This is a genomic window from Paenibacillus algorifonticola, assembly GCF_050481745.1.
GTDB lineage: Bacteria > Bacillota > Bacilli > Paenibacillales > Paenibacillaceae > Pristimantibacillus > Pristimantibacillus algorifonticola_A.
On sequence record NZ_JBCNGR010000037.1, the window covers coordinates 1 to 57,671 of the forward strand.

Here is a 57,671-nt window from a genome sequence, read left to right on the forward strand (position 1 = left end):
ATTTATAGTTATTAGGAGGTAATCAATCAAATATATCCTTCAGTCCTATCGCCAATTTCCCTGAAAATAGATATAGATGCTGATTACTCCTAATTTATTTCATAAATCGACAATTTCAATTCTTTTATCGTATACTATAAACCATTCCCTCAAAAATGTTTGTCGTTATTTGTCGCAAACTAAATTTTTATAGTCTATTAGTAATATCAAAGCATATTTCCTTTAAAATCCCTTATGCATGCCCTTCGCCTTTACCCAAACGCAAAAAACCTTCTACCACAATACTTCTCGGCAGAAGGTTTTTTCTACATTCATTATACATATTAAACAACTACTACAGCTTAAACCCAACCGTCACAATCTCACAAGGACCAACAGCCAAAGCTGCCCCCTGCTCCGCGCTCACTTCTATCGCTTCACCTACGCGCTCCAGCACATCGCTCTTATACAGCTGCTTGAACGCATCAGCGTTGCCGCCACCAAAGCCCGCATCCGACAAGTTAAGCTCTGCCGCCTGCTGCTTCATATTAAACCAACGCAGCACAGCATCGCCCGACTGCTGGCTTACTTTCAGCGAGGAGAATGCCACTCCTTCGCCTTCCCAAGCAAGCAATCCGCCAGCTGGTGCAAGCACGCCTTCATGAACCGCTGTCTGTCTCGCCGTCCAAGGTACTTGGAACTGGTACGCCTGCGCATAAGCACCTGATGAAGCACCATCGCCGTTATGCGGAATGATCGACAACTGGAAGCTTTGCTCGCCCAGGCACTGTGCTTCTGGTGTCGGGAATACGCCCCAGTCGCCCAGCTCGGATACCGAACGAAGCAGCGTAACGGCAATCGTATTGCGGCCATCGCGCAGCACTTCGTATTCGTTCAAGCCAAGGTTCGCTACAACAAGTCCGCCCTGCTCGCCGCTCACATCAACAAAAGCCTGCTGATGCTGCGTATTGCTCGGGTTTTCCCACTCTGCCGAAGGCTCATTATCACGCACAGCCACTTCAAAAATCGAATCCACATGATGAACCGCTGTCTCTACATCCGTCGGGAACAGCACGCGAACGCGATGATCCTTCGCCTGATTATTGAACGAAGCTTGTAAGTCTAGACTTCTGGAGCTGCTGGACAGCGCTATAACCGTCTTAATCGTCAAAGGCACCATGTCGGAAACACGCTGCGCTTTGCGCTCAGGATAATAAACAGCCTCCTGCTTCTCGATTTCAAACGTTTCATCCGCCGATGCCGGAACCGCCCATTCATGGACGATTTCAAATGCTGTGCGGTAAGCGTTTTGCTCCACCAGACGAATGGCTGCTTTCAGACCTTGCGTCGTAAGCGCCTGCTCGCCATCCGGCTGCTTGTACATATATTCATTGCCGATATCACCTGTGTTCTCATATACGCCAAGACCGCGATACACTTGACCACTCTGCTTGTCCGTCAAATCGAACGAACCATCTTCACCGATGGCGACATGCAGCCATTCATTTTCCAGCACGGCTGAATCCGCAAGCTGAGCCGCTGCAACCGCAGACGCTTCGCTCGCTGGCGCCGCATCTGCTCCAGCACCACTACGAACCCATGCATAAGAGGAGAGTCCAAGAGCTGGCACGTTCACCGCATCAAACGTCAGCTTAACTCGGCGGCACATATAAGGCTGGCGGAACTTGTCATCCGGCAAGTCGTAGCCAAATTGCAGCCCCAAATCCTGCACGGAGCAAGCAACTGCTGCGCCGTTATGATCTACAAGCACTCTGCCCGTAATATCGACGGCATTCATCCGGCGATTAACCTCTGGAAGCGGCAAGCCTTCACGGAAGTACAGACGCTCCACATCAAGCTCAATTTCAACAACACCACTGCGATCCCAGCCTGTCGTGTTATAAACAACGAACGGCAGCGCAGCTTCGCCATACGAAGCGAACACCGATGTATCCACCGCTTCAGCAATCGCCTGCGTGCTGTCCGCAACAATTGTTTCTGCAACATGGCGGCTCTTGTCAAAACGAGTGACCATCTCGCGGTGAACCTCATCCACGCTGCAGCCGCAAATGCTGTCATGCGGATGGTTTTGCATCAATGTCTTCCATGCATAGGTAAACAGATGATGCGGGTATTCCTGTCCAAGCTTGTGCGCAATGGTCGCAAGCGGCTCGGCTACCTTTTCAAGCATCGCTTGGCCGAGCTGATTCATTTGCTTCAAATAAACACGAGCTGAAGCCGTGTTCACAAGCGTAGACCAGCCATCCGTACGTTGGCTGCGCAGCTCGCCCTTCACGACCGAGAGCTCACGATCAAGTCCGCTGTTTACCGCTGCCAAATAATCCTCAAAGTTGGAGTGAATAAAATCCGTATCCGGGTACAGCTTTCTTGCGGTCGCCAGCGCCGCTGACAGATCCTGCTGAATCGGCTGATGATCACAGCCATTCATGAACAGCAGCTCGCCAGTAGCCGCATACTTCTCGGCTTCCTCCAGCTTTTTGTCCCAATAGATTTTCGCCTCTTGCTCGTCTACCGGAACCTCCATACCGTTGCAATACCAGTTGGCAAAAAGAATGCCCAGCACGCGCGAGCCGTCAGGACCTTCCCATTGCAGCTCGGAGAACGAGGATTCATAGCCCGTATCCGCTACCGTATTGTTAAAGCCAGTCGGCTTCACGCCTCTGCCAAATACCGCATTATCAATGCCTGCTTGACGCAAAATTTGCGGCGCCTGGCCGATGTTGCCGAAGGTATCCGGGAAATAGCCGACCTTCGCAATGATGCCGTAACGGCTCGCATCCTGATGGCCGAGCTGCAAATTGCGCAAATTCGCTTCGCTGCTCGTCAGGAAAGCATCCTGCAAAATGTACCAAGGGCCGATCGGAATACGTCCTTCTTTAATATATTTTTCAAGGCGCTCCCGATTTTCCGGGCGTACCTGCAAATAATCTTCGAGAATGATCGTCTGGCCGTCCAAATAAAAGCTTTTGAAATCGGGGTCCGTATCCAGCGTATGAAGCAGCGTATCCATCAGCTTAACGAGGAGTACATGATGCTTCTCATACGGCAAATACCATTCGCGATCCCAATGTGTGTGGGAAATAATGTGGGCCTTTCTTTTAGAAGCCATTACTGCGCACCTCTTCTTTCTTCATGTTGATCGGGCAGCGAAACCGCTACCTCTACTTGATGCGGGCGATAGACGGCGAGCAGCTTCCCGCTTGCATCCGTTGCGAACAGCACAGAGCGTTCTTTTTCCAGTGAAAAAGCGTACCGCCCCTTCGTCGCCGGGTCTTGCACTTCAATCCTCGCATCGAATCCGGATTCGGATACGAATACGAACAGCGCGCCGCTCTTAAATGTAAGCTTGCGCCCATAAACGCCAGGCAGCTGGCCGCCTTGCAGCCAATTCAGCTCCTGCTCGCAGCCTGCCGTTTCAAGCGCATAACGATACAGCTCCTTAATCGGCTCCGTACGCTCGTTCAGCTCCAGCGGCAGCGGACTCCATAACAGGCGTCCCTTGCCTACGGTCAGCTCAACGAGCTCGTCGCCATCATTCGCTGCTCGATGAACATCGGAAGCATCACCGGCAGCCGCTTCACCCGCAGCAGCGACGCTAATCGGAACCTCTTTCCATACCTCGGCTATCCGGCGATTGCCATATGAAACAGGGAAAGTGGCTTCGCCAATACGCAGCTGTTCCTCGCGCTGCACATTGCGCAGCTCCGCCCTGCCAAGCAGTCTAGAGCAGCGATCGCTCGCTTTCCAGTAAGCGTCCAAGCTTATTGGTCCCATCCATAATAACGTAACGCCAGCTCGCTCTACAAGTGCAATAAGGCGACCAAATGCGGCATCATCCAAGTTATGCGCACTCGGCACAATGAGCAGCTTCGGCGGATTCACCTCCAGCTCCTGCAGATGATATTCCGATGCGCCGCGGAATGGCGTATTCAGCTCATAAGCAAGGACCCGCGTCGCGCGCGTTGTCGCATCAAACGCCAGCTTGCGATTGGAGAAGTCGTTGGAATACGGGAACAATACCGCCGTATCCTCCAGCTGGCGATCCTCGAATAAATCTCGAATTTGCTCCATAAAGCTGCCAAAATCATACGATACATCGGCTTCCGGCTTTTCCGTTCCATCCGCCCTCAGCGCGCCGATATGCGATTCATTGGCATTGTCCATATAGAAGTTCGTATTCCAAATCCACTGGACGGCCCCAGCTCCGCCTGTCGCAAAAGCATACGCATATTTGCGCTCCAGCAGGCTGTGAAGCTCAGCTTCGGAACGCTTCGCTCTGCCATCTGGCGTCTCCACATACATAATCCCGGTTTCCTGCACCACATTCGGTTTGTTCGCTGTTTTGGCAAACAAGCTGTCCCACACGAGATTGTCGTTGAGCCACCAGGAGTGGACCGTCGTATAATCAGCGGCTTCCTCGTAGAAAAAGGGCGAAGGACGCTGTGCGCCAAGCGCCTCATCCTGGCCGACCGTTACCATATGGTTCGGACATTCGTCTTTAATCGCCTCATACAATTGCTTCGCCCAGCGGTTGTGCATGTCCATCGAGAACAGCACATAATCGAGCCAGCGCGTGCCATTTTTCCCTTGGTGCATATCCTGCACATCGAAGTTGATTTCTTCTGGCTCCGGCGGCACAGCGGCTTCATAGCTTGGAAGCTGCTCCGGTGACATATTCCACAGCTCTTGAAGCCGCTCAAGCGACCCGTGGCGCTCTTTCAGCCAAGCGGTATATGCCTTCTGTTCAAAAGGATCGCGCGCTGAACGAGGTCCATTCGAGAAAATCCGCGGCGGATCAAACATCGATGGCTCATTGATCAAATCCCAGTCCACATTCATCGTCTGCTTGTGGCGGGAAACGATAGCGCGCACGAATCGCTTCTGCGCCTCGACGCTGCGCGGATCGAGATAAGGGTTTCGCCCTTCCCACGTTTCCGGCGTAAAGGAGAAGAACGTAAAGGTTACCTGCAAGTCATGACGCTTCGCCGTCAGCAGAAAAGCATCAATCGAACGCAGCGCCTCCTCGGACGCATGACCGTCCACCTGCATCACGTTGCGGTATGCAGTCCAAATGCCTGTACGAATCCAGTTGATGCCCGCTTTGCGCATTTGCGCCATGTCACGGTCCCAGACCGAAGCATTCGGCAGAAACAGAAATTTCCGCGCCACATCCGACGTCATATACGTCATGCCAACAACAGGCAGCGGACGCCCTTCCTTCTGAAAATAATCCCGTCCGCTCGTCACCGGGCTACCCTCTGTGAGCAGCTCCTGATCAAAGCCCCAGAAGCCTTGGCGCAAAATACGCACCTCGCCCGATGTCGATTCTGCTCGGCACACGACCTTATAGTAGCCGCTTTGCAGCTCAAGCGGCACAGGCAGCCTTAATATCTGCTGCTGCTTGCCCGCCTTCTGCTGCAAGCGGTATGCCCATTTCTGCTGCGAGTTTTCATGCTCGACCGTTATAGCAAAATCCCACTCCGCGGCTGGGTACAAGTCAGCCTGTCCAATACTAGCCGTTCGCTGCCCTAGAGCAGCCTCATTTTCAGCTTGCTGGAGCTTTGTCTGTTCATATGCCGAAACCTCAGCACACTCAAGCTCGCGGCGAAGCTGCTGCACCTGCAGCGTCAGCATCGCCCGCTCGCCCGGCTCGAAGGAAGCATAGTTCGGCTTCAGCCACAGCTCCGTTACACCAGCGGCGCAAAAAGCGGCCCAGCGTCCAAGCTCGACTGCTCCGCCTTCCAGCCAGAACGCATTCGTTAGCGGCTGGTTAATGAACAGCCAGCGTGCGCCTGCGAAAGCTCCCTTCGTGTTCTCCCAAAGCACGACAGGCGCTGCTACCTCGCGCCCTGTGGCGGAAATGCCTTTCAGCAGCGGATAAATATGCGCGTCCATCGGCCCGGCAGAGCCCATTTGATGCGGCAAATCGCTGCTTTTCGTTACATGCGGCACCAAATTCCAGGTTGACGACACGGTAAACAGCGCTTCCTTGCCCGCCAGCAGCGGAATATCCTCCGCTGCTGCCAGCGTCGCTATCGGAGCCGCGGCGACTGGCAGCATTTCATGAATATGAAGCTCGCGGTGATAGGCTGTCTGCTCCGATTCCACCAGCCACTCGCCAGTCTCGCTGCGGCGAACGGGGCGCTTGAACGGCGCGCCGCCCAAACTGATCAAGCCGCCGCCACGCCGCAAATAGCCGATGATAGCGCTCCAAGCCTGCTTTGGGAAGTAAGGCGCATGCATATTAATGAAGCTTCCTTCTCTCGCAGTACCAAGAGCATCCGCAAGCTCGTCTGCCCGCACAACGCGGCCTGCTCCTGCGAGCAGGCCATCTAATTGGGCAGAAGGTTCCGAAGCGACCGGAAAGGACGGATCATAAAAGATAATGGCATGGTGCTTGCTCATAACAGTCCATCCTTCATCGCCCGATAAACGAGCTGCGAGAACAAGCTGTTCGACCAGGCAAACCATTTCCGCGTGAAGATGGCTGGATCATCCGAATGGAAGCCTTCATGCATAAAACCGGTATCGGCATCGGTCGCCTCCAGCATGGCGATCATGGCCAGCTTCTCCTCATTGTTATCCGCGGTAATGCCCTGCATCGAAAGCGCCATATGCCAAATATAGCCTGGCGGCGTATGCGGGCTTCCGATGCCTTTGGCGATTTTTCCTTCATAATAAAAAGGATTTTCTTTGCTAAGCGCGAATTTGCGCGTGTTTTGGTAAATCGGATCGTCAGCGGTCGTGTAGCCCAAATACGTAATCGAGAGCAAGCCCGGCGTTCCTGCGTCATCCATCAAGCAATAGTTGCCGAAGCCGTCCGTCTCATAAGCATAAATAGGGCCAAACTCCGGGTGACGATAAATGCCATACAGCTGAATCCCATGCTCGACGTCATCTTCAAGCTGCTTTAGCTCCTTCACAAAAGCCATATCGCGGAATACCCACTCGGCCATCTCTCTCATCTGCCGCAGCGTTACGACCGCGAACATATTCGCTGGAATATTGTAGTGGAAATCGCAAGCGTCGTCGCTTGGGCGGAAGCCCGACCAGATCATTCCGGTATAATTGACCGGCATGCCCATTCCGCTATTGCGCAGCGAATCGGTAGGAATGCCATTATCCCTTACAAAACGGTAAGGGGAAAGCTCGAAGTGGCGCTGCTCGGTTTTCCACAGCTCCACAATGCGGCGCATCGCTGCCTTAAAGCCGGAGTCAAAAATATCGGTCAGGTCCGTCTCTTTCCAATACGCATAAGCAAGACGCATCGAGAAGCAGATCGAATCCAGCTCGAACTTGCGCTCCCATACCCATGACGACATGTCCGTCTCATCCGTCGTGTTCCAGTGCCAATCATTGGCCGATTCATTAAAGGCATTCGCATAAGGATCAATCTGAATATTGGCCATATGGCGCTTGATCAAGCCACTAATAATACGCTGCAGTTCAACATCATTTTTTGCCAGCGGCACATAATGAATGACCTGCTCGACCGAGTCGCGCAGCCACATCGCGGGAATATCCCCTGTAATGATGAAGGTTGTGCCATCGTCCATTTTTTTCGTCGTCGTTTCCAGTGTGTTCGGGAAACAGTTTTTGAACAGCTGAAGCAGCTTCGGGCGATGCGCCAGCTTCTGCTCTGCTTCTACTAATACCTCCTGAACTGCTTGCGGCAGGGCAAGCTCTGGGAGCGGGATTTTTGGCAATCTGAATTGTTCCATAGTGGGTATAGCTCCTTTGACTATTATTTATTCTTTAACAGCGCCTACCGTTAAACCTTGAATGAAATAACGTTGGAAGAACGGATAGGCGAATACGATCGGCCCGGTTGCCAGTACAACCATCGCCATCCGCGACGTATCCTGCGGCATCGATTGCAGAACGCCTACGCTTAGCGAAGCGTTTTGTGAGTTTTTCATAATAAACTGCATGCTGTTTTCGATCCGCATCAGCATCGATTGCAGCGGCACCAAATTAGGCGAATCAATATACAAGAGCGCATTAAACCAGTCATTCCAGTAGCCGAGCGTACAGAACAGGCCAATAGTAGCAAGTCCTGGCAGCGACAAAGGCAGTACAAGTCGGAAGAAGATGCCGAACTCGCCGGCACCGTCGATTTTGCCTGATTCAATAATCGCATCCGGCACCATCGTCGAGAAAAACGTCCGCAGAATCATAATATAAAACGCATTAACCGCAAGCGGCAAAATGAGTGCCCACAACGAATCCTTCAGCCCCAGCAGCTGCGTCATGACGATATAAGTAGGTACAAGACCGCCATTGAACAGCATCGTGAAAAAGGCAAAAAAGGCGAAAAAGTTGCGATACTTAAAGTTGCGCCGCGATATCGCATAAGCGAACAAAGCGGAGCATACGACACCGATAATCGTGCCTACAATTGTAATCGTAATCGTCACGCCATAGGAGCGCAGCAATTGGTCGCCTGCCTTGAATAAATAGCGGTAAGCCTCCACACTCCACTTTTCCGGAATGATCTGATAGCCATTGCTTGCCAGCGTCGCCTCATCCGTGAAGGAAATAATCGTCACGAACAGGAAAGGAAATACGCACAACAAGGCAAAAATGCCGGCCACGGCATGAAAAATAAAATTCCATGCTGGCGAGAGCTTATGAAAATCACGGCTCTTAATCGTTCCAACAGACACAGCCGTTTCCCCCTTTTGTTTTGGACTTCTGTTCCTAGAAAAATCATTAAGCAAGCTTGCTGACATCCATCCTAAAACAAGGCGTTGTCTTTATTAAACTTGCGCACGATGCCATTGGATGTAATAACTAGAATGAAGCCGATAATCGACTGGTACAAGCCAGCAGCTGTCGTCATGCCAATCTCACCTGTGGACTTAAGCCCGCGGTATACGTAAGTGTCGATAACATTCGTCACGCTGTAGAGCGTACCCGAATCGCGCGGCACTTGAAAAAAGAGGCCAAAATCGGCATAGAAAATTTTCCCGATCGCCAGCAGCGTCAGAATTGTCATGAGCGGCATCAGCATTGGCAGCGTCACATTGCGAATTTGCTGCCATTTGTTGGCCCCGTCAATCATCGCCGCTTCATAAAGCGACTTATCGATCCCCATAATAGCGGCCAAATAGATGACGCTGTTATAGCCGACCGATTTCCATAGGAAGACGACGACAATCATAACCGGCCAATAGCCCGGGCTCGAATACCAGTTGACCGGGTCCATGCCCATCATCTCGGCGATTTGGTTGAACACGCCTCTGTCCAAGCTCAGAAAGCTATAGACGAAGTAGCCCACGATAACCCACGATAGAAAATAAGGCAAAAACATACCCGTTTGATAAAGCTTTGTGAGCCGCTTGTTCGTAATTTCGGCAAGCATAATCGCCATCGCTACCGCAATGACAAGGCCCAGCACAATAAACACGACATTATACAGCACCGTATTGCGGGTAATGATGTAGGCATCATTCGTACTGAACAAAAACTTGAAGTTTTGAAAGCCTACCCATTTGCTTTCAATAATGCTGGATAGAAAGCCATTGCGGCTGTAACGGTATTCCTTGAAGGCAATAATCATGCCCGCCATCGGCAGGTAGGAAAATAGAATAAACCAGGCTGTAGCTGGAAGCACCATTAGCAGCATGGCGGTATTTTTGTTCATATCCTTGAAAAAACGTCCTATAGCTCCCACTTTCTTCACCTCTTCGCAGTCGGATTAATGAGAGAAGGCATGAAGCGAATACGATCCATTCGCCCCACGCCTTCCGCTTTACTTGCCGTTCGCGGCTCTCCACTCATCAAGCTGGCGCTGCGCTTCCTCAATAATTTTATCCAGGCCTGCCGCTTTAAATTTCTCATTGGCACGCGGCAAATAAACTTCAGGGTCAACCGTACCGGTCATTAGAGCTGCCCAGTACTCTTCTTTAACGTTTTGTACGGAAGCAATTTCGGTTGTCACTTTCGAAGTATCAAAGTTGAAGCCAAGCAGCGGCGCTACTGTACCCGCATCATTAAATTTCTTGAACTCTTCCCATTTGTTCGTCGGATCTGTCGTATTCAAATACGTAATCATCAGATTGCCGAGCGAGAAGGTTGGCATATCATAATTTTTCGACTCGTCCAGGTTTTCCATGACGGTGTCGCTCACTTTTTTATAATGCACACCTTCAATACCGGAATCGATCATATTGCGCAGGACAGGGTCCGTATTGAGCAGGTTCAGAAACTCCATCGCTTTTTCTGGGTATGCGGAGTTAGCAGAAATCGCCTGCATCGAGCCCATAACCGACCAGTTATAAATGAGCGCATCGCTCGCTGGCGTCGATACAACCGGGTAGCCGTAGCTCGCCGACCACAGATTGTCCGCGAACGGCTGCGAAGTCGCACGGTCTGCAAACCATTTGCCCGTCGTTTGCGCATCCGTCATGGAATCCATCGTTGCGGCTTCCGTCGGAATGTAGCCTGCTTTATAATATTTGTGCATCGTGCCGAGAATTTGCTTCATCTCAGGCGTGTCGAGCACATTGACGATTTTGTAATCTGTCGTGTCCAGTGCAACTGCCATTGGCAGCTTCTCAATAATGTAGTCGTATTTCACATACGGCATTTGGTTCTTGTCCACCGCAAGCGCGTATACGTCCGGCTCATTTTCTTTAATCGTTTTCAGCAGCGGCTCCAGGCTCTCTAGCGTGTATACGCCGGACATGTCCAGCTTGTACTTGTCAAGCAGCTGTTTATTGAAGCGCCATACCTCTTGTGCTGGCAATTCTTTATTAGCTGGAATGCCGTAGTTGTGGCCATCGACCTTGGAGCCTTCTAGGAAAGCCGGGTCCAGTGCGCCAACGATGCCTTGGCCTTTCTCCTTCAGCAAATCATCGATTTGCAGGAAAGCGCCTTTTCTTGCATTTTGCACATAATCGAATGCCCATGATGCTGTGAACATAATGTCAACCGGGTCACCGGATGCGGTCATAACTTGCAGCTTCTGAGCATAATCGCCCCAGTCCACCATGTTCATTTTAATCGTAACGCCAATTTTCTCAGCCGTGTATTTGCTCACTTCGGCCATCACTTTATCTACATCTTTTTGCGGCGTACCAATCGTGTACCAGATCAGCTCAACCGGCTTCTCGGCTGTTCCCGTCTCACCGCTGCCTTCGTTTTTACTTCCGCAAGCGCCAAGCACGAGAGATGCAACCATTAGCAAGGCAAGCAGCGGCATAAATCTTTTTCTCTTGTTATTCATTTTGTTTCCTCCCCAATCTATGTTCTGTACTCTATGTTTAAAATTAACGGATGCGGCTATTTTCATATAGACCACAAACTAAAGGTATGATGTACAAATTAAAGAAAAAAACTACTCCATCCTGCGATTAGAGTAGTCCCTTGTATTCAGTCGGGGAGATTCCGACGTATTTCTTAAATTGTTTGTAGAAATAGCCTGTCTCCCAATAACCGACGGTTGCCGCAATTTCCTGTACCTTGAGCTGCGTCTCCTTCAGCAGCTGCTGCGCTTTGCTGATACGGTATTTATTAATATATTCGGTGAAGGTTTCATTCGTCTCCTTCTGGAACAGATGTCCGAGGTAAACGGGATGAATATTATATTGCTGGCTGAGCAGCTTAAGCGACAACGGCTGTGCATAATGCTCATGCACCTCGCTCAGCACCAATTGAATGACCGGGCTTTTCACATCTCTCAGCAGCGATTCCACGGTCAAGGCTGCTGCTTCCTTCACAACCGCCATCAGTCCGTCAATTGAAGCGAGCTGCATTATTTTGGCGAAGCCCGCCTCATAGAGCTCCGGCTGATCGGCTTGCTTGATTTCCTTGAGCTCCATCTTGAAGCGAATCATCAGCTCAATGGCCATACTTTGCATAAAAGCGGGCGTAATGCCATCCCTAGCGTGGCAGCGTTCGAACTCCGCCTCAATGGCTTCGTTCAGCTTCTCTACATCCCTTGCCTTAATTAGCTTCGCAAAGGATGGCCAATCGAGCGGTGCAGCGGCTTCATTCGCCGTCCCCGGCGGCCCTGCCTGCACAAGCAAATCGTAATCCAATATTTCAGGTTCATCATACAGCAGAAAATATTCCTGTGCTTTCTTCGCATTCGCATAGCTGCGCGGCGCCGCTTCCCCCATCGGCTCAGCGCTGCCGATGGAGAGGCGCATGGTGCTTTGCGCAAGCTTCGGCTGCATGCCGCGCAGCTTCTCTATCGCCTCGCGCTTGCCCGCCTCTGGCTCATCGAGCATAAATACGATGACCAGATCGCCATCGATATCGACAAACGGCAGCATCGATGGATCTTGCACAGCCAATCGCTCAGCCGCTTCATACGCTGGCGAGGCCGTCTCCTCCGTCCGCACTACAGCGGTTACCACGTAGGGCCGGTCGAGACTGAGTTGCAATAATTCCATTCGCTCCTGGAGCTCACTGGGCGCAATGCGTCCCGTCAACCAGCGATATAAAATATTATCGCGCAAAATACGAATATCGTATTCGCTGAACAGCCGATCCGCCTTGCTCGCATTCAGCTTGTCAATTGTGCCCGCGAGCGTTTCCTGCAGCTCGTCGAGATTAATCGGCTTGAGCAAATAGTTTTCGACGCCAAGCCTCAGTCCCTCTTTTATATAATTAAATTCGTTATAGCCGCTTAGGATAATCACTTTCAGGTCCGGGCGAAATTTGCGCGCTTCCCGAATAAGAGTGAGCCCATCCATCGTTGGCATCGAAATATCGGTCAATAATATATCTGCGGGCAAATCCATTAAAGCCGCCAGCGCCTCCTGGCCATTTTCCGCGCTGCCGACAATTTCCAGTCCAAAGGCCGACCAGTCAACAATGTCATATAACCCATCAATAATAAATGGCTCATCATCCACGATGAATACTCTATACATGCTCTGCCTCCTTGTCATAGGGAAATGACAGCGTGACCGTCGTTCCCTCTCCCTCTGTGCTGTCGATATCGAGCCCATATTCGCTTCCGTATAGCAATTGCAGCCGCTCATGCACGCTTCTCAGCCCGAAGGAGTCGCCTCCAGCTTCCTCTGGCAGTGCCAGCCTTTGCCGGATTTCTTCCAGCTGCTTGCCGCTGATGCCGCTGCCGTTATCGGCAATCGTCACCCAAATCCGCTCCTCCTTGCGCCGCACGTCCACTTGAACTTCATTGTCCATGCTGCGGGGCCGCAAGCCATGTACCACGTAATTTTCAATAAGCGGCTGGAGCGCCATCCGCATCACCTGTTTGTCGCCAAGCCCCTCCTCACAGCTGATGGTAAAGGAAAGCCTGTCCTTATAGCGAATGCGAAACAGCTCCAAATAAAGGCGCGCCGTTTCCAGCTCATCCTTTAACGTATTGCTCCCCTTGGGCTGCACAAAGCTTTTGAACAGCACCGACAGGCTGTAAATCATCTCACCGACATCCTTCGCCCCCTGCGAGACGGCCCTCATGCGAATAACCTCCAGCGTATTGTATAGAAAATGCGGATTGACCCGCGCCTGCAAAGCCGCAAGCTCCGTATGCTTTTGCTTGATTTCCGCCTTGTACACCGTGTCGATATGGCGGCTCAGCTCATCGAGCATATCATTAAAGCTGCGCGAAATTTGCCCCAGCTCGTCGCCTCGGTCATCCTGGATGCGCGCAGACAACTCGCCGCTCTCCACCTTGCGCATGAATCGAATAATTTTATTCGTCCGTTTGGCAAAATTGACGACGGCGAGCGTCGGCACCAGCAGCACGACAGCAATGCACAGCGCGCTGATCAGCATAATCATCTGCTTCAGCCCGTGGGCCGCTGCCGCGACCTCCGCCTTCGGCGCTACACCGACGACGATAAAGCCCGCCTGATTTTGCGTCAGCGTCGTCACATAAGACTCCTGCTCCAGCATCGCCGTTCCATAGAGCGTATCCAACTGATTCATATACGGATAAATTTGCCCATAATAGGTATCCGAGGAGTCGAACAGCACCTCTCCTGCCGGGTTTAGTACGACGATGTAGCCTTTAAGCTGGCCCTCATAATTTTTCAGCACCTGCCTGATATTATCCGATTTGAAGTAGACGAGCAATTGACCTAGCCCTTTAAGTGTCTGCTTGTCATTAATCGGGAGCCGAAAGGCGTACAGCTCAGGATCAAATTGCTCAATCGCGCGCCGCACCCAGATGTTCGGCACCGATACACGGGTGTCCTCCTGTGCCATCGCATCGGGAATAAAGGAACGCGAGGCGTTGGACGAAATCAGCTTCGTGACATGATTTTTCTTATACACATATAGAAACTGCCGATTCGAGCTGTACAGCAGCAAATTTTCGATATCCGGGTCATCTTCCAGCTTATTGTCAAAATAGTCCAGCCCTTTCGGCAAACTTGCACTCGTCTCATCGGTATTTTGATCGAGCCGGAATTTCATATAGTCATCGAACGGGTTTTGCAAGAAATAAGATAAATTCAGCGATAGCGGCTCATTGCGATATACATCCACCATCATCGACTGGACGGAATCATATTTGCGGGTCATATAGCTGTTAACGCTATCCATCGCTTTTTTCTGATTTTCCAGCTCATTGCGGACGATTGATTGCGACATAAAATCATACATAAAATAAGCAAAGGTGACGATTGTGCCCGTCGTAATCAATACAAACAGCAAAATCATTTTCATAAACAGATTATTTCGGACGTATTGATCGTACAGCCGTTGCAGCTTCAATAGCAGGCTCCCTCCTTGCGCAGCACCAGAGGAGCCTGCACATGCATTATAAGTTATTACTATACTCTGAGTTGCAAGAAATCGACAAGTATCCGGGGTAAAACGGAATAGATGCTTTCGTACAAGCGTAAACGGCTGTCGCCGTCCTATGGCGGCAAAGCTAACGTTTCGCGTAGAAATATAGAGAAAGGATGGAATCATCATATATTTTCCTATATTTCAAGCGTAAACGGCTGTCGCCGCCCTATGGCGGCAAAGCTAACGTTTCGCGTAGTAATATAAGCCCGTTCCATTATAAGGGCGAAACTTATCATTTCTTATATTTTAAAAAAAGCAGCAGATGCCAGCGATATTCGCTCCCATGCTGCTGCTTTTTCAACTTGTACTCTATGGTATAGTATGCAATGTCTGGTGCGCTACGTATCCCAGGAAATCAGGGCAACATCATGAATCGCCCCACTTTTGCGCTGCACAGCGAACGTTTCCATTTGATAGGTGATATCCATTTCCTGCAAAATATCACAAATCACCTGTGCGCGGCTGCGTTCCAGCTGCTTTCCGCCATACATAACCCGCAGCGGATGGGCAAAGGGCAGCCCGATCGACTGCACGAGATAAACGCGCCTTCTCGCAGTAAGATTCATCTGGGCAAGGCTCTCCTTCATATCGCGAATCCGGTAAAAGGCATTGGCGCTGAACAGCACATCACAAGCCAGCCCCGAAGCCTCTTCCCACTTCGCTCGTATCGCCTCCGGCACGGCTTGGACCAAACCAGACTGCTCCCAGCTGCTTGCCAGTATTTCATACATCGCCGCCGAAGGCTCCACAACAGTAAGCTTGCCCACATATGGAGCAAGCAGCTGCGTAAATCCGCCCGTTCCCGGGCCTACTTCGATAAGTTCATCCTCGCTCTGCAAGCTTGCTATAACGGTGCCCATCAGGTCTGCCGTATAAGGCGCAAGCGGATTGCGTTCATCATAAACAGGCGCATGCTGCTGCCAGTAGCTTTCCTCCTCGGCATCGCTGCTGACACGGGAATCGCTTTGGGCTGCCTGCTCCCATGCCAGCGTCCAGTAATCAGCTGGCGTCAAGCCAGCTTCGCTGTACCATTCCTTCATACCACACACGCTCCTTTCCTATTGCAGAGTCTATATAAGTTGAACGATTGATTAGCATGAGGACTATGATCGTCATTGCGAGAAAGCTTGATAAGCATTCACCAGCTGCTGCGTATAAGGATGCTGTGGGCGCTCCATTATACACTCGCTCTCGTCAAGCTCAACGATACGTCCCGCTTGCATAACCGCAATTCGATCGCACATATGACGCACCAGCTCCAAATCATGCGAAATAAACAAATAAGTCAGCCCATATTCCTTGTGGATGCGCTGGAGCAACTGGGTAACCTGCGCCTGTACCGAAACGTCAAGCATCGACGTCGGCTCGTCCAGTACAAGAAACTTCGGCTCCAGCATCAAGGCCCTGGCAATGACGATTCGCTGAATTTGCCCGCCGCTTACCTGATGGGGAAACCGCGTCAGCACCTCTGCCCGCAGCCCTACAACCTCGATTAGCTCAAATGCCTTCTCCCTGGCTGCTGCCTTATTCATGAGTCTATGCAGCAGTACCGGCTCTAGCAGGCTTTCCAGCAGCGTCCGCCTGGGATTAAGCGCGGAGTGCGGATGCTGAAACATGATTTGCAGCTCCCGGCGCAGCGGCCTCATCTGCTTCATCGAATACCCGCTTATATCGGTTCCTCTATATAAAATACGGCCGCCATCAGCCGAAATCAGCTTCAGCAGCAGCCGTGCAAGCGTTGATTTTCCGCTGCCGCTCTCCCCAACCAGCCCCAGTGACTCTCCTTCAGCAATATGAAAGGTTGTTGGTTCCACCGCCTGATGGCCTTTGCCTGTTAGCCAGCTGCTGCGGTATCGTTTGTGCAGCTCAATAATTTCAAGCATAAAGGAAGCACCTCACTTTGTGTGGGACGGTTGTATGCGGTGCGGTTTTATACGGTGCGGTTGTAGTTGTATGCAGGATGGCTGTGTGCTGGGCGGCTGCTTGCTGACCCTCAGCCATGCCGCCTACTTGGTCAACTGCCTTATTCGTTATGTCGGTGTGAGCTGCCTTGTACAAGTCAGGCTGCTCGGCTTTGCAGCGCAGCATCGCAAAACTGCAGCGCTCATAAAACTTGCAGCCAGCAGGCATATCCGTCAAACTTGGCGCTGTTCCAGCTATCGGTATCATTCCTCTACTGGGCATAGATGCAATTAATCCGCGCGTATAAGGGTGCATCGGCTGGGCAAACAGCTCCTTCGCTGGCCCCTGCTCAATGATTTGACCGGCATACATGACGCCCACTTCATCGCAAAGCACCCGCGCTGCATCCAGATCATGCGTAATGAGCAGCAGCGCCGCACCTGTGCGCCTCGCCATATTTGCCAGCATTTCCGTCACCTGGACGCGGATTAAAGCATCAAGTCCTTTCGTGGGCTCATCGGCTATAAGCATAGACGGGCTCCCGGCAAGTCCCATTGCCGCCAATACACGCTGCTTCATTCCACCGCTCAGCTGAAAAGGGTAACGCCGCAGCTGCTGCTCTGCATCCGGCATATTCATGGCATGCAGCAGACCAGCAGCCTGCGAGTTGAGCTGCTTGTTCCCCGCTCTACCTGCATAAGCGCGAATCGCCTCGCGCAGCTGACTGCCCAGCGTCATCACCGGATTGAGCGAGCTTGCCGGATTTTGCGGGATGAGGGCGATTTCCCTCCCCCGTATTTGCCTCATTTCTTTTGGGCTCAGCTTTAGCAAATCCTTGCCTTTATACAGGATGCTTCCACTGACGGAAGCCTGTGCGGGAAGCAGCCTCACCAGCGACAGGCCCAGCACCGATTTGCCGCTCCCGGTCTCGCCAATCAGTCCAAAAATTTGGCCACGCTTCAGCTCAAGCGAGGCCCCATCTACCGCCTGCACCAGCCCTTCCCTTGTCTGAAAGGATGCATTAAGCTGCTTGATTACGATAAGCGTTTCGCTCAACTTCATTCCTCCTACAGCAGCGAATGCTCTTTCTCCGTCCGTGTATCCAGCTTATCCCGAAGGCCGTCACCCAGCCAGTTGATGCATAGTGTTGCAGCGGCTATACAAAGTCCGGGAGCGATCATCAGATGCGGATAGCTGCGAAAATACGGCCGGGCATCATTCACCATCACTCCCCAATCTGCCGCTGGCGGCTGCAAGCCTAGACCGAGAAAGCTAAGCGAGGCGATGGATAAAATAACTCGCCCAATTCGAATGGTGAACAGCACGATAAGCGGCCCTAACAAATTCGGAAGCATATGCCTGCCAATAATATACGCATGGCCCGCTCCTAAAGCACGGATGCCTTCCACGTAGCTTTCTTCGCGAATTTTCATGACCTCGCCGCGCACGACCCGGGAGAAATCCGCCCATGAGGTGAAGAGCAGCGCAACAAACAGGCTTTTCACCCCAGGACCGAGCGTACCTGCAATGGCCAGCATAAGGGCAAGACCCGGCAGCCCTTGAAAAATGCTAACGACAATTTGAATCGCTTCATCGATCCAACCGCCAGCATAACCGCTAATGGTGCCCAGCAGCAGGCCGACTAGCATTGTAGCAAGCGTAACAACAACCGCAAGCAAGATCGACATCCTTCCACCATACAAAATGCGGCTCAGCACATCTCTTCCCAGCGTGTCCGTTCCTAGCCAATGTGCGGGGGACAACGGCGCAAGCCTTTCCGCCATATTTATTTGATTCGGGTCATAAGGAGCAAGCAGAGGTGCCAGCAAGCTGACAAGCAGAATGAAGGCAAGTACGCCCGCATTCACCCCATCGGATATCTTCATCGCAGCTTCCCTCCCAGCCTGATTTGCGGATGAGCGAGCCCGTAACATAAATCCGTTGCCAAATTAAACAGCACGTAGATGAGACCGGTAAATACGACATAGCCTTGAATGACCGGATAATCTCTGCGAAAAATGCCGTCCATGGCGAAGCGCCCGATGCCCGGCACCGCAAATATAACTTCCACGATAACGGAGCCGCCAACAATCGCTCCAAAATAGCTGCCTATGACCGTGAGCAGCGGTATGCAAGCATTGCGCAGCGCATGCCGAAGCACAATGAAGCTCTCACGCAGCCCCTTCGCTCGGGCTGTCAGCATATAATCTTTATTCAGCTCCTCCAGCAGCGCCGCACGCGTCAGCCGCATCAATATGGCGCCTGTACCGGAAGCAAGCACCGCTGCTGGCATAAGCAGATGCTTCCAGGTGCCATAGCCGCTAGTTGGGAGCAGCTGCAGCTTCTCCGACCATAAGGCAATGAGCAGGATCGCCAGCCAAAATCCGGGAATGGAAACCAAAATCAGCGCAAGCGCCCTGCCGATATGATCGAACAGCCGATTGCGTCGAATCGCCATGAGCATGCCGGATGGCACTCCAAGCAGGACGGCAAACAGGACAGCTAACAAAGAGAGGCTTAATGTTGCTGGCAGGCGGCGCAGCAGCTCGCCGCTAACCGATTCCTTCGTCATATAAGACGTGCCAAGATCACCTTGCAGCGCCTTTGATAACCAATGGCCATATTGAACGAGCAGCGGCTCATTCAGCCCCATCTCTTCTCTTTTCAAAGCAATTTGCTCTTCGGTCGGCTGGCTAAAGCCGTTCATGCTCAGCAGCTCGACAGCCGGGTCACCCGGAGAGGCGACGCTTAAGGCAAAGGCTATAAACGTAATGCCAATCAGGACGGGAACCGCCGCCGCCAACCTCCGAATGAAATAGGCCATCTTATTGCACCCGCTCCAGCTGCGGCAGCGTTGTACCATACACAAGTGCCCCGTACCCGGTAATTTCTTTGCTGTACGCAATTAAGCTCACATCATTAAACAGCGGAATCGTCGGCAATTCCTCGGCTGCAATATCCTGCAGCTCGTTATAAATCGCAGTGCGATCATCCATATCCAGCGTCGTGTTCACCTGCTTCAACAGCTCATCTACATGGGTGTTGCTGTAACCGAGCGTATAGCTTTTATTGCTTGAGCCCTCGCTAGCCATATAATTATTCAAAATCGAATAAGGATCGCCGTTCGGCAGCCCCTGAATGGCCATTGCCAGGTCGAAGTTCCCCTGTGCCTGCGCATCCTTATAAGCCGCACCATCCAATATTTGAATCGTTACGTCCAGCTGCAACTCTTGAAGCACAGCCTGAAGCAGCTCGGCTTGCGCTTTATACGGATAACGATCAAGACCATAGGTAGGCACAATTAGCGTAACCGCCTGCCTGCTGTCGCCAAGCACCTCATGCGCCAGGGCGATCGCTTTTTCTGAATCATGGACGACAGGAATATCCTTGTAAAACGGCGATGTCGCATTCAAAATGTTCGCCGTAGCGGTCGGATAGCCCAAATACAGCTCCTTCACCAACTGCTCGCGGTCAATTATCATGCTCAGCGCCTGACGCATTTTCACATCATTGAATGGTGGTTTGGCACCGTTCGGATGCAGGTAATGGGAAATGGTCGATTTTGCCGTGGATACAGCAAAGCGTTCATCCTTCAGCAGCTCCTCGGCAAGGGCTGGAGGAATAGCTCCCAAATCCATGACGCCCATAATCTCGCCAGATTTTAAGGCAGCAAGCCTTGTATCTGGGTCCGGTATGACGCGGACGCGGATTTTTTGAGCTTTTGCTTTTTCGCCATAATAACCATCATAAGCCTCTAGCAGTGAAAATTGATCCTTCTCATGCTGCACAAGCTTGAAAGGGCCTGTCCCTTGCGGCAGACCGTTAAAGTCGCCATTTTCGTCAAAATTATTTGGGCTGTACATCGGGCTTGAGAAGTTGATCATTGCATACAGCAGCGTCGGCTGCGGATTGTCGAAAACAAGCTTAATCGTGCTATCATCAACCTTCACGACTTCCTGAAGGCTTGGGTATGAATGGTTAATGTCGAGCGTATAGAACGGCGAGCTTTTCGGACTCACTTGCTTGTAACGGGCAAAATTTGCAAGCACCGCGTCTGCATTGAATGGCGCTCCATCATGGAAGGTCACGCCTTTGCGCAGCATGAAGGTCCATTCCTTGCCATCAGCAGACATTTCCCACGCTTCCGCCAGCTTCGGAGCAGGCTTGCCATCCTCGGAAGCGGCAATCAGCGGCTCCCATACGTATAGAATAGTGCTTGTGTAATAAGCATCTTGTGGTCCTGGTGCTAAATCCCGCGGCGCAGCCAGCACGATTTCTTCAGAAGCAGCTGCTGTAGAGGCGGACGGAGATGCAGTCTGCTGCGACAGTCCATTATTGCTGCCCGATTCATTGGAACCGTTAGCACCACTGCACCCCATTAGCGCCAGCAGCAAGCATAGGCTAAATAAAACACCTATTGTTTTTTTGTTTTTTGCCGTTTGTGTACGTTTCATCTACTCTATTTCCTCTCCCTCTAGCAAAATCATCTTCCTGCAAAAATCCGCAAAAAAAAGACAGCTCTACCTCCAGTCATAGGAAAGATAGAGCGGCCTGTTATTGTTATTTTCCATCATAGCAAATAAGCATGCGCGCTAACACTTCCCCATCCTCCGTAGGTTACTGCAGTGTTGTCAGAACAGGCAGGTCTCCTGGCTACCGGAAATTGTGCTGGAAGCTGCCTTCCCAATCCCGCAAAAGCGAGATCAGTGGCCTTGTAGCTTCAGCTAATCCGTAACAGTGGCGGGACCGCGTCGGTTTTGCACCGAACTTCCCTTTTAAGCTCCAGCCGCAGCTGTTGCACCTTATTCCCACAATTTTTCAGTTGTTTGCAAATCTGGTTGATTATATACCAGACCTTTCATTTAAGCAACCTTTCCACTCCGCTTTCCTTTTGTAATTATCTGATATAAAATAAAGCACATAGCATTTCGTAACTGGAGGGAACGACTGATGAAACCACAATTTCAGCCTTTATTTGAACCATTCACTTTCGCGAATGGCATGTCCGTACATAACCGTATTGTCATGGCGCCCATGACAACCTGCTCGTCCAATCCGGACGGTACCGTGCCTGATGATGAGCTCGCCTACTACAGTCGTCGCAGTGCGGGGCCCGGCATCGTCGTTACAGCGTGCGTCTACGTAAGCCGCAACGGCAAAGGCTTCCCGGGCGAATTTGGAGCGGATACCGACGAAATGATCCCAAGCCTCAAGCGTCTGGCTGATACGATTAAAAGCCGCGGCGCGAAGGCGATTTTGCAAATTTTTCATGGCGGAAGATCCTGCTTCCCTGGTCTAGTGCCAAATGATGATCTCGTGAGCGCTAGCAGCATTGCTCAGCAAGAAGGCGGTATCGTTCCACGCGAGCTGTCCGAGGAGGAGATCAAATCCATTATCGCAGACTTTGGCGAAGCGACCCGCCGCGCCATTGAGGCTGGTTTTGACGGCGTAGAAATTCATGGTGCCAATGGCTATCTGCTGCAGCAATTTTATTCCCCTGCTTCCAATATACGTACCGACGATTGGGGCGGCTCGCTCCATAAACGGATGGCTTTCCCGCTCTACGTCGTTGAGGCCGTTCAGAAAGCGGCAGCTATGGCGCCACAGCCATTTCTGGTGGGCTATCGCTTTTCGCCCGAGGAGCCTGAAGAAGAAGGCTTGACGATGGAGCATTCGTACCATTTGGTTAACGCTCTAATCGAGCAGAAGCTGGATTATTTGCATGTGTCGCTAAATGATTTCTGGTCGAAGCCGCGCAGAGGCGAACAGGATTCACAAAGCCGCATGGCCTGGTTCGTCGAAAAATACAGCGAGCACATTCCGTTCATCGGTGTAGGCGGCATCACAACTGCCGAAGAGGCTCTGCAAGCGAAAAACTCCGGCGTGCCGTTCATCGCTCTTGGGCGCGAGCTCATTATCGATCCGGATTGGACGGAGAAAATCAAGCAAGGCAACGAGCAGGATATTGTGACTACGCTGTCCAAGCAGGATCAGGAGCGTCTTGTCATCCCGAACGGCTTGTGGGGAGCGATTACACATGCGCCGGGCTGGTTTCCGATAACGGAATAAGCGCAAAGTCCACCCATTCGTTTACAAATAAGCACAAGGTGAAACGGCTGTCGCCGTCCTTTGGCGGCACGGCTTGTTTCTGACCGAGAAATATAGAGAACGGATCGCGTTACGATACCCGTTCCTATATTTTACAAAATAACAATTTGACATTTCTATAAAAGTAGATATACTAATCCTCATGGATACTTTATCAATACTTAAAGCTGTGTCTAACGAGAAACGGTACCATATTTTAAAATGGCTGAAAACACCTGAAGAGCATTTCGGGCCTCAATGCCATCTAACCGATGCTTGTCAGTTTGCTGGAGGCGTCTGTGTCGGTTCGTTTGCTGAAAAATCAGGCCTTGCGCAATCCGTTATATCCGGCTATTTAGTGAAAATGCATAAAGCAGGCTTGCTGGAGTCGAAGCGGATCGGACAGCACACTTATTACAGACGCAATGAAGCTAACATTCGGCTTTTCAAAGAAATGATTCAGGATGAGCTATAACCATGCTTATGCCTGTTCATTTCATGCTTTTATATCTATTTTTATAGAATTATAGATTTTTCATTCGATTAGGAGGTATTTTATTCATGAGTTCCATTCAATCGTTGTTCAAGCCGTTCTCTGCAGGTCCACTTTCCCTGCCTAACCGTGTCGTAATGGCACCTATGACCCGCGGTTTTTCTCCTAATGGCGTTCCGGGTGAAGATGTTGTCGCCTACTATAGACGCCGCGCCGAAAATGGCGTTGGCTTAATTGTGACAGAGGGCACGCTGATTAACCATCCGGCTGCCACCGATAATCCAAACATCCCTAACTTTCATGGCGAAGCTGCATTAAATGGCTGGGCGAAAGTCGTCGAGGCTGTCCATGCGGCTGGCGGTAAAATCGTTCCACAGATTTGGCATGTTGGCACAACGCGCAAGGTCGGCTCCCATCCGAACCCAGAGGCATTGCCGATAGGCCCTTCCGGCGTTACCGCAGAGGGTGAGGTCGTTAATGAGCCTTTGACTGAGGCTGAAATTAAGGACCTTGTTGCAGCTTACGCGCAAGCAGCTGCCGATGCAAAGCGGATTGGCTTTGACGGCATTGAGCTCCATGGCGCGCACGGCTATTTGATCGACCAATTTTTCTGGGAGAAAACGAATAAACGGACAGATCGTTATGGCGGCGATATGCTGTCGAGAACACGTTTTGCGGTCGAGATTATCGAAGCTTGCCGCCAAGCTGTGGGACCTGATTTTCCGATTATTATTCGCCTCTCGCAGTGGAAATCTTCCGAGTATACAGCCAAGCTTGCGAGCACTCCTGAGGAATTAGGACAGTTTCTTGCTCCGCTTGTAGAAGCTGGCGTAGATATTTTCCACTGCTCTACCCGCCGCTTCTGGGAGCCGGAATTTGAAGGCTCGGAGCTCAATTTTGCAGGCTGGACGAAAAAGCTTACCGGCAAACCAACGATTACCGTTGGCTCCGTAGGGCTGGATGGCGATTTCATGAGCCTCTTTACCGAAGGCAAAGGCGCAGAAAACGCCAATGTGGATGATCTTGCTTCACGCCTGGATGCAGGCGAATTTGATCTTGTAGCTGTTGGCCGCGCCCTGCTTGTCGATCCTGCCTGGGCAGACAAAGTCCAAGCAGGACGACAGGATGAATTAATTCCGTTTACACCGGCTGCTCTACAGACGCTGCATTAAGAAACGATTTTACTAAATAATAAATGCCCAGCGCCTCCTTTTTCACGGATTGGAGGAGTTGGGCATTTTAATGTTTATCTACTCATTCTACCTCGCGAACAGCTCTCTCGCCTCTTGATAGCTCTCCAATGTCCCGATATCAAAGCGCTTCCCTTCAAACTTATAGGCATGAACCTCCTTATGCCGAATCAGCCAAGGAACAAAATTGCCAGGCGCGTCAGGGTTGTTGCCCTCTGCCAAATACTGCTTGATTAAAGGGAGTGTTGACTGCTGGTAAATATAAAAAGGAGGACAGGCCAACTTGGATTTGGGCTGTGACGGCTTTTCCTCAAAATCTATAACTCTTCCTTTAGCATCGATTTGGATAACACCTGTGCGCCTAAGAAAATCGATGTCCTCTATCTCGTGGGCTGCAATCGTATCCGTACTCGCCCTTTGATAGAAACGAACCATATCGGCTAGCTCAAAATCAAAAAGATTGTCGCCAGCCATGACCAGAAGCTCATCGCCGAGCTTTGCCTGCTCCAAGACAAACTGCAAGTCGGCAATTGCCCCTAAGCGGTTCTCGTTGCTTGTTGTCCAATCATCGATGACTTTAATCGGCTTAAGGTAGTCTGATTGGCTCGCCCAGTCTACAAATTGGCTATAAAAACGGGCATTGGTCACAATAAAAATCTCGTCAATCAGGCTAACCCTCTCGATTTTCTCCATAATATGATCCATGATCGCTCTGCCTCCAACCTCCAGAAGAGGCTTTGGAAAGTCCTTTGTCAAAGGATAGAGGCGGGTTGCGTAACCCGCTGCTAAAATAATGGCCTTCATTCGCATTCCCCTCGCTTCTAACCCCAGTTATATAATTCGCGCGCCATCATCGGTTTTGCTGAAGCACACCTGATACAAATCCTTATACGCCGGATGCTGCTTTGGATATTGTGCATCAATGGCGGCTTTGATCTGCTCCTTATATGCGGGGTCCACCAGACCAATACAGCAGCCTCTGTAGCCCGCTCCGCTGAACCTGGCTCCATATACGCCTTGCGTATGCTTAAGGATATGGAAAATGCTGATCAGCTCTGGACAGCCGCATTCATAATTATGAATGGAGCTTTCCCCCGATTCAAGCATCAGGCTGCCGAATTTTTGCAGGTCCCCCTGCTTCCACGCCTCGGCGCCTTGCTTAACCCGTTCATTCTCGGTAAAAAAATGCTCCGCCCTCTTCTGGAATCTGCCCTGCAAGCCCGACTTATACTTCTGATAAACCTCATGCTCGATATCTCGGAGCTGGGTCCCTTTCAGGTTTTTCATAGGCAAGCCAGCCATCTCGTGCAAAAGCCATGCGGCCACTTTGCATTCATCGACACGATTGTTATAATCGGTCCCAATCAATGCCTTGCTCACACCAGAATAAACAATAACGACCTCAAATTCCGGCATCGCTTGCGGTCTTTCGATCAACTCATAGCTTTTGGTTTTAGTATCCATCACGGTCAAATAGCCTTCACGGCTTAAAATATTGATCGATTGATCCAGTATGCCATTATTCAGCCCGATAAAATGGTTTTCTACCCAGTGGCTGTAGTTGATTAGCTCAAGCTGCGGGAGTTTAATCCCGTTCACGTCGCAAAGAGCCAGAAGATAGGCGGTCGTTACCGCTGCCGATGAGCTCAAGCCGCCAATAGGATGCCTGCCTCTAACTAATGCATAAATACCGTGCTTTAAAATATGGTTCTTTCTTAGGGCCATAACGGCCCCTCTTAAATAATTGCCCCAAAATCCCGGCACCATCGCCGGAACCTGATCCAGATGAAAATACTCCTCGTCGGGGAAATCCAAGCTTTGAACCCTTATATACTCCTCTTCGTTCTGCACATAAACCATATCCACAGAAATATCCAGCGTCATTCCGGCCACCATTCCAGCTTGATGATCTACATGAGCCCCGAAGGGACAAAAACGAAGCGGCGATTTAATCGTTTTAACCGTATGCTGCAATTGAGGATATTTGAGCTTTAACCGTTGTTCCAAATGCTCCATTTCGTACACCCCTCTTTTTGTGAAGGCAACGTATGTCATACCTATGGGCAATCAGCCCTTCTTCAGCCTTTTTAGAAGCAGTGCCCTTTTCTCTGGCGATAGGTTGTCCAAAACGGAGGGGCGATCCTTATCCTTACCGGAACTCTGCTCCAGAGCAGCCTCCGAGGCGGTTTCCAGAAACATTGCTGAAAGTGCTTTCCCAACCGCAGCTATAGGAATATCCGTCAAATACTTTTCCTTGTACGCTTTCAAATGCGGCTGGTTAACTCGCTGCTCTACCGTTCGCAATCCTCTCGTCGACTTCATATGTGCAATGGTGATATCCGCCGTCAATTCAGTACCGGTGTAGGATACCAAATCCTCCTTGATCGCGTAGACCTGATAGCCGCCCTTATTGATTAAGCGTGATAAAGCCGGGCTTTCCTTGTGATTTTCCGTCCCATAATACATTTCCTCTCGCCATTCCCGTATAAAAGAAGGGGCTTTCTCGATGGAATTAATCACAAAGAAGGAAGCGATATATTCACAAAAGGCTTCCTGCTCTTCACGGCGGCAGGCGACAAAATCTTCATTTTCCGGTATCAAGCGGGTGAAATCAGAAAGGAACAGGCAATCTGAATCGATCATGACGGTAGGCAGTGAATCCTTTTCAATGACCTGCAGCAAAAAAGCGGTTTTGGAGTATACATTTTTGCGCCAGTCCTCATCGTGAAGCAGCACATGCTTCGTATTCAGCTCGGTTGATACAATTTCCATCTGCGGAAAAACGGACAAATATTTTTTATCGTCCTCGGAAAGTCCGGTATCATAAACGTAAAGCTTATGAATACGGCTTAAATCGACATTGTCATAAAAGGAATTGACAAACAGCTTTCCAAAATCAAAATAATCACTGTTTAGTACCGTCATTACATTAAATATCATAGCTTTTCCCCCTGCTTAAAACGTTCTTACTCGCCAACTGCTTGTTTATCCGCTCCAGTTCCCGGTCTTCCTCCTGCTGAATGCGATCCTTATCCCTTATAAACAGCGGCCCCGGAATGGCATCAGGTAAAATATCGTCCATATATCGGAGTGGATTATACCTTAGCCCAAGAAAGCTCCAGGCCGCCATAAATAAGCCGATTAAAATAAACAGCAGGCCTATTCCCCGTGTCGGCCCCGTACCTACAAGCCAGCCCAGGCTCTTAACAAGCTCTGGATGATCGACAAACAGCGATTTGAAAATTTTGTCCGACAGCAGACCGCCAATATAGTAGCCCAGCGGTATGGTAGGCAAAGCAAATAGCTGATTGATTGAAAATACCCTTGCCAGCAGCTCGGCCCGCACCTTGGATTGGATCAGTGTCTGCCAGTGGGCGTTTGTCATCGACAGCGAGACCCCGTAAACAAATACTCCCACCATGACCAGCCAAGCTATTGGCGTAAGCCCCATTACGATATAGGAAAGACCGATAAGCAAGCTAAAACCAATCATGCCCTCCGCTCTTCTGCGCGTACCGCCCCACAGCCCCATAGCTACTCCGCCTGCGAGTCCCCCTATGCCGATAGCCGAGGTCACCATTCCGAGAACAACGGTAGATCCAAAGGTTAGAACGAGCGGCGTGATGAGAACGTTAGCCATCCCCAGCATCAAATTGGAAATCATAAAAAACAAAATCAAGGCTATGAAGCTTTTGCGCTTTCTTATGAAATTCCAGCCTCCGGCCATTTGAGTCCAAAATGGCTCTTCAATTTTGCGGAATAAGGAATTTGGAAACCTTATAAAGAGCAAAGTCGATATAGCAAAAACGAAGGATAGGAAGTCGATGAGAAGTATGCCTGGCAGCTCAAGTGTCATCACCAGAACGCCCCCCAGCAGCGGCGCAAGCACTTCGCTCGAGGAGGTAGCCAGCTGCACAATTCCATTGGCTTGTCCGAGATAGCGCTTTGGCGCAATTTGGGCAACTGCCGCCAAATAGGCTGGACGCTGAAAAGCATTTGCAATGGATAGGGCCGCCACCGCAGCATAAATATGCCACGTCTCTAGAGAGTTGCTGTAGAAGAACAAGGCGATCATAATCGTTACAAGCGCAGAGCATACATTGCTCCAGATCAGAATATGCCTCCGGTCCTTTTTGTCCGCCAGAACACCTGCAAAAGGAAGCATTAAGATACCCGGCAGGCGGTGGAACACCAGCGTTGCGGCAAAATCCATAATGGCGCCTGAATGGCTGTACACCCATAGGCCCATTGCAAAACCCGTTAAGCTTGAGCCCATCATGGAAATAAACTGCCCAAAAACGAAGATGAAAAGCGTTCGCAAATTTGGAAGCACTTCGGGCGCTGCTGCCGTTTCCCGGTTGTTTTGCTTCTGCCTTTCCTGGTTCCCCTGTTTTTCCTCGTTCGCCTTCTGCTGCCACGCTTTAAGGCCATTCTCAATGCAATCAGCTACGTCATGGGATTGGTGCTTGAAGAAATAATGTCCCGCATTTGGGATCAGGTCTAAATCCACATGGCTGCTGAAAAACTCCCAATCCTTATACTGCTCCTCGTAAAACTCGGTCGTTCTGTCCCGTTCGCCGACTATGCAAAGCAGCGGCGCCTTTAATTTTGCATGCTTGGCATCGGCATACCGATCAGAGTAATAGCGCTCGCTTTCACGGCGGTCATGCCTAAGGCTGCGGATAATAAAATCCCGCTCCTCTCCTGACAGCGTCTCGCTGAAGCCGCCCAAGGAGCGAAGCATATCCATATAGGCACGGTTTGAAATGCGGCGGTCCCTTGGCAATAGCTTGTTCCACAGCTTGAAAAGCTTGCCCGGCAGCTGGGACACAGGGAAATTCCCTCCCATAACGACGCCAGCCAGGTTCCTATCCTCTTGCTCCAGGAGCCTCGCTATTTCAATAGCCAGAGCGCCTCCAAGACAATGCCCGTAGACAACGATGGATGGAGCGGCAACCTTGTCCTTTATTTCCTGTACACAGCGCCTTGCTACTTCTTCCAGCGGCACAAGGGCTTCATCCTTATTGCTGAAATCATGCCCGGGAACTTGAACCGCATAAAGAGCATAATGATCCGCTAGCGCATCGGCCAGCGGCTGATAGGAAATCGCGCTCCCGCCAGCAAAGGGAACACAAACGATAGCAATCTCCTCAGCGGCATTTCCCCCTCTCGAAAGACGGTGGAGAACATCTCCGCTGTCCGTGCTGCCTTGCGAAACGATAGCAGACAGCTCCCCAATCGTCGGATATTTAAACAGATCGATAATGCTCAGCGCATGATCAATTCCCCGCACGACTTGGACCGCCTTGAAGGAGTCACCTCCCAGACTAAAAAAATCATCGTTAATTCCTATTCTCTCGATGTTCAAAACCTCAGACCAGACAGCAGCCATCCTCGCTTCCAATTCGTCCCGCGGCGCTTCATAGTCGCTTTCAGAGGCTGCTTCTACTGCGCTCAGAGCAGGCAGAGCGCTTCGTTCCACCTTGCCATTGGCGTTCAAGGGCATTTTATCCAGCTCCATAAATACGGCAGGAACCATGTAGCCCGGAAGCTTCTCCTTCAGACCGTTCCGCAATGCGGATAGGTTAACCGGCTGGGAGCCGCCCTGCACATAGTAGGCAGCGATCTTTTTCTCGCCGCCAGCATCTTCATGAACGGTCACAAAAGCATCGTTGATGCCGGGGTATTCGAGCAGCGATGCTTGGATTTCACCCAGCTCGATGCGAAAACCCCGGATTTTCACCTGCTCGTCGACTCTGCTCAAAAACTCAATGATGCCGTTTTCCAAATAACGCACAATATCTCCGGTTCGATAAAGCCGTCCGCCATTTGCCGCATCGAACGGATTGGGAATAAACTTTTCTGCGTTTAATTCCGGTCTGCCTAAATACTCTCTGGCAACACCAGGCCCGCCAATGAATAACTCCCCAGGAACTCCAATAGGCACTAGCTGCATTTTAGCATCCAACACATAAATAGATACATTGGGCAGCGGACGCCCTAGCGGCAGCACCGAAGTATGCTGAGCGGGCCTTTTTTCGGTTACGGTATACGTCAGCATGGACACCGTCGTTTCGGTCGGCCCATAATGAATTTGGATCTCCGTCTCAGGCTTAGCCGCTCTGATGTCATCAATCATGTCCCAATAGGAGGGCTCGCCAGCAAGGATAAGCCGCTTATTCGGAATCATATCGCTCAGGTTCGCCCGCTCCCGCAGCGCCTTGAAATGGCTAGGAACCATTTTAATGACATCGATTCCGTGCTCCCTGAAATATTTAGCATATTGCTGAGAGTCGACGGATTGGTCATAGGTCAAAATATGAAGCTGTCCGCCCGTGTTTAATGCTGCCCACACATTAATAGTCGCGAGGTCAGCAGCAAAGGTGGAAGCAATCGCGTATTTAAGTCCCGGCTCCACATCCAGCCTCTGCATCACGCCGAAATAGTAATTGAGAAAATTCCCATGCTCTACCGCAACACCCTTCGGCTTGCCTGTAGAGCCTGATGTATAAATGATGTAAATCAGATTAGAGGGCTGCAGCGGCACCGCCATATTGTCACCGCTCTGCTCTGCGATTGCTGGCCAGTCAGCATCAAGATACACCCACTCTGTCGTTGCAGCATCGCCTAAGGAAACCGCTAAATGTGCCTCGGCAACGACAATAGCAATGGAGGCATCCTCCAGTATGTACCTGATACGGTCGACTGGAAACAGGGGATCTATTGGAACGTAGGCTCCGCCTGCCTTCAAAATGCCAAGAATGCCCACTACCGTTTCTAGCGAACGCTCGGCAAATAAGGCTACACGTTGTTCAGGGCCAACTCCTTTAGCAGATAAATAGCGGGCAAGCTTGTTGGCTCTTTGGTTAAGCTCCTCGTATGTGTAAGACCTGCCCTGGCAAGCAGCAGCAATAGCCGCTGGACTTTTCTGCACCTGCTCCTCGAAAAGCTTGTGAACATACGGAACATCAGGATGATTCATGTATTCGGTAAAGCTCCATTCTGAGAGCAATGTTTGTTTTTCTAGTGGGGTAAGCGTCTCAATCTCATGAGCCTTTAAGCTAAAGCTGTCGGCCATAGAGGAAATGATCTCCATGTAATGGCCAGCCATGCGCTGAATCGTTGCGGGAAGGAATAGATCGGTGTTGTAGGTCAAGAAGCAGGTCATTTCGCCTTCAATGTACTTGACAGCAAGATTCAAATCAAACTTTGTCGTATTATTGCTGCGCAAAAAAGGACTGACTTCCAGCTCGGCAAGCTGAAGGGCTGTTTTCTCTATGCTTTGAAAATTAAACATCACCTGAAAAACGGGAGAATAGCTCAAATCACGCTCAATCTGCAATTCCTCTACAAGCTTCTCAAATGGAAGCTCCTGGTTTGCGACGGCGCCCATAACGGTTTTTTTGACCGTTTGCAGCAGCTCCCTAATGCGGGGATTGCCTTCCAAGCGAACTCTGATCGCTAGCGTATTGATGAACAAGCCCATCAGGTCTTCAACCTCTTTATGGGTACGCCCCGCAACCGGAGAGCCTATGACGATATCATCCGATTGGGTATAACGATTAAGTAAAAGAGCAAAAGCCGTTAATGAAAAAACAAATGGCGTTATCGCTTCCTCGCTTGCAAGCGTCTGAATTTTGCCTGCCATGCCTTCTGGAATAATAAATTTATGAACCTTCCCATTATAGGTTTGGACATCTGGACGGGGAAAATCCGTCATCAATAGCAGACACGGAGGTGCTCCCGCCAATTCTTCCTTCCAGTACTGGGTCTGTCTCTCTGTTACTTTTCCCTCTAATAGATTCCTTTGCCATACCGCATAATCCATATACTGCACGGGAAGCTCCGGAAGCTCCGGCTGCCGGCCTCTGGCAAAGGCATTGTAAAAACATTCAATTTCCTTGTTCATCACACGCAAGGACCACATATCCGACACGATGTGGTGGACGACGATAATCAGGTAATGCTCTTTATTTGAAGCAGATAGCAGCGTCACCCTTATTGGCAGATCGCTAGCCAAATCAAAGGGGCTATGTACCTCTTTGTGGACAAAGTCCTCGATTTTCTCCTCCAGCTGCTTTCGGGTGAACGCCTTTACCGATTTCTCGGCAATCGCAACAACCGGATTGGAATGGCGGCAGCACTCCACCTCATGCTCACGATTACGATAAACCATCTGCAATATCTCATGCCTGTTTACAATCGCATCGAAGGTTTGCTTAAGCGAATTCAAGTCCACCCTGCCCACCAGCTTGGAAACCAGATGGGTATTATAGGCGGCCTTGTTCGTATGCCATTGATCAAGAAACCAGAAGCGCTTCTGCGCATAGGAAGCCATATAGCGGTCTTCGCCATTTCTTTCCAGCCGGGTGATCTTCAAGCTTTGCGCCGGCTGCTCTGTCCCTTGTTTTTTCATCCTCAGAGCCAGCAATGCCTTCTGTTTGTCCGTAAGTCCACTCCATTTTTCTGCAACCGCGTTGTTATCCAATCCTTTACTCATTGGTCATTACCCCGGCTTTGATTTTTTTTATTTAACCTTAAGGCAAGCAGCGCCTTCTGCGCAGGAGTAAGCTTATCGGTCATTTGGGCAACGGCACTCTCTTTAGCAGCAGGGACAAGGACATCCTGCGGCATATTTTCCGCTGCAGCTTGCAAATTCAGCAAATAGGCTTCAACACGCCTGCTTCCTCCCCTATTTTCTACATAATCCAGTGCCGCTTCCCTTGATCGCTTTGATATATCCTCATAGTGCTCCCTTTCACTCAATAAACGTCCGAGTGCCTCCTGCCACGGCTGCATAGGCTGCTCTGGTATGTCCGATACGGGCAAGCTGCGTTCATCAACAGCCTGTTTGTAGCCCTTAATCGGATTTACCGGAAGCACATACTCTACTCCCAGCTTGGCTTCTGGATTTCCCCCAACGTCACTTGCCAGAACAGGGATGCCTCGCAGCATAGCCTCAACGATCGTCCTTGATTTGGCCTCAGCCCACAAGGAAGGAACGAGCATAACACGGGTTTGGCAGAACAGCTTGTTCATATCGTCCACTGGATCAAAAATACGAACGTTTTTTAGCTCCCTCAGCGCTTTCATATCATCGGAAGTTGTACCCCATGTCGGAATGGCGGCAAATGACAGTTCAGGAAAGGCGCGCGCCAGCTCCAGAAAAATCGATATCCCCTTGTAAGCGCATGGATTCACCATGGCCACATACCCCTTATCGAAATTTCCATAGTCGGGAAATGGACCGTCGCCAAATAAAGAAATGGGCAGCACCTCTGCTTTGAGCTTGGCCCACTGCCACATATAGTCCTTGAGATAATCGCCAACGACGACAATGGCTGCCGCTTTGCGCAGCAGCTCCGTCTTATCAGGCGCCTCTATAAAACAATCCGGCCCAAAGGGCAGATAGAGGGTTGTTCTGGCAAGGTAGACGACTCTGGAAGCTGCATGGTTTACAGCCGCCTCCAGCAGTACATGCCCCACATCCTCCGTAGAAATTAGAATTCTGTCGGGAGCAAAGTCCTTTATTTGCCTGATCAAATAATTTTTCAGCCTTGCGCTGTCCATGGCTGCTCGTACCTTCACAGCATGAACAGCAACGCCTTTAAGATTGAAGACTGACACTTCGGGACTTGAGGATATGACCTCAATCTCACCAGCACCCCGCTGGTCTTGTTCTGAGGCACTATTGACCAAGGCAGTAGAAACGACGCGGCATTCGTGCCCTAAGCGGCTTAATGCTTCCATAAGCGTTCGGTTAGACTTATTGGCTCCACCCAGTGCAGGATAGTAGGATGCATTTTGAGCTAGTAACAGCTTCATCCCCTGCCTCACTCGCTCTCTTCCCGAAGCAGCTGCTCGATTTCTTCTTCCGTCAGGTTTTCCAAGGCCGCTAATTGTTCCGCAATCGAGTCTTCATCAAAGCTGCTGAGCAAGCTGGTTTCGACAGCCTCGGCAAGCCCTGCAATTGTAAGTGACCCTTCAAACAATACCGTCATTGGCAAATCCACTTCGAATTCCTCTCGAATTCTGGACAAAATCTGAATCGCTTTGATGGATTCGCCGCCCACTTCAAACAAATTATCCATAACTCCAATTTGCTCAATGACTAACACATCTTCCCAAATGTTTAATATTCTTTTCTCGAACTCATTCCTTGGTGCTACATATTCCGCCCGCTCGCCTGTCTTTCCTTGCGAGGCCGCCTCCACTTTGGCGTGTATGCTTCTCGGCGTATTCAAATGCCTTCCAATATCGTCCAGCACATCTAAATTGACCGGATCAGCACCGCTTGCCGCCTGCTGCGCGGCTGCATGAACCTCCTCACGTATGTGGCCGGCTTGTTCCAGGTAGGCCCTAAAGTCTATGGTTCTCGCAAACGCAGCCGTGAACGCATACACGTTATTTTCAGCCGAGGCAGCTGCGTTCTGTGCTCCGATTAAGTCTAAAAACTGCGCCGCAGGCTGGTTTTTAGCGGTTGGAACAAAAACAACGTCCACTTGGTCCAGACCTTTGGCCGTTGCCAATTCGCCAATTCTCGCAAGCATGGTATACTCTATTCCTTTGCCTAAAGCCCTGCAGCTAAGCAGGAAGCTGTCCACGATGAGCTTTGAACCCTGCTCGCGGCATACAACCAAGCCTACTATTCCATAATCTCCAAATCTATCACTGGCAGCTACGGTAAAGCAGCTCACATTCTCTTCGCTGCCTAGCCTTTTAAGCTCCGCTTCAGAGTGCCTAATCGTCGTAAAGTTAAATTGATTCACCCTCTGAGTCAATTGAGCGGCTCTTGCCAGCTCTGCATCACCTAGCGGAGAAATGCTGACATTCAGCTCCAGCCCGCTAATAAAAGCTTCGTAGGACAGCATTTCCTGCTGGAATTTATTTCGCTCCGTATTTTGCTTAACCAATTCCGTACGGCTCTCGTCTGCCGCAGTCGTGTTTATACGGTCAAATGCCCAAATGTTGCTTAAGTAAAGCGGAATGTCCTCGTCATTTTCAGGCAAGCATAACGTCAGAACTTGAGGATAACGCGTTTTAACCTCCATACATTCGACAGGGTTGTCGTCAATAAAGATGAAGCTGTCGAGGCCCAGATTCAGTTCTTTAGCCAATCCATCCAAATTATCTGATTTGCGGTCCCAGTTGATTCTGGAGGCCGCGATATGTTCGGGCTTGATCAGCATATCGGAACGATTCAGCGCCGCCATGATATCGCTTTCATTATTTTTGCTGCAAAGACATAGAAGCATTCCTAAGCGCTGCTGCTCCAGCATAAACGCCTGCAGCTGCTTTCGGTAGGGGTCCACTTCAATCCCATCCACTCCGTCCTCGCCGCAAATGCCCTTCCACAGCGTCTGGTCGCAATCCAGCACGATGACTTTATAAGGCAGGCTTGTGGCCGAATAGATTTTTCGGGCAATGACCGTACCAAGCGCATCAAAAAAGATCTGTTTGTACGGAATGTGGCCCATTTTATCCGAATGAAAATCATAGTAATCCGCTACAGGGTAGAGATCTAAAATGTCGGAAGAAGCAACGGGCACAATCCCGTTCAGTCCCTGAAGTCCTTGATATAACCGATTCTCTATTTCTTTATAATCGCAAGCCGTCTCAGTGCTCCATTCCATTAGGGGCGAAGGAGGGCAAATACATACGATATGAATGGCTGATGTGGTTTCTACGGAAGTTTTCACGGCATTCAGCAGGTCAACGATATTTCGGTCAACTTTGGATTGTAATAAAGCATCTTTCCTGAGCTCCGTTTCCAAACCGTCCTCCACCCTGAACCAATCATCAAAACGAATGAGGATGACGTTGATCCCGTTGTTTTGGCGCATAGCGCTGTAAGGATCGAGCAGCTGCTTGAACACCTGATTCTCATATTGAATGGCAGCCTTTATTCCTAGCTTCTCCAACCAAAATACTAGGGACCTTCTGACTGGTTCTGCTGTAAACGTTGCCGAAAATACGAGATTCAAATCACGACTGGTCATATTCACGAAACTTCTCCCCTTGCTTAGAATAGGATAGCATTTTTATAGCCTTCTCTAGCTTTAAGCCGCTACATCTGGGGGTTTATAATTTTTTACAACAAAGTCAATTTTATCGTAGACTATCGTCGAATCGTTGTCAATAAATTCCCTTTTTTTGTCGACGATGCCAATTATCTTGTTTATTTGACGCAAGAGGCTTATATTATATTTGTGATGCGGGCTCTGAGACCCATAAGCCTTTGTAAATGAATGTATAGGATCAAGAGGATGAATATGGAAGATGGAAGATAAACTGAAGTAGGAGTGAACTCATATGAAGGTCCATCATGTAGGGTACGTCGTAGAGGATATCGATAAGGCATTACAGGAGTTTATTGCCCTTGGATACGAAGCGGAAGGTGAAAAATGTCAGGATGAACAACGGAATATATTAATCCAATTTATTAAAAACGGCACCTATTTAGTGGAGCTGGTTTGTCCGCTTAATGACCATTCCCCGGTTAAAAACCTGTTGAAAAAGGTTGGCAGCACACCCTACCATTTCTGTTATGAAACGGCGAATCTTTCGGAGAAGACCGATCAATTGAAGAAGCTGGGCTATCTTGTCATAGCCGAGGCTTTGGAGGCTCCGGCTATCGGCAATAAGAAGGTCGTATTTTTGTTCAAAAATAATGTAGGCATTATAGAATTGGTCGAGGAATAAGCTCAGATCGTTTCCTTATACAGCTGGGGGGACTTCCATGTCTTTACGGAGCCATCCTCGGCTTGCATATTGGCATGAAAAAAACCTTTCCCATCGATAAATGCTGGAACACAGTGCTGCTTTGCCTCAATTGCAGCATGTAGAGCAAGAAGGGCAAGCGGCTCAGCTGCATCAAAATTCGCATACTTGCAGTTGCTTGCCGGCAGGAAATAGCCGAAATGAAATTTTCTGCCGACGATATTATCTCCTATTCTTCTAGCCATCTCCAAGTACTGCGAATGTCCGAATTTCAAATAAACGTCCAGCATCGCATAAAGCGCTCTTGCATCGTCGCATGGCGCATTGAAATCCAGATCAGCCTCCACGCCAGGCTCACGGCCTATATCACCAAGTCCATTCCCTTTGGCGATGCTTCTTGCCGCTTCCCATAGGCTTTCGTCGCCCGTTTGTATGAACGTTCTTACATAAGATAGCAAAAACTTGCTAGTAGCGGGAAACTGGCCGATGATGGCGCCTTTATCTCCATAATAGCCGTCACGTTTAAGGGCGTACCCCGATAAATCCGTACCGTCGGTGAGCATCGGCTTAAACGCATTCTTTTCAGGAAGGTAGCCGTATTTCAAAAAAGCGCCGAGCCCTTGCCTTGACCATTGTGCCAGCTCCTTTACGACCTCCCCAATCGTGCTCACAAGCTGAAGCTGCATCAATGTATTTTCATAGTAAACGGTAGAGGCCTGCGCTTCCAGCAGCATTTTGCCTTCCAGCGCCGCACCTCCAAACTCGGGACCGAATTGCCGGCCAGCCCTGTCCCCGAAGCGGGAATGCGTATTGCTGTCGTCATTCGTATGATACATTTTTCTCGCTTGATTGAATTGATAGGCTCCTAAGCCTGTATCCGTATTTCTCGCCTTGTTATATTGGCGGGCAAGCCTCTTCAGCCAGAGCAGAGCGCCTTTCTCTCCAGCCAGCTTATACAGCATCCCTGCCGCATAGATCAGATCATTTCCCGCGTTCAGAAAGGACAGCCCGCTAACCTCGGAGAACGGCTCTGTATCACGAAATTCGTGCGCCCACAGCCTGCTGCTTTTCAAGCCGAAGCTGCCGTGCCTGCTAATTTCGAGGGAACTCCAATTAAAAACATGTGCATTCCATAACGCTCTAATGTAGTGGATGGTAGCAGCCGGGTCAACCTCATACATGAGTTCATAATACGGAAAATGGTTTTTCAGCTCATGCACCATTCCGTTTTTTTCCTCTGCTCCGGCAACCTGCAGCGTTTTCAAATCAATCAGCCGATGCCCACCCCATTGCAGCAGGCCGCACGGGCTTTGAAGATGGTCAAAGTGAAATTTGATCGCTAATTTTGCAGCATTTTCATACTGCTGATCGCCGCTAAGCCTCGACAGCCCGACAAAGGTGCGAAAAAGGTTTTGCTGGCTCGCCAAATTGGACATGACCGCCTCGCGCCCTCCGGGAAATCGCCATGTGACAGGCTCCTTCGTCCTGACGTCAATTCCGTCTGCGAACAAAGGGCTAGCCTCCCATCCGCTGCGGCTCTTTCCCTCCTTAAGCACATGGTCTGCAAATGTTATGACCGTATTCAATCGCTGCTGATCCCTCGTACTCTTTTCCACCTATACACACCATCCTCTTGGATTTCCGGTATAAAAGCTTCGATCTCCACTATGATTCTCTCTATGGGCAAAAACAGCTTCTTTAGCAGGCTCATAGCTAATATACCATAAATTTACCAGATTCTGTGATGGAGGAAATCATATAAAATTCTATTTCGAAAAGACTGCAGCTCAAGTATACGAATGGCGTATCATTAGCTGCGCTGCTTTCATAAAAAAAAGAGCCATCAGATTTCCTAATGGCCCCACATTTATACATCTACCCATTAGCCCGCTATCGTAGGCAATCTAGCTCTTATAATAATAGTCTGGAATCGCTTCCCACCGCTTCTTCAGCTCATGCGCCGCTAATTTCGGCTTGCGGTCACGCGTAAATACCCCTTTTTTATTGCCTTGAACGCGGAAGATGCCTTGACTGGTGTTGAAATCGGCAAAGTTCCATACATGCTCGCCGACAAAATGGCTGCACTCGTCGAATATTTCATGATTTGCCCGTAAAAATTCGGTCTGAAATTCCTCGGTAAACATGACGGGATCAACATCATGAAAGCCTGCGATCGTATCCGCGCCATATTCCGTCATGATGATTGGCTTCTCTGGGCAGCGCTTCATCCAGCCCTGGAGCTCCTGGCGGAGCCTCGATTTGGCAATCTCCCATTCTCCTCCTTCAACATACCAGCCGTAATACCGATTCAAGCAGAGAACATCTACCAGATCCGACACCCTGCAATGCTCCGGGCTCCCTTCCTGAAGCGTTACTACTGTGACGGGGCGTCCTTGCGGGTCACATTCCTTCGTATATTGGAGCAGCGGCTCGAAGTACTCGCGCGCACCTTCCTCGGAAGTCGCAGGCTCATTGGCGATAGACCACATCACAACGCATGCATGGTTCTTGTCTCTCGCAATCAGCTCGCGAATGGCTTCCCGATGCGCCTCATAGGTTCTCAGCTCTTTCCACGTGTCCCGTCTCTTCCCACCCGTCAGCGTTGGAATGAAATTCAAGTGCAGACCGACGGCAGCCACCTCGTCGATCACGACAAACCCTTCCCTGTCAGCCAATCTCATGATTTCTTCCGAATAGGGATAATGGGAGGTACGGAACGAATTGGCCCCCATCCACTTCATTAATCGAAAATCCATAACATTGGCCGCCTCGTTAATGCCTCGTCCATGAATCGGCGAATCCTCGTGTTTGCCGAAGCCCTTGAAGTAGAACGGTTTGCCGTTGATTAGGAATTTGCCGCCCGCCACTTCCACAGTCCGAATGCCAAAGGGCTGATCATACTCATCGATGATTTCTCCTCCTTGAACCAGCTCCACCTTTAACGTGTACAAATAAGCATTCAAAGGCTCCCAAAGCTTAGCATCCGCCAGCAAGAAGCTCACTTGCGCCCCTTCTCCTTGGGCAATGACGCTTCCCGCTTCATCCAGGATGTGGATACGTACGCCCGACTCTCCAGTGCTGTCAATCTTGCAGCTCACTTCCGCGGAGCCGTCATCCTTGACGCTTGATAGAATCTGCACATCTTGTATAAAGCTGCGTGGCGTCGTGTAAATCTTCACAGGACGATGCAGCCCCGCATAGTTAAAGAAATCGAAATTGGGATTATTCCGAGCGACTTTGCCCACTCCTTCAATATCACGCTCCATGAAATGTCCTACGGGCAGCGTCGATTCGTCCAAAATATTATTGACGGCAACTGTGAGCCTATTTTTATGCGGCAGCAGATGATCGTTCAGTTCCACTTCGAACGGTGTAAAGCCACCCGTATGCTCTACGGCCAGCATTCCATTGATGTAAACCTTCGCTTCATGGGTAGCCGAGCTGAATCGAAGAACGATTCGCTGCGAAGCCAGCGGCTTCGGAATAACGATTTCCCGTTCGTACCAAACCCAGCCTACATGATTTCGTATATCGGCATTAACGCCAATATCGTTATAGGAAGACGGTACAGCCATCGCAATCGTGTCGCTTAGCGGCTGCATCTGCCATCCTTCCAGTAACCCGATTCCGGGATCTGTTTTGAAATTCCAAATGCCGGACAAATCGATAACGCTGCGAGAAGACGTATTAATAGGGTATAACATCCGTACCACTCCTCATCATGGATAATAGATGTGCAGCGCGAATCCCCATCCGCGCTGCACAGAACCTTTTACTGCTTGGAATCAATAATTTTCTGAACCTTTTCTTGTGTATTGCGAATCGTCGTATCAATGTCGACGCCGGATAACATCATTTTGTCGAATTCCTCCAGGAATACCTTTTCTAACTCCGCATGGTAAGGAACAGCGACAGCTGGGGTCGCCTGCTTCGTGTTTTCGAGAACGTACATTAAGGATTCCTTATCGATTTTTTCAGGCGTTTTCGTGCCAGCAATAATGTTGTCAACAACCTTGTTCAGATCGGCTTTTTTCCACGAAGGAAAGTTCTTGCCCTGCAGGACGATTCCTTCCGTTGTAAACCAGCGGATAAAGGTGTAAGCAGCTTCTTTATGCTTGGACTTGCTGTATACGCCAAATACGTCGCCGCTGACGTTGGCTGTGAGTGGATCCCCTGCGTTCATCGTTGGAAGTGGAGCGAACACGGTTTTGAACGTTGCAGGTACTTGCTCCGTTCCCCCTGCTTCCGGCACCAAGAATGATGCCATTGTAATCATGCTCGTATCCTGGTTAAAGTATTGTGGACGGTAATTTAGCTTCTGACTCACAATTTCTGAGTAAGGTGTCGCCGAGCCTTCTCGTTCCCCTTGCAAGCGAACCTCCAGCGATTTCCTTATCGCAGGTGTATCGATGTTTGCTTTCAAGCCATCGTCCGTCGTGAGATTAGCTCCGGTAGTCGATTGTCCCATATTCTGAATGAAATAGCCGAATTGAATCCAGCTGTGGAAATAGGTGCCGTATTGCGTTTTGCCGTTTGCCGTCGTCGTCATCGCCTTGGCATACTCCATATACTGGTCCCAGGTCCATTCCTTCGGAAGCTCCAGTCCCGCTTCCTTGAGTCGGCTCTCATTGATGAAAACCATAGGTGTAGAAAGCTTGCCTGGCAAGCCATAGGTTACATCTTTGATTCGTGTGTCCGAGGAGTACTCGTCCGCCAGTGAGAACCCTTCCTTCTCGATATACGCATCAACTGGCTCCAACAAGCCGAGCTCGGCGCGCTGGCTGAGAAATGCCATGTTGCTAAACATAATAACATCCAGATCGTCGCCAGAAGCCGCGGCTAAATCCAGCTTTTTATAATATTCATTCGAGTTGTTGTCTTCTGCGGAGTTGAACTCCACCTTGATCTCAGGATGCTTCTTCTCGAACTCCTCGATTACGATATCCCAATTATCAGCTTTCTTCGGATACCAAGTATGCAATTTAATGGTGACTGCCCCGTCTGAAGAGCCCTTGCCTCCCGTCTCCTCCGCCGTACTATTGCCTCCTGCCCCCGAGCATGCTGATGTTGCAAGCGCGACCAAAACTGAAATTACAGTCGCTTGAATCCATTTTTTCTTTAACATCGAAATTCCCCCTTGAATAATAGTTTTCTATCCTTTGACACTTCCCGAGGCCACGCCTTCAATGACTTGTTTTTGGCCTACAATGAAGATGATCAACAGTGGCAAGATCGCAGAAACGGCTCCCGCCATCATAAGCGAATAAAACTCTCCATTAAAATCGGCAAACTTCCGAATCCCCAGCTGAAGCGTGAACAAGGCTTCAGAGCGCAGGAAAATAAGAGGATTCTGATAATCGTTCCATGTCCAAATGAAGCGCAGAATCATATAAGTCGCAAGCGCCGGCTTGACTAAAGGCAGCCCGATCCGAAAGAAAATAATCCAATGATTCGCGCCGTCGATTCGTGCAGATTCGATAATCTCATTATGGACGCTCATGAAGAACTGACGCAGCAAGAACGTCCCTAATACTCCCGATGCTGCAAGCAAAACAAGACCAAAATGGCTATCGAATAGACCAAGCCAGCGAAACATCATAAATTGCGGAACAAGGATGGCTTGAGAAGGAATCATGTACGTTGCCAGCACTAAGATAAACATAGCTTCCCGGCCTTTGAAGATCACCTTGGAAAATCCATAAGCGGCCATTGCCGAGATGATTAACGACAATGCGGTAGCCATCAGTGTCACTTTAATGCTGTTCAAATAATAAAGAGTGAATGGAACAGCACCTGACCAGACCTGCGTGTAATTTTCTATCATGTACCATGTTTTTGGAATCCATTGTATGGGGTATGTCATGACCTCCAATTCAGGCTTGAACGAGGCCGATAACATCCAAATGAATGGCAGGATAAAAAATATCCCGACGATTCCCATTAGAGCCGTGACGATCAGACGGCTCGCGCTGACGGATTGCATATGTGTATTCCCCCTAGTAATTTACCCATTTCTTCTGACCCACCCATTGGATAAGTGTCACGAATAAGATCAGGAGCAGCAGCACGATCCCCATCGCAGACGCATAGCCGGATTGCAGGTTGACAAATGCTGCTTCGTAAAGGTAATAAACGATGACCGATGTAGAGCCGGCAGGGCCGCCGCTGGTCAACACCATAATGAGATCGAAAACCTTAAACGAGCCAACCACACCTGTAATAAGCAAAAAGAAGGTTGTCGGAGAAAGCATAGGCAAGGTAATCGTGAAAAACTGCCTCAAAGGAGAAGCTCCATCTACATCGGCCGCCTCATAAATATCCTTTGGAATCCCCTGCAAGCCTGCCAAATAAATGACCATATTAAAACCAAGCGAAGTCCAAACCATAATAATCATGACTGCAATCAGTGCGAATTGCGGGTCCGCCAGCCAAAGTGGCGGATTCTCAATGCCTATTGCCCGCAAAAATCCGTTAATTGGTCCGCTGTTGGGATGGAACAAGACTCTCCATAATAAAGCGATGGCCACGAAACTTGAAATGAAAGGCATAAAGTAGATGACTTTGAAGAAATCTTTAAAGTAGGTTGCTTGGTTAATCAAAGCCGCGAGCACCAGCGCGAAAAGCATCGATACCGGAACAACCGCGATCATGATGACATTGTTCCGAAGCGCTCGATGGAACCCTTCATCATGCAGCAAATTATTATAATTCTCAAATCCGATAAACTTTAGCCCATCGAGCCCTGCAATGAAGTTCCACTCGGTAAAACTGATCAACCCTGACAAAATGATCGGGATAACGACCAGCGTCATCGTCAACAACAGCATTGGCAAAATAAATAGATAACCATTAATCATGTCGTAAAACCCTTGCTTGCGGATTCGGAGAGCCTTGCCTGTTTTCGCCCCCTGATCCAAACCATTTCTCGTTGTCTGCTCCAAATTTGCCACCTCACTGTCCTCTATGTCTTCCTCATTATAGGTGCCGCGTTCCCGGCAAGCATGCAACGATTTTTTCTATAACAAAAAAGTTTTGCGATATTTTTTCCCTCATTGCAAAAATTGTTGAATGAATCGTTCATCAGCATGCTGTAGTATTGCTTTATAAAGAAGAATGGCAACGAGGGGCGGTACAACATCATGCGTGTTATATTAAAGCTAAAACATTTATCCTTGCGGCAAAAGCTGATTTTGACATCGATTGCCTGTCTGGTATTGCCTACGGTAGCTATGCTGTATATTAGCAGCTACTACTCCAAGTTAATTATTCGAGAGCACACCCTCGAGAAAGCAACGCAATCCCTTGCCATTGTACAATCTCAAGCCAATGCGATTATGGAGGAGCTTGTGTCTATCTCAAATTTCGTCCAATTTGATCCCGAGATTAAAACCTTGCTGGAAGAAGCCCAGGATTATCCGATTGCTGCTAGACAACTAACGACCCGGCTAGAGCAGATCGCGGGAGAGAAGCCGGACTTACGGCTAACGTTGCTGACAAGGGATGGCCGCGCTTATTCCGATTATTCCTTTTACGATTTCGAGCCTCAGCAATTTGCTCAGCAAGACTGGTTTGACAAGGCAACCCGACTGACGGCATACGAAACGTTATTTTTGGGTGGATTGCGGAACTACTTGCCGCCGCTAGAGCATGATCAAGGATATGTCTATTTGACCGCTCGGGCTTTGACGGAGGCTATTGATCAACCCCCCTTCGCCTATCTAATTGTCAGCCGCACGGAAGACTCCATTCGGGATTTGTTTGCTGGCCTGGAAGAGGATGTTTACCTGCTGAGTGAGGAGAATATCATTTTATCCAATCGAAATGCTGACGTCATTGGTCAGCCCTTCGACATGATCATGAACGAGGGGACAAGCTCTTCACCAAGCTTTATTCACCTGGGAGGAGAGAATCAAATTCATCTCTCGCTTCCACTTCGTTATGCGGACTGGAGACTCGTAAGTCTGGCGCCTTACGAGCAGCTTACCGGGAAATTAAATACCTTCTATCAGTCCGCCTTATTGCTTCAATCGCTGTTTGCCGTTTTTTTCTTATTTGCTTTGACCTATCTATTGGGCAGATTCACGAAACCGGTTCGATTGCTGGGCGAGGCGGTCAAGAAGGTGGAAGCCGGGGATTTGCAATATCGCTCCAATATTCGCGGCCGTGACGAAATTGGGCGTTTGGGACGCTCATTCGACATGATGCTGGATCGGATTCAGCAGATGCTCCAGCAGGTAGAGATCGAGCAGCAATTAAAGAGGCAAGCAGAAATGGCGATGCTGCAGGCGCAAGTACATCCGCACTTTTTGTTCAATGTCTTAAGCTCCATCCGCTTGAAATTATTATTGAAGCATGATGAAGACACCGCCCATGTTGTCGGCTCCTTAGCCTCGCTGCTGCGGGCAAGCTTAATGAGGCAAAATGAACTCGTCACGCTTTATGCCGAAATTGAAACGACGATGCAGTATATGGATTTAATGAAATTTACGATGAGGTTCCCGGCGAAGTGCCATCTGGACATTCAGCCAGACCCGTTAACCATCACCGTACCCAGATTTATCCTGCAGCCAATCATCGAGAATGCTTATAAGCATGGCTTTACCCAGAGTGGTGGTATTATTACGATTAAGGTAGTATTGGATGCCCCTATGCTGCGTATCACAATCGAAGACAATGGTCTAGGCATGACACCAGAGACGCTGCAGAATTTGAAGGATCGATTTAATGTTCAGAAGCGGGACGTCATTGAGCAGATGATTGCAAAGGAGCATACAGCCGCCTCAGGAATCGGGTTATTTAATGTGTACAGCCGGTTGAAGCTCCTTTACAGTGACCGTTTTGAGATGGACATTGATAGCGTGTACGGAAAACAAACGACAGTCGTATTACTTTTCCCTGCTGCTGAGCCAGCCGAATCTGTAGAGGTAGGTGAACACCATGTTTAAAGTCGTTATTGCAGACGACCATTACCCCGTGCTTGATTATTTAAGCCATACCATTCCTTGGACCAAGCTTGGCTTTGAGCTTTCCGCGCTCTGCTCCAATGGAGGTGAAGCCTGGGAAGCCTGTCTTAACGAACAACCGGACATTCTCATTACGGATATTGGCATGCCCGTGATGGACGGACTTGATCTCATAGAGAAGGCGCGCGAAGCGAATCCTCGTTTGAAAACCATTATTTTATCCTGTCATGAGGATTTTCAATATGCCCAAAGAGCCGTTAAGCTTAACGTCAACGATTATATCTTAAAGGAAAGCCTTCGCATGGAGCATGTCGTTACGGTTCTGCAGCAGCTTGCTTGCGCGTTAGCCGAGGAGAAACAAGCCGAGAACCACCGTCTCCAGCTGCAGAACGTCGTGCAGCAAAATCTGTCCGTCATTCATACCCGATTTATTCGCAAGCTGCTGGAGCAGCCGATATGGAACGAAGCGGAGTGGAATGACGAAGCCGAAAGAATGGGCATTCACCTCCGTGATGGCATGCCCTATCTGCCTGTTGCGGTGCTGCCGGAGCGCTCATTCGAGCTTGAAGGCCGGTTTGGCGGAGCCATGAATATGCAATTCGTCATCGACAACGCCTTGCAGGAATTAGTTCAATACGAGGGTGTTATCTTGCTTGTACCGAACGAACGCCAATACTTCCTTCTGTTTCCTTTCCCGGCCACACTGAAACGCAATCTTCATGAGGACATCCGGGCGGAGCTGAAGCGTGTTCAACAATTAGTGCACCGACATCTTAGTATTGGGATATCATTCTATCGCGGTGAAGTGGCTCGGGATTTCCTGCAATTGAAGAAGCAATTACAAGATTTAATGAATGTGAAGATGTTCCGTTTCTATGCAGGAGAGCTCGTCTATGCGGAGCTGCGGCCGCTCCTAACGACGAAAGAAGATTTGTTCCTGCATTATGCTAGGGCCTTTCAGGAGCTGAAGGACAGTATGCTTGGGGGAGAAAGGACGCTCATTCATACTACGGTGAACCGATGGGGAGCATTCATTCAAGAACGCGTATATCCCGTTGAATCTGTGAAAAGCTGGATACTAAAAATGGCATTGGAGCTAGAGCTCAAATATACGGTGATGCAAAACTTCGTGATCAACTTCAACAGTGAGCTGCAGCAGCAGCAAATTGCTTCTATCGAAACACTGAAGCATCTTTTGGAATGGCTGCAGATTTTTCTGGAAGAGAAAGCTGCCGATATTCAGATGCTGCGCGACCATACGGTACGCAGGGAGATCGCGGAAGCCCAACGCTACATTCAAACCCATATTGGAGAGAAAATCGCCATGGATGAAATGGCCCATCGGTTCAATCTGAATCCTTCGCATTTCAGTCGTATTTTCAAGCAGGAAACCGGTGGAACCTTCGTCGAATTCGTCACGCGGACGAAAATGGAGAAAGCAAAAGAGCTATTGAATCAATCTGACATGACCGTAGTAGAAATCGCGGAGCAGCTAGGCTACGAGCATACCAGTTACTTTATTAAGCTGTTCCGCAACGCCTCCGGCATGTCTCCTAACGAGTATCGTAAATCAATGTGAGCGCATGGGCTGTTGAACGAGTTGCAGCCCTTTACGCTTATTATAAAAAAAAGCCCCTGCAAAGGGGCAATAGCAGATCTGCTTTTAACATTTACGGCATCCGTAAAATATGCTTTTCTCTGTATTCCTGTGGCGAATGTCCGGTCGCTTTTTTAAAAAAGCGCGTAAAGGAAGTAGCCGATTCGTAACCTACACGCCGGGCAATGTCGCTTATTTTCAAGTTTTCACTCTTAAGTAAATCCTTTGCTTTGATTAACCGAGTTGAATCAATAAACTCAGTCAGATTTCTTCCCGTTTCCTGTTTGTAGATGCGTGACAAATACGAAGGATTCAGATGCACTTGTTCAGCCAATCTGACCAGCGACAAATCCTCGTCTAAATGACTCATAATAAATCCCTTTAAGTAGTCGATCATATGGTCTGCCCGCTTCTTCTGATCCACTTTTTGCATATTAAAAAGAACAGAGGATAATTCCGTCAGGTACAGCGCCGCAGCGTTCCAAGTATCGAAAAAGTCGGTCCGCATCAGTTGGATCTGACCCATTTGAGAGGCTACCTTCGTATTCAGTCCCCATCTGTTTATATAGGACATAAGATAGAGAGCCACGGTGTAATAGGCCTCCTGCGCATTGACATTATTTTTACTGCGAATGCCTCTTAAAGGAACAAGCAGCTGCTCCAAGGCTTCAAAATACTTCTCCTTATGCCCTGACTCCAAATGCTGCTCAATAACAGACAGATTTTTTAGTTTGAGCGCCGTTACCAGCTTCTCTCCTTCATCGGATTCTTCTTCATAGAGCTCAACTGGGCCAGCCTCATTGCCCATATTGTCGTTTATCTCACCGTCGACTAAAAGGATTGTATTTTCAATGCCTATCCGATAATTTAGCAAATGGTGCAGCGAATGATACTGATTGAAAACAGCATCCCACCAGCTTGCTTTGCTGCCGACAGTAAAGCTGACAGGCATCCCGATGTTCTCCTGACAAGCTGACTGTATGACTTCCAATATGCCTTTTAGGAAAGAAACCGTTTTATTGAAATAATGCTCGATCATATCCGAATTTGCCGGAAATGTGATGGATAAGGATTCTTTAGGCTGGACAAAAATGACAAACCGATGATTTTCGTCCAAAACGATTGCAATATTCACATGAGCAGCCAAATACCTTTGAATAATTTGACGAACAGAATAGACCTGCTGCATCTGCTGCATGTAGTCGCTGACCTCAGGCAGCTTATCAAGCTTGCCCAATACCAAAGTTACAGGCCACTGCACATTAATTGGAATCGATAGCTGTTCAAACTGTTCTTTGCTAATTTGTACTGCTTTATTCCCCTTTAGAATACATAATAAATAATTTTCTTGAAATAAATTCAACGCCATGTGGATTTGCTCTTTTGCATTTCGAATTAAATCTTCGGTTTTAATTTCTTTACGAATTTTTGATACGGTTTCTTCTATAACCTGAATCACTTTATCAATATCCTCTGCCTTAAGAATAAAGCTGACGTCCCGATGCTGAATGGCTTTGTATACGTATTCAAATTCACTGTGGCCTGTCAAAAAAATAACTTTGCATTGGGGCCAGCTTCGAAAAATTTCCTCCATTAGCTGCATACCGTTTAAAATAGGCATATCAATATCGGTCAGTACAATATCAATTCTTGTTCGATTGAGCCACTCTATAGCTTCTTCTCCACTATAGGCCTTATAAACATCAAGATCCAAATGAATCATGCCCCGAAAAATTTCGTAAAGATGATTCACAATCATTTCTTCGTTGTCTACAATTAAGAGTCTGTACATGCTCAAACCCCCGCCTTCGGGTTAAGTCGCAGCGTCACCTTTAAACCACCCATAGTGCTTCGCTCTAAACTCAATCCGTTCTCGTCACCGTAAATCAGCCGGATTCGTCTATGAATGTTGATGAGACCTGAAGTCTCAATATTGGTGTTATCGTAAAAAAGCTTATGCACGGACACCAGTGTTTGATCCGATAAATGACTACCGTTATCTTCAACAATAATGCGCAATGCGCGGTCATCGAGACGAAAGCTTATTGAAATTTCGCCCTTATCTTTTGTTTTTTCCACCGCATACTTAAAGGCATTTTCAATGATTGGCTGAAGAATCAGTCTAGGTACCTGTATATCCCTCACCGCATCCGGACAGGCTTCAAAATGGATCGACAATCTGCTAGGAAAACGCATGAGCTGAATTTCGGTATACGTCCTTGCATGTTCAACTTCCTGATGTAAGGGCAAATAATCCGAAGCATTTCTTGTAATAAACTGAAAGTAATCACCCAAAAGCTTTGTAAAAGCAATTAAATTCTCATCCCCTACTCTTGCCATCGTATTAATTAAAAACAAGCTGTTATATAGAAGATGCGGGCTGATCTGAGACTGCAATTGCTTTAGCTCTGCCTTCTGATTGAGAATCTTCTGCTTATATACCTGATCGATCAGGGCAGATACATTCTGAACCATAGAATTAAAGCCTTTGTACAAATAACCAAACTCATTTTTTTTATTAACTTGAATATGAACGTTGAAGTTGCCGCTCTCTACATGCCGAAAAGACCCCACAAGCTTTCTCATTGGCTTATGAATCAAATTATAAGTGTATACGCAGTAGAGAATAATCATCATCAAGCCAACACCTGTAAATATCCATAACCAAATATAAAAACTCTGCACAGGAACAAAGATCAATTTCTGTGGGATATACCGCAGCAAAAGCATATTCAGATATTTAGACTTCACGGAAACAACATAAATAGTTTGTCCATTAATCTTGTTGTAACCAATGTTGCCGCTTTCAAGTTTAAGACGGCTTTCTGCTAGATCCTCCAGCAGCACCGTATCATTGTTTCCTTTGCCAGGTATCACCATATTATGGGTCAAATCGATTAAAAAGGTGCCGCTATCGTCATAGGTGCGGAACTGCCCTAGTGCTTCTTGCAATGCGGTTGTATTGATCTCAACCTCGATCAAGTACATTTGAGCTATACCAGCGTTTCCTGCGTGAAGTGTGGTCAAGTAGAGTTTGTCTTCATACTGAACCAGCTGCGCCCCCCTCTCCCCCTCCGGCACCCGGAGGTGCTCGAATTTATCCATATCAATAGGACTTACGGAGGTGGTGGAGGATATGGTTTTCTGAATAGAAAGGATATGCACACTTACGTTAGCAATATAGGAACTGCTGTTATGGATGGTAACGAGCCGCTGCTGCAGTTTTCTCATGCTTTCCACTATCTCATATTCATTCATAATGGAATGGCGGATGGCAAGCCTGGCAAGATATTCATCGTTGAGACTATCGTATTGCAAAATTTTTATGCGTTCTATTTCATCTTCCAGACTTTCAAGATAAAACGATACTTGTGCAGTCGAGGAATTTATAATTTCATTCTTTACTGTGTTTAGGCTCCAGTTATACATGTAAATTCCCAAAAGGATGATAAGCAGGATTGCGATTAGAAATGTCGCAACCAACCTCGCGAAAATACTGCCTCTGATATGCACCTCCTCCCTTATTTGTTTAGAGTTAATCCTATTTATACTATATTATCATCCATACTACCCTTTAACACTCCCCAACACCATCCCTTTTACAAAAAATCGTTGAAGGAACGGGTAGACGCAAATAATAGGAAGCGCCCCTAGAAAAATTTGCGCGGATCGCATCGTTTTGTCTGATATGCTTGCCATTAGCTTGGCCTCCTCCGGTGTCATGGTGCTGAAGGAGCGTTGAACCACAATGGTCTGAATGTAGCTTTGGATCGGATAACGGCTGGGATCATTCATATAGATCAAGCCATCAAACCAGCTGTTCCAGTGACCAACCAGTGAAAACAAAAGAATTGTCGCTAAGGCCGGCAGGGAAACCGGAACATAAATGCGCCATAGCGTTATCCAGTGTCCAGCACCGTCCATATAGGCTGACTCGCTTAATTCCTTTGGAATCATCCGAAAAAAATTCAACAGCAGAATAACACTAAACACAGGTATTGCGGTCGGCAGAACCAGCGCCCAAATGGTATCTAGCAAGCCAAGCTGCTTGATGACCATATAGGTAGGAATCAGTCCAGCGCCAAATATCATGGTAATGAAGAAGCTCCAAGAGTAAAAGCCGCGAAATCGGAATTCGCCATTTTCCTTAGAGAGCGGATAGGCTACCATTATTGTGAGCAACAGATTAATAGCGCCGCCAAAAAGGATACGCTGCAAAGATATAAACATCGATTGCCAGAAGGCTGCCCGCTGCGCCACAAATTCGTAGGAGGCTAATGTAAATTCCTTGGGCCACAAAGATACCGTACCGGTTGCCGCAACGGCGCTGGAGCTGAATGAAACGGCCAGTATGTGAATCATCGGAATCAAACACAGCAAGGCAACTAACGCGAGAAAGCAATAATTAAACATAGCAAACCAGTCGATCTTCTTTTGTACATGCATAATAGCTCCCCCTAGAAAATCCTATAATCCGCAACCTTATAGGCGATGAAATATGAGACAGATACGAGTACAAGTGCTACAACAGACTTAAATAATCCTACTGCTGTTGCTATACCGAATTGGGCATCCAATAAACCGATGCGGTATACAAAGGTATCTAGGATATCGCCACTTTCATAAACCATTGGACTGTACATATTGAAAATCTGATCAAAACCGGCATTGAGCAAATTGCCCAAATTAAGAACCATAAGCAAAACGATAACCATTTTCATACCCGGAAGGGTCACATTCAAGGTCTGCTTCCAACGATTAGCTCCGTCAATCTGTGCTGCTTCATATAAATCCGGGTTAATGCCAGTAATCGCCGCCAGATAGATGATCGTACCATAACCAAACTCCTTCCATGAATCAGACAATATCATGGTTATAGGAAACCATTTGTTATCTCCAAGGAAAAAGATGGGTTCAAAGCCAAACAGTTGAATGACTTGATTTACCAAGCCGTCAGTAGGCGATAAAATTTCTATAAAGATGCCGCCTAATACAACCCATGATAAAAAATGGGGCAAATATATGGCGGTCTGAACTCCTCTTTTCACACTTGCATTCTTGACTTCGTTCAAAAGAATGGCAATCACGATAGGTACAAAAAGTCCCAGAATGATTTTCATTACCGCAATGTAAAACGTATTCCACATAATACTGTTGAAATTGGGCATGTTCAGTACATACTGAAAATTGCTCAGTCCCACCCATTGCTGATCGCCAAACAAACCCTTGGCCGGAATAAACTTCTGGAACGCAATGATGATACCTCCTATGGGGAGATAACTAAAGACAATCAAAAAAAGAAATCCAGGCAATATGATTAAATGCAGTGGTATTTCCCTTTTCCATCTTTTTCGTAACATACGATTCACCCTGTTTCTTTTCTATGATTGGGATGGGAATAATAAGAGAAAGGACACTCTCTAAAAAGCCTAGCATCCCTTCTCTTTGCTGCTATTATTTTTTCACAGAAGCATACCACTCATTGACTTCTTTGGTTATATCGGCACCGCCAAGCTTATTCCAGTTCTCCACGAACTTGTCGAACTCGTCAATTGGGGCAGCACCCATAATGAGCTTCACGAATACTTCCGTTTCCAAAGACTTCAGCGTGGACTGTTTTTCCGCCATTGTTTTGGTTGGCGAGCCTGCGAAGGACTCCAGCATAAATTGATCCTTAGCCACGTAGTCAACGCTATGTCGATATACCCCGTTCTCACCATATATTTTAGGCCAGCCCCATTGAGAGGTATCGCCATTTTCAAACGCTTTGATGTTGTTTTGAATGGATTTCGCTTCACCAGTCAACTGATCCAATGTATCATTGGAACGAGCTGCCTGAATCTCTTTAAATGCATTTAGATTTTTAAAGGGTGGAGCAGGTTGAACCGGTGAATACTTCCACACCCCTACGCTGTCATTTGCAGCAGGCATATAGTAGTTATCAAAGTCGCCTGTTTTCCCCCAGTTTAGCTCCATGTGAAGATTAAACATTTTAATCAATGCTTCCGGGTTCGAGAATCCCTTTCTAACAACCCAGAACTCAGAAGCTCCAAACTTCTGAGGTGAAAGAGCAGGCTTGCCATCTACGGATACCAAGGCGTATCCTTCCCAATTTGCTGTTGGATCGTTCTGATAGTTGCTGATAAGCGGATACATCGGGTTCCATTGCGCGCCGAACTCCATGCCAACCTTACCAGATGCAACTGTCTCTGCTACCTTGCCGCCATCCTTCACACCAAACTCCTTATCAATCTGACCATCCTTATACATTGTAGACAGCGCTTTCAATGCTTCCTTTACTTCTGGAAGGGTACTGCCCCATACTAAGTTTCCTGAACCATCATCTATCCACATATTAGGGTAAGCATGGTAACCGGTGAAGAACCCTTCCAATCCCATTGCACCGCCGTATAGATCCTTTGTAATAGCGAGTCCGTAGGTATCATTTATATTGTTTTTATCCGGATCCTGAGTTGTGAATGCTTTACTTATGGCCAGGACATCGTCCATTGTTTTAGGCGCGTCGATTCCCAAATTTTCCAGCCAGTCGGTGCGAAGCCATAGGAATGTACCATCGCCGTAGACCTCTGCAGGACCCATTCCCATCATTTTCCCATCCATTGACGCAGCATTGAGTACAGCAGGCCCTTGAACCGCGTACGACTCCTTCAGAAGATCGGAAGCATAAGTATCCCAATAGGGTTTCAGATCTTCTATCATGTCAGCATCAGCCAATTGCTTCATCTGAGAACCCGTTACGCGAAGCATGTCAGGAATTTCACCTGATGCCAATGTAACATTAATTTTTTGAGTGTAGGCATCACCGCCTTTTACCGTCCAATCGTATTTAATATCAATCCCCAGCTTTTCCGAATACGCCTTAAGCCAGCGATTGTCCTCTACGGTCTCTCCTGGTGTTTTAGGAATGATGTTATCCTGCATATCATTATCCACATCACGGGCAAATCTTATTGTAAGCGCTTTACTATATTTCCCTAAAGGATCCTTATCTCCTGAAACTTCTCCATTTGACTCACTCATTGTGTTGCTTCCCGCTGGACTGCTTGCCGATTCATTGCTCGGAGAATTGGTGCTGCACGCTGATAAAACTCCCGTTGTCAGCAGCAAACAGCTTAAAATCGCAACTGTTCTAGATAAAATACTACTTTTCACACTTATAACCCCCTCTTAATAGTTAAGCATTAAATAACAACTCAACTATATCTCCAAATTTATGAATTCGCTATTCTCTAGTTATGACATGTTTATCATTCGTCTACTTCATTAAGTGTGACAGTCCTAACCATTTTCAACTATCTTATCATTTGTTTACAATCATGCCTTTTTGCTGGTTTTGATTTGCAATCGACAGAATGAAAGCGCTATATTGAAGAAATATAAGGAACATCATCTAGCGAATGGGAGAGGATATTCATGGTTCTATTGTTTATAAACGCAGGTCGAAAGTTTTCCAAAATCAATAAAAACATATACGGTCACTTCTCAGAACATTTGGGCCGCGGCATATATAACGGCTTATATGTGGGTGAGGACAGTCCCATCGCCAATACCCGTGGAATACGGACCGATGTTGTAGAAGCATTGCGGCATATCAAGGTTCCGGTATTGCGCTGGCCGGGCGGATGCTTCGCCGAATATTATAATTGGAAGGACGGCGTTGGGACTGATCGCAAGCGCATGGTTAATGCCGGTTGGGGTGGTGTGGTAGAGGACAACTCCTTCGGCACCCATGAGTTTCTAGATCTTTGCGAGCAGATTGGGGCAGCTGCCTATATTGCCGCAAACGTTGGTTCTGGTACTCCGCGGGAAGTAAGCGAATGGGTTGAATACATGACCTTCGGCGGTGAGTCACCGATGGCCGACTGGAGACGCCAAAACGGCCGCGATAAGCCTTGGAAGGTCGAGTTCTTGGGAATTGGCAACGAGAACTGGGCCTGCGGCGGACATATGAGTCCGGATTATTATGCGGATGTATATAAACGCTTCGAAACATTCGTCCGCAATTATGACAGCAATAAGATTTTCAGAGTTGCTTGCGGCGCTGATGGAAACGATTATAAATGGACGGAAACCTTAATGCGCCTTGCTGGGAAAAGGATGAATGGCCTATCGCTGCACTATTACACCATGCCTGCATATTACGAAACAGAACCATACCCATGGGAGCGCAAAGGACCCGCTGTGGGTTTTGACGAAGCTAACTATTACCGAACACTGCGCCGGGCATTGTATATGGATGAACTGATCCGCAGACATAAGCATGTGATGGATCAATACGACCCCGAATGCCAAGTGTCGATTATATTGGACGAATGGGGGACTTGGCATGAGGTCGAGCCTGAAACAAATCCTGCTTACCTTTTCCAGCAAAACACCATGCGTGATGCCATTGTCGCTGCGGTATCGCTAAATATTTTCAATACCCATAGCGATCGGGTGCATATGGCCAATCTTGCACAAATGGTAAATGTCCTCCAATCCGTGATTTTAACAGAAGGGGAAGAGATGGTACTTACTCCCACCTACCATGTATTCGATCTTTTTAAGGGACATCAAGACTCCACACTCCTTGAAAGCTATGTGCAGCAGGATTTGACCGGTACAGAGGAAGCTCCAGTGCCTGCCATGCACGTTAGCGCTTCTGAGCAAGCGGATGGCAGGATTCAAGTAACCGTGGTAAATCTATCCGTAGATGAGCCTCAACAGACACAGGTCCTGCTTAATGGAAAAGAGTTTTCTTCTGCCGAGGTTCGTTACATCTCCGGCGATATGAATAGCCATAACCCATTTGGACAGCCACCCCAGGTAGAGATTAAAACGATGCACCCTATTACCGTAAAGAACAATGGCTTTATTATTGACCTTCCCGCCTGTTGTGTTGCTGAAATCATCCTTGATTAACTACAACGGCTGCACAAACTAGGCACAATAGCCGCTTGAGGAAATCGGCTGCGATTCCAAATTCTACCTCAGTGAGAAACTAAAAACAAAAAGCCTGAACCTTCAAGGGTTCAGGCGGTAATCATTTATATTATTTTCTGACGACAAAACATAATCTCAAGTTATGTGTGTGATTTTTCATTTCAAATGAGAATTACCCACCAAATTAAATCTTCTTGGCCTACTAGCAGCGAATTCCCAATGACCAAACGATTCCCTTGTAAGGACTACCTTGGGTCGTTGATGGATAAACAGACCGGTACCGATATGATTAGTTGCTGTTGGAGAAATTTACATTTCGTTATCCCCACTTAGCCAGGATAGCATCGTACTCACTCTGAGTGACCGGCATCACCGTTCCATGACGTTTCTTTAAACGACCAAAAGAATATTCTTCTGCCGCCGGCTTCCGCCAGCACTTCCCAGTTGTATCGCCGATATTCGTGGTGACGAGTGGCAAGTAGCCACGATTCGTTCCATACTGATCAACCAGAAGCCCCCACTTCTCTTCGCCGTTAAACTTGAAAAACTCTGGACCCTCTACATCCTTTCCCGTTAGTCCCAAGCCTATTGAGTCAAGTGTTGAAATAATTTCCCATTCCCCCGTAAGACGCTCGCTGGATTCGATTGTAATTTGCCCATCGCCCGAAGCTCGATAATACATGCCGTCTGCTTTAATAATCGTGGTGTCGATAATCGATCGATCTTCACCTCGAGTGATGTAAAGTTCAGACGGTGTAAAGGTTTGAAAATCCCGGGTTTTGCTGGCATAGATGTGTAATCCTTTTTCCTTTCCGTTACTTGACAGCATGCTGGAAGCCCAGAAAACCAGGTAATCAGCTTCCTCTTCATCATAGATCGCCTCCGGCGCCCAAGCACAGCCCGCTTCCTTTGGAGCGACCTCAACCATTCGAGGCTCAGACCAATTCACCAGATCGGACGACTCCCAAATAATGAGCGAGTGGCTTCCTGTGACCGTTGCT

At 48.7% G+C, this 57,671-nt stretch carries 38 protein-coding genes and 1 riboswitch (1 of these 39 running past the window's edge); of the genes, 7 read left to right on the forward strand and 31 right to left on the reverse strand.

What is annotated here, in order from left to right:
- Positions 1–334: 334 nt before the first annotated feature.
- The 14 genes from ABEW34_RS26785 to ABEW34_RS26850 all read right to left on the reverse strand — a co-directional run bounded on the left by ABEW34_RS26785 (position 335) and on the right by ABEW34_RS26850 (position 21,131).
- Positions 335–3,109, reverse strand: a complete 2,775-nt coding sequence (locus tag ABEW34_RS26785; RefSeq protein ID WP_430163235.1) for an alpha-mannosidase — start codon at positions 3,107–3,109, stop codon at positions 335–337.
- Positions 3,109–6,405: a beta-galactosidase gene (locus ABEW34_RS26790; protein ID WP_430163238.1), complete on the reverse strand. Its 3,297-nt coding sequence runs from the start codon at positions 6,403–6,405 to the stop codon at positions 3,109–3,111. Before ABEW34_RS26790 ends, ABEW34_RS26785 begins: the two co-directional genes overlap by 1 nt.
- Positions 6,402–7,721, reverse strand: a complete 1,320-nt coding sequence (locus ABEW34_RS26795) for a glycoside hydrolase family 125 protein (RefSeq protein ID WP_430163240.1) — start codon at positions 7,719–7,721, stop codon at positions 6,402–6,404. Before ABEW34_RS26795 ends, ABEW34_RS26790 begins: the two co-directional genes overlap by 4 nt.
- A gap of 27 nt (positions 7,722–7,748) precedes the next feature.
- Positions 7,749–8,666 carry a carbohydrate ABC transporter permease gene (locus ABEW34_RS26800; RefSeq protein WP_056041728.1) on the reverse strand — a complete coding sequence of 306 codons (918 nt, stop codon included), beginning with the start codon at positions 8,664–8,666 and terminating at the stop codon, positions 7,749–7,751.
- A 71-nt stretch (positions 8,667–8,737) separates the two neighbouring features.
- Positions 8,738–9,646, reverse strand: a complete 909-nt coding sequence (locus tag ABEW34_RS26805) for an ABC transporter permease (RefSeq protein WP_430163339.1) — start codon at positions 9,644–9,646, stop codon at positions 8,738–8,740.
- A gap of 108 nt (positions 9,647–9,754) precedes the next feature.
- Entirely contained in the window at positions 9,755–11,230 is a 1,476-nt protein-coding gene (locus tag ABEW34_RS26810; protein WP_430163243.1) for an ABC transporter substrate-binding protein, read from the reverse strand.
- A gap of 127 nt (positions 11,231–11,357) precedes the next feature.
- Positions 11,358–12,884 (reverse strand): response regulator, encoded by a 1,527-nt coding sequence (locus ABEW34_RS26815; RefSeq protein WP_430163246.1) that lies wholly within the window; start codon positions 12,882–12,884, stop codon positions 11,358–11,360.
- Entirely contained in the window at positions 12,877–14,697 is a 1,821-nt protein-coding gene (locus ABEW34_RS26820; protein WP_430163249.1) for a sensor histidine kinase, read from the reverse strand. The genes ABEW34_RS26815 and ABEW34_RS26820 overlap by 8 nt, the downstream gene beginning before the upstream one ends.
- 416 nt (positions 14,698–15,113) lie before the next feature.
- Entirely contained in the window at positions 15,114–15,815 is a 702-nt protein-coding gene (locus ABEW34_RS26825; RefSeq protein WP_430163251.1) for a class I SAM-dependent methyltransferase, read from the reverse strand.
- 72 nt (positions 15,816–15,887) lie between these two features.
- Complete coding sequence (locus tag ABEW34_RS26830; protein ID WP_430163253.1) at positions 15,888–16,658, reverse strand: ATP-binding cassette domain-containing protein; 771 nt, start codon at positions 16,656–16,658, stop codon at positions 15,888–15,890.
- Positions 16,651–17,739, reverse strand: coding sequence for an ABC transporter ATP-binding protein (locus ABEW34_RS26835; RefSeq protein ID WP_430163255.1), 1,089 nt, complete (start codon positions 17,737–17,739; stop codon positions 16,651–16,653). The genes ABEW34_RS26830 and ABEW34_RS26835 overlap by 8 nt, the downstream gene beginning before the upstream one ends.
- 5 nt (positions 17,740–17,744) lie before the next feature.
- Positions 17,745–18,563 carry an ABC transporter permease gene (locus ABEW34_RS26840; protein WP_430163258.1) on the reverse strand — a complete coding sequence of 273 codons (819 nt, stop codon included), beginning with the start codon at positions 18,561–18,563 and terminating at the stop codon, positions 17,745–17,747.
- The gene (nikB, locus tag ABEW34_RS26845) at positions 18,560–19,501 is read right to left on the reverse strand and encodes a nickel ABC transporter permease (RefSeq protein WP_430163261.1); all 942 of its coding nucleotides are present in this window, start codon (positions 19,499–19,501) and stop codon (positions 18,560–18,562) included. The genes ABEW34_RS26840 and nikB overlap by 4 nt, the downstream gene beginning before the upstream one ends.
- A gap of 1 nt (position 19,502) precedes the next feature.
- The gene (locus tag ABEW34_RS26850; protein ID WP_430163264.1) at positions 19,503–21,131 is read right to left on the reverse strand and encodes an ABC transporter substrate-binding protein; all 1,629 of its coding nucleotides are present in this window, start codon (positions 21,129–21,131) and stop codon (positions 19,503–19,505) included.
- A gap of 168 nt (positions 21,132–21,299) precedes the next feature.
- Positions 21,300–21,498, reverse strand: a riboswitch (cobalamin riboswitch).
- A 129-nt stretch (positions 21,499–21,627) separates the two neighbouring features.
- Here ABEW34_RS26850 and ABEW34_RS26855 point away from each other — a divergent pair.
- The 3 genes from ABEW34_RS26855 to ABEW34_RS26865 all read left to right on the forward strand — a co-directional run bounded on the left by ABEW34_RS26855 (position 21,628) and on the right by ABEW34_RS26865 (position 24,429).
- A complete protein-coding gene (locus ABEW34_RS26855; protein ID WP_430163266.1) occupies positions 21,628–22,746 on the forward strand; it encodes an NADH-dependent flavin oxidoreductase in 1,119 nt (372 codons plus the stop codon).
- 181 nt (positions 22,747–22,927) lie between these two features.
- Positions 22,928–23,239 (forward strand): ArsR/SmtB family transcription factor, encoded by a 312-nt coding sequence (locus ABEW34_RS26860; protein WP_341282115.1) that lies wholly within the window; start codon positions 22,928–22,930, stop codon positions 23,237–23,239.
- An 86-nt stretch (positions 23,240–23,325) separates the two neighbouring features.
- Positions 23,326–24,429, forward strand: coding sequence for an NADH:flavin oxidoreductase (locus tag ABEW34_RS26865; protein ID WP_430163268.1), 1,104 nt, complete (start codon positions 23,326–23,328; stop codon positions 24,427–24,429).
- An 87-nt stretch (positions 24,430–24,516) separates the two neighbouring features.
- On the opposite strand, the gene ABEW34_RS26870 is transcribed toward ABEW34_RS26865, so the two are convergent.
- The 6 genes from ABEW34_RS26870 to ABEW34_RS26895 are packed head-to-tail and all read right to left on the reverse strand — an operon-like array spanning position 24,517 to position 36,446.
- Complete coding sequence (locus tag ABEW34_RS26870; protein WP_430163271.1) at positions 24,517–25,257, reverse strand: nucleotidyltransferase family protein; 741 nt, start codon at positions 25,255–25,257, stop codon at positions 24,517–24,519.
- Positions 25,258–25,278: 21 nt separating this feature from the next.
- Positions 25,279–26,463, reverse strand: a complete 1,185-nt coding sequence (locus ABEW34_RS26875; protein ID WP_430163274.1) for a hypothetical protein — start codon at positions 26,461–26,463, stop codon at positions 25,279–25,281.
- Between the two features lie 51 nt (positions 26,464–26,514).
- Entirely contained in the window at positions 26,515–27,387 is an 873-nt protein-coding gene (locus tag ABEW34_RS26880; protein WP_430163276.1) for a hypothetical protein, read from the reverse strand.
- On the reverse strand, positions 27,377–32,947 hold the full coding sequence (locus tag ABEW34_RS26885; RefSeq protein WP_430163279.1) for a non-ribosomal peptide synthetase/MFS transporter: 5,571 nt from the start codon (positions 32,945–32,947) through the stop codon (positions 27,377–27,379). Before ABEW34_RS26885 ends, ABEW34_RS26880 begins: the two co-directional genes overlap by 11 nt.
- Complete coding sequence (locus ABEW34_RS26890; RefSeq protein ID WP_430163282.1) at positions 32,944–34,272, reverse strand: glycosyltransferase family 4 protein; 1,329 nt, start codon at positions 34,270–34,272, stop codon at positions 32,944–32,946. Before ABEW34_RS26890 ends, ABEW34_RS26885 begins: the two co-directional genes overlap by 4 nt.
- A gap of 8 nt (positions 34,273–34,280) precedes the next feature.
- Positions 34,281–36,446 (reverse strand): HAD-IIIC family phosphatase, encoded by a 2,166-nt coding sequence (locus ABEW34_RS26895; protein WP_430163342.1) that lies wholly within the window; start codon positions 36,444–36,446, stop codon positions 34,281–34,283.
- A 313-nt stretch (positions 36,447–36,759) separates the two neighbouring features.
- On the opposite strand from ABEW34_RS26895, the gene ABEW34_RS26900 reads away from it, so the two are divergent.
- Positions 36,760–37,149: a VOC family protein gene (locus tag ABEW34_RS26900; RefSeq protein ID WP_430163284.1), complete on the forward strand. Its 390-nt coding sequence runs from the start codon at positions 36,760–36,762 to the stop codon at positions 37,147–37,149.
- A gap of 2 nt (positions 37,150–37,151) precedes the next feature.
- On the opposite strand, the gene ABEW34_RS26905 is transcribed toward ABEW34_RS26900, so the two are convergent.
- The 5 genes from ABEW34_RS26905 to ABEW34_RS26925 all read right to left on the reverse strand — a co-directional run bounded on the left by ABEW34_RS26905 (position 37,152) and on the right by ABEW34_RS26925 (position 44,117).
- Positions 37,152–38,783, reverse strand: a complete 1,632-nt coding sequence (locus ABEW34_RS26905; protein WP_430163286.1) for a hypothetical protein — start codon at positions 38,781–38,783, stop codon at positions 37,152–37,154.
- Positions 38,784–39,071: 288 nt separating this feature from the next.
- Positions 39,072–40,871 (reverse strand): beta-glucuronidase, encoded by a 1,800-nt coding sequence (gene uidA, locus ABEW34_RS26910; RefSeq protein WP_430163288.1) that lies wholly within the window; start codon positions 40,869–40,871, stop codon positions 39,072–39,074.
- Between the two features lie 68 nt (positions 40,872–40,939).
- The gene (locus ABEW34_RS26915) at positions 40,940–42,292 is read right to left on the reverse strand and encodes an ABC transporter substrate-binding protein (protein ID WP_430163290.1); all 1,353 of its coding nucleotides are present in this window, start codon (positions 42,290–42,292) and stop codon (positions 40,940–40,942) included.
- 27 nt (positions 42,293–42,319) lie between these two features.
- Entirely contained in the window at positions 42,320–43,150 is an 831-nt protein-coding gene (locus tag ABEW34_RS26920; RefSeq protein WP_046229276.1) for a carbohydrate ABC transporter permease, read from the reverse strand.
- Between the two features lie 13 nt (positions 43,151–43,163).
- Positions 43,164–44,117 carry a carbohydrate ABC transporter permease gene (locus ABEW34_RS26925; protein ID WP_430163293.1) on the reverse strand — a complete coding sequence of 318 codons (954 nt, stop codon included), beginning with the start codon at positions 44,115–44,117 and terminating at the stop codon, positions 43,164–43,166.
- Between the two features lie 189 nt (positions 44,118–44,306).
- On the opposite strand from ABEW34_RS26925, the gene ABEW34_RS26930 reads away from it, so the two are divergent.
- Positions 44,307–46,112, forward strand: a complete 1,806-nt coding sequence (locus ABEW34_RS26930; RefSeq protein ID WP_430163296.1) for a sensor histidine kinase — start codon at positions 44,307–44,309, stop codon at positions 46,110–46,112.
- Positions 46,105–47,709, forward strand: coding sequence for a helix-turn-helix domain-containing protein (locus tag ABEW34_RS26935; protein WP_430163298.1), 1,605 nt, complete (start codon positions 46,105–46,107; stop codon positions 47,707–47,709). The genes ABEW34_RS26930 and ABEW34_RS26935 overlap by 8 nt, the downstream gene beginning before the upstream one ends.
- 91 nt (positions 47,710–47,800) lie before the next feature.
- Here the strand turns inward: ABEW34_RS26935 and ABEW34_RS26940 are convergent, their stop codons facing one another.
- From ABEW34_RS26940 to ABEW34_RS26960, 5 genes are all read right to left on the reverse strand, one after another.
- Complete coding sequence (locus tag ABEW34_RS26940) at positions 47,801–49,519, reverse strand: response regulator transcription factor (protein ID WP_430163301.1); 1,719 nt, start codon at positions 49,517–49,519, stop codon at positions 47,801–47,803.
- Positions 49,520–49,521: 2 nt separating this feature from the next.
- Positions 49,522–51,156 carry a sensor histidine kinase gene (locus ABEW34_RS26945; protein ID WP_430163303.1) on the reverse strand — a complete coding sequence of 545 codons (1,635 nt, stop codon included), beginning with the start codon at positions 51,154–51,156 and terminating at the stop codon, positions 49,522–49,524.
- A gap of 138 nt (positions 51,157–51,294) precedes the next feature.
- Positions 51,295–52,173, reverse strand: coding sequence for a carbohydrate ABC transporter permease (locus ABEW34_RS26950; RefSeq protein WP_430163306.1), 879 nt, complete (start codon positions 52,171–52,173; stop codon positions 51,295–51,297).
- Positions 52,174–52,184: 11 nt separating this feature from the next.
- Positions 52,185–53,087, reverse strand: a complete 903-nt coding sequence (locus ABEW34_RS26955; RefSeq protein ID WP_430163309.1) for an ABC transporter permease — start codon at positions 53,085–53,087, stop codon at positions 52,185–52,187.
- A gap of 94 nt (positions 53,088–53,181) precedes the next feature.
- Complete coding sequence (locus ABEW34_RS26960; RefSeq protein ID WP_430163311.1) at positions 53,182–54,900, reverse strand: extracellular solute-binding protein; 1,719 nt, start codon at positions 54,898–54,900, stop codon at positions 53,182–53,184.
- 261 nt (positions 54,901–55,161) lie between these two features.
- On the opposite strand from ABEW34_RS26960, the gene ABEW34_RS26965 reads away from it, so the two are divergent.
- A complete protein-coding gene (locus tag ABEW34_RS26965) occupies positions 55,162–56,649 on the forward strand; it encodes an alpha-N-arabinofuranosidase (RefSeq protein WP_430163314.1) in 1,488 nt (495 codons plus the stop codon).
- 340 nt (positions 56,650–56,989) lie between these two features.
- Here ABEW34_RS26965 and ABEW34_RS26970 read toward each other — a convergent pair whose 3' ends face one another.
- Positions 56,990–57,671, reverse strand: partial view of a glycoside hydrolase family 43 protein gene (locus ABEW34_RS26970; RefSeq protein WP_430163316.1) — the 3' portion only. 266 nt of this gene lie beyond the right edge of the window; 682 of the gene's 948 nt are visible here — the last part of the coding sequence; the start codon falls outside the window, past its right edge; it ends in the stop codon at positions 56,990–56,992.

Bases quoted from the DNA above. Each gene is read 5' to 3' on its own strand.
- ABEW34_RS26870 (WP_430163271.1), bottom strand. From the start codon at position 25,257: ATGCGAATGAAGGCCATTATTTTAGCAGCGGGTTACGCAACCCGCCTC.
- ABEW34_RS26945 (WP_430163303.1), bottom strand. From the start codon at position 51,156: ATGTATAACTGGAGCCTAAACACAGTAAAGAATGAAATTATAAATTCC.
- ABEW34_RS26955 (WP_430163309.1), bottom strand. From the start codon at position 53,087: ATGTTACGAAAAAGATGGAAAAGGGAAATACCACTGCATTTAATCATA.
- ABEW34_RS26965 (WP_430163314.1), top strand. From the start codon at position 55,162: ATGGTTCTATTGTTTATAAACGCAGGTCGAAAGTTTTCCAAAATCAAT.
- ABEW34_RS26940 (WP_430163301.1), bottom strand. From the start codon at position 49,519: ATGTACAGACTCTTAATTGTAGACAACGAAGAAATGATTGTGAATCAT.
- ABEW34_RS26895 (WP_430163342.1), bottom strand. From the start codon at position 36,446: ATGACCAGTCGTGATTTGAATCTCGTATTTTCGGCAACGTTTACAGCA.
- ABEW34_RS26880 (WP_430163276.1), bottom strand. From the start codon at position 27,387: ATGATATTTAATGTAATGACGGTACTAAACAGTGATTATTTTGATTTT.
- ABEW34_RS26930 (WP_430163296.1), top strand. From the start codon at position 44,307: ATGCGTGTTATATTAAAGCTAAAACATTTATCCTTGCGGCAAAAGCTG.
- uidA (WP_430163288.1), bottom strand. From the start codon at position 40,871: ATGTTATACCCTATTAATACGTCTTCTCGCAGCGTTATCGATTTGTCC.
- ABEW34_RS26815 (WP_430163246.1), bottom strand. From the start codon at position 12,884: ATGTATAGAGTATTCATCGTGGATGATGAGCCATTTATTATTGATGGG.
- ABEW34_RS26830 (WP_430163253.1), bottom strand. From the start codon at position 16,658: ATGCTTGAAATTATTGAGCTGCACAAACGATACCGCAGCAGCTGGCTA.
- ABEW34_RS26810 (WP_430163243.1), bottom strand. From the start codon at position 11,230: ATGAATAACAAGAGAAAAAGATTTATGCCGCTGCTTGCCTTGCTAATG.
- ABEW34_RS26860 (WP_341282115.1), top strand. From the start codon at position 22,928: ATGGATACTTTATCAATACTTAAAGCTGTGTCTAACGAGAAACGGTAC.
- ABEW34_RS26890 (WP_430163282.1), bottom strand. From the start codon at position 34,272: ATGAAGCTGTTACTAGCTCAAAATGCATCCTACTATCCTGCACTGGGT.
- ABEW34_RS26805 (WP_430163339.1), bottom strand. From the start codon at position 9,646: ATGAACAAAAATACCGCCATGCTGCTAATGGTGCTTCCAGCTACAGCC.
- ABEW34_RS26850 (WP_430163264.1), bottom strand. From the start codon at position 21,131: ATGAAACGTACACAAACGGCAAAAAACAAAAAAACAATAGGTGTTTTA.
- ABEW34_RS26935 (WP_430163298.1), top strand. From the start codon at position 46,105: ATGTTTAAAGTCGTTATTGCAGACGACCATTACCCCGTGCTTGATTAT.
- ABEW34_RS26835 (WP_430163255.1), bottom strand. From the start codon at position 17,739: ATGAAGTTGAGCGAAACGCTTATCGTAATCAAGCAGCTTAATGCATCC.
- ABEW34_RS26855 (WP_430163266.1), top strand. From the start codon at position 21,628: ATGAAACCACAATTTCAGCCTTTATTTGAACCATTCACTTTCGCGAAT.
- ABEW34_RS26785 (WP_430163235.1), bottom strand. From the start codon at position 3,109: ATGGCTTCTAAAAGAAAGGCCCACATTATTTCCCACACACATTGGGAT.
- ABEW34_RS26865 (WP_430163268.1), top strand. From the start codon at position 23,326: ATGAGTTCCATTCAATCGTTGTTCAAGCCGTTCTCTGCAGGTCCACTT.
- ABEW34_RS26825 (WP_430163251.1), bottom strand. From the start codon at position 15,815: ATGAAGGAATGGTACAGCGAAGCTGGCTTGACGCCAGCTGATTACTGG.
- ABEW34_RS26840 (WP_430163258.1), bottom strand. From the start codon at position 18,563: ATGAAGATATCCGATGGGGTGAATGCGGGCGTACTTGCCTTCATTCTG.
- ABEW34_RS26915 (WP_430163290.1), bottom strand. From the start codon at position 42,292: ATGTTAAAGAAAAAATGGATTCAAGCGACTGTAATTTCAGTTTTGGTC.
- ABEW34_RS26885 (WP_430163279.1), bottom strand. From the start codon at position 32,947: ATGAGTAAAGGATTGGATAACAACGCGGTTGCAGAAAAATGGAGTGGA.
- nikB (WP_430163261.1), bottom strand. From the start codon at position 19,501: ATGGCCTATTTCATTCGGAGGTTGGCGGCGGCGGTTCCCGTCCTGATT.
- ABEW34_RS26795 (WP_430163240.1), bottom strand. From the start codon at position 7,721: ATGGAACAATTCAGATTGCCAAAAATCCCGCTCCCAGAGCTTGCCCTG.
- ABEW34_RS26920 (WP_046229276.1), bottom strand. From the start codon at position 43,150: ATGCAATCCGTCAGCGCGAGCCGTCTGATCGTCACGGCTCTAATGGGA.
- ABEW34_RS26875 (WP_430163274.1), bottom strand. From the start codon at position 26,463: ATGGAGCATTTGGAACAACGGTTAAAGCTCAAATATCCTCAATTGCAG.
- ABEW34_RS26900 (WP_430163284.1), top strand. From the start codon at position 36,760: ATGAAGGTCCATCATGTAGGGTACGTCGTAGAGGATATCGATAAGGCA.
- ABEW34_RS26950 (WP_430163306.1), bottom strand. From the start codon at position 52,173: ATGCATGTACAAAAGAAGATCGACTGGTTTGCTATGTTTAATTATTGC.
- ABEW34_RS26790 (WP_430163238.1), bottom strand. From the start codon at position 6,405: ATGAGCAAGCACCATGCCATTATCTTTTATGATCCGTCCTTTCCGGTC.